This is a genomic window from Plantibacter sp. Mn2098 (genome assembly GCF_049319745.1).
In the GTDB taxonomy this organism is placed as follows: Bacteria; Actinomycetota; Actinomycetes; order Actinomycetales; family Microbacteriaceae; genus Plantibacter.
In genome coordinates this window covers 115,343-160,300 of sequence record NZ_JBMOUH010000012.1, presented here as the reverse complement: position 1 = coordinate 160,300, position 44,958 = coordinate 115,343, and the positions used below count along the sequence as shown (strand labels likewise).

The 44,958-nt window shown below is 68.4% G+C and carries 45 protein-coding genes (1 of these 45 running past the window's edge); 22 read left to right on the top strand and 23 right to left on the bottom strand.

Features of this window, described 5'->3' with window-relative positions; translation table 11 throughout:
• Window positions 1–165 precede the first annotated feature (165 nt).
• The 4 genes from ACL9RL_RS18120 to ACL9RL_RS18105 all read left to right on the top strand — a co-directional run bounded on the left by ACL9RL_RS18120 (window position 166) and on the right by ACL9RL_RS18105 (window position 3,721).
• The gene (locus ACL9RL_RS18120; protein ID WP_422781691.1) at window positions 166–1,167 is read left to right on the top strand and encodes an aldo/keto reductase; all 1,002 of its coding nucleotides are present in this window, start codon (window positions 166–168) and stop codon (window positions 1,165–1,167) included.
• 193 nt (window positions 1,168–1,360) lie between these two features.
• Window positions 1,361–2,707 (top strand): GNAT family N-acetyltransferase, encoded by a 1,347-nt coding sequence (locus ACL9RL_RS18115; RefSeq protein WP_422781690.1) that lies wholly within the window; start codon window positions 1,361–1,363, stop codon window positions 2,705–2,707.
• Between the two features lie 142 nt (window positions 2,708–2,849).
• Complete coding sequence (locus tag ACL9RL_RS18110) at window positions 2,850–3,110, top strand: hypothetical protein (RefSeq protein WP_422781689.1); 261 nt, start codon at window positions 2,850–2,852, stop codon at window positions 3,108–3,110.
• Window positions 3,107–3,721, top strand: a complete 615-nt coding sequence (locus ACL9RL_RS18105) for a hypothetical protein (RefSeq protein ID WP_422781688.1) — start codon at window positions 3,107–3,109, stop codon at window positions 3,719–3,721. Before ACL9RL_RS18110 ends, ACL9RL_RS18105 begins: the two co-directional genes overlap by 4 nt.
• Window positions 3,722–3,731: 10 nt before the next feature.
• On the opposite strand, the gene ACL9RL_RS18100 is transcribed toward ACL9RL_RS18105, so the two are convergent.
• Complete coding sequence (locus tag ACL9RL_RS18100; RefSeq protein ID WP_422781687.1) at window positions 3,732–4,955, bottom strand: MFS transporter; 1,224 nt, start codon at window positions 4,953–4,955, stop codon at window positions 3,732–3,734.
• Between the two features lie 236 nt (window positions 4,956–5,191).
• On the opposite strand from ACL9RL_RS18100, the gene ACL9RL_RS18095 reads away from it, so the two are divergent.
• Window positions 5,192–5,551: a hypothetical protein gene (locus ACL9RL_RS18095; protein WP_422781686.1), complete on the top strand. Its 360-nt coding sequence runs from the start codon at window positions 5,192–5,194 to the stop codon at window positions 5,549–5,551.
• A 106-nt stretch (window positions 5,552–5,657) separates the two neighbouring features.
• Here ACL9RL_RS18095 and ACL9RL_RS18090 read toward each other — a convergent pair whose 3' ends face one another.
• The 7 genes from ACL9RL_RS18090 to ACL9RL_RS18060 form a co-directional block, all read right to left on the bottom strand.
• Window positions 5,658–6,947, bottom strand: coding sequence for an LLM class flavin-dependent oxidoreductase (locus ACL9RL_RS18090; protein ID WP_422781685.1), 1,290 nt, complete (start codon window positions 6,945–6,947; stop codon window positions 5,658–5,660).
• Complete coding sequence (locus ACL9RL_RS18085) at window positions 6,944–8,161, bottom strand: hypothetical protein (RefSeq protein ID WP_422781684.1); 1,218 nt, start codon at window positions 8,159–8,161, stop codon at window positions 6,944–6,946. The genes ACL9RL_RS18090 and ACL9RL_RS18085 overlap by 4 nt, the downstream gene beginning before the upstream one ends.
• A complete protein-coding gene (locus ACL9RL_RS18080; protein ID WP_422781683.1) occupies window positions 8,158–9,456 on the bottom strand; it encodes an acyl-CoA dehydrogenase family protein in 1,299 nt (432 codons plus the stop codon). Before ACL9RL_RS18080 ends, ACL9RL_RS18085 begins: the two co-directional genes overlap by 4 nt.
• A 355-nt stretch (window positions 9,457–9,811) precedes the next feature.
• Window positions 9,812–11,107 (bottom strand): ABC transporter permease, encoded by a 1,296-nt coding sequence (locus ACL9RL_RS18075; protein ID WP_422781682.1) that lies wholly within the window; start codon window positions 11,105–11,107, stop codon window positions 9,812–9,814.
• The gene (locus ACL9RL_RS18070) at window positions 11,104–11,853 is read right to left on the bottom strand and encodes an ABC transporter ATP-binding protein (RefSeq protein ID WP_422781681.1); all 750 of its coding nucleotides are present in this window, start codon (window positions 11,851–11,853) and stop codon (window positions 11,104–11,106) included. The genes ACL9RL_RS18075 and ACL9RL_RS18070 overlap by 4 nt, the downstream gene beginning before the upstream one ends.
• On the bottom strand, window positions 11,850–13,001 hold the full coding sequence (locus ACL9RL_RS18065; protein ID WP_422781680.1) for a peptidoglycan-binding protein: 1,152 nt from the start codon (window positions 12,999–13,001) through the stop codon (window positions 11,850–11,852). Before ACL9RL_RS18065 ends, ACL9RL_RS18070 begins: the two co-directional genes overlap by 4 nt.
• Entirely contained in the window at window positions 12,991–13,485 is a 495-nt protein-coding gene (locus ACL9RL_RS18060) for a hypothetical protein (RefSeq protein WP_422781679.1), read from the bottom strand. The genes ACL9RL_RS18065 and ACL9RL_RS18060 overlap by 11 nt, the downstream gene beginning before the upstream one ends.
• A gap of 224 nt (window positions 13,486–13,709) precedes the next feature.
• Here ACL9RL_RS18060 and ACL9RL_RS18055 point away from each other — a divergent pair, with 224 nt between their 5' ends.
• From ACL9RL_RS18055 to ACL9RL_RS18025, 7 genes are all read left to right on the top strand, one after another.
• Window positions 13,710–14,372, top strand: a complete 663-nt coding sequence (locus ACL9RL_RS18055; RefSeq protein ID WP_422781678.1) for a response regulator transcription factor — start codon at window positions 13,710–13,712, stop codon at window positions 14,370–14,372.
• Complete coding sequence (locus tag ACL9RL_RS18050) at window positions 14,372–15,769, top strand: sensor histidine kinase (RefSeq protein WP_422781677.1); 1,398 nt, start codon at window positions 14,372–14,374, stop codon at window positions 15,767–15,769. The genes ACL9RL_RS18055 and ACL9RL_RS18050 overlap by 1 nt, the downstream gene beginning before the upstream one ends.
• Before the next feature lie 73 nt (window positions 15,770–15,842).
• The gene (locus ACL9RL_RS18045; RefSeq protein ID WP_422781676.1) at window positions 15,843–16,154 is read left to right on the top strand and encodes a hypothetical protein; all 312 of its coding nucleotides are present in this window, start codon (window positions 15,843–15,845) and stop codon (window positions 16,152–16,154) included.
• Window positions 16,155–16,375: 221 nt separating this feature from the next.
• Window positions 16,376–16,933: a hypothetical protein gene (locus ACL9RL_RS18040; protein WP_422781675.1), complete on the top strand. Its 558-nt coding sequence runs from the start codon at window positions 16,376–16,378 to the stop codon at window positions 16,931–16,933.
• A gap of 72 nt (window positions 16,934–17,005) precedes the next feature.
• Window positions 17,006–17,596: a S24/S26 family peptidase gene (locus ACL9RL_RS18035; RefSeq protein ID WP_422781674.1), complete on the top strand. Its 591-nt coding sequence runs from the start codon at window positions 17,006–17,008 to the stop codon at window positions 17,594–17,596.
• Complete coding sequence (locus ACL9RL_RS18030; RefSeq protein WP_422781673.1) at window positions 17,593–18,255, top strand: hypothetical protein; 663 nt, start codon at window positions 17,593–17,595, stop codon at window positions 18,253–18,255. Before ACL9RL_RS18035 ends, ACL9RL_RS18030 begins: the two co-directional genes overlap by 4 nt.
• Window positions 18,252–20,486 carry a hypothetical protein gene (locus ACL9RL_RS18025; RefSeq protein ID WP_422781672.1) on the top strand — a complete coding sequence of 745 codons (2,235 nt, stop codon included), beginning with the start codon at window positions 18,252–18,254 and terminating at the stop codon, window positions 20,484–20,486. Before ACL9RL_RS18030 ends, ACL9RL_RS18025 begins: the two co-directional genes overlap by 4 nt.
• On the opposite strand, the gene ACL9RL_RS18020 is transcribed toward ACL9RL_RS18025, so the two are convergent.
• Window positions 20,477–20,824, bottom strand: a complete 348-nt coding sequence (locus ACL9RL_RS18020) for an ArsR/SmtB family transcription factor (protein WP_422781671.1) — start codon at window positions 20,822–20,824, stop codon at window positions 20,477–20,479. The genes ACL9RL_RS18025 and ACL9RL_RS18020 overlap by 10 nt on opposite strands.
• Window positions 20,825–20,907: 83 nt before the next feature.
• Here ACL9RL_RS18020 and ACL9RL_RS18015 point away from each other — a divergent pair, with 83 nt between their 5' ends.
• Together ACL9RL_RS18015 and ACL9RL_RS18010 are read left to right on the top strand one after the other, a co-directional pair.
• Window positions 20,908–22,230, top strand: coding sequence for an NAD(P)-binding domain-containing protein (locus ACL9RL_RS18015; RefSeq protein WP_422781670.1), 1,323 nt, complete (start codon window positions 20,908–20,910; stop codon window positions 22,228–22,230).
• 183 nt (window positions 22,231–22,413) lie between these two features.
• A complete protein-coding gene (locus tag ACL9RL_RS18010) occupies window positions 22,414–22,905 on the top strand; it encodes a hypothetical protein (RefSeq protein ID WP_422781669.1) in 492 nt (163 codons plus the stop codon).
• Between the two features lie 6 nt (window positions 22,906–22,911).
• Here the strand turns inward: ACL9RL_RS18010 and ACL9RL_RS18005 are convergent, their stop codons facing one another.
• Window positions 22,912–23,586, bottom strand: a complete 675-nt coding sequence (locus ACL9RL_RS18005) for a helix-turn-helix domain-containing protein (RefSeq protein WP_422781668.1) — start codon at window positions 23,584–23,586, stop codon at window positions 22,912–22,914.
• Between the two features lie 68 nt (window positions 23,587–23,654).
• Between ACL9RL_RS18005 and ACL9RL_RS18000 the strand changes: the two genes are divergently transcribed.
• A complete protein-coding gene (locus tag ACL9RL_RS18000; protein WP_422781667.1) occupies window positions 23,655–25,043 on the top strand; it encodes an FAD-dependent oxidoreductase in 1,389 nt (462 codons plus the stop codon).
• Window positions 25,040–26,422, top strand: coding sequence for an arsenic transporter (locus ACL9RL_RS17995; protein ID WP_422781666.1), 1,383 nt, complete (start codon window positions 25,040–25,042; stop codon window positions 26,420–26,422). Before ACL9RL_RS18000 ends, ACL9RL_RS17995 begins: the two co-directional genes overlap by 4 nt.
• On the opposite strand, the gene ACL9RL_RS17990 is transcribed toward ACL9RL_RS17995, so the two are convergent.
• A complete protein-coding gene (locus ACL9RL_RS17990; RefSeq protein ID WP_422781665.1) occupies window positions 26,409–26,756 on the bottom strand; it encodes an EamA family transporter in 348 nt (115 codons plus the stop codon). The genes ACL9RL_RS17995 and ACL9RL_RS17990 overlap by 14 nt on opposite strands.
• 71 nt (window positions 26,757–26,827) lie before the next feature.
• Here ACL9RL_RS17990 and ACL9RL_RS17985 point away from each other — a divergent pair, with 71 nt between their 5' ends.
• Both ACL9RL_RS17985 and ACL9RL_RS17980 read left to right on the top strand, forming a co-directional pair.
• Window positions 26,828–27,718: a LysR family transcriptional regulator gene (locus ACL9RL_RS17985; protein WP_422781664.1), complete on the top strand. Its 891-nt coding sequence runs from the start codon at window positions 26,828–26,830 to the stop codon at window positions 27,716–27,718.
• Window positions 27,719–27,805: 87 nt separating this feature from the next.
• Window positions 27,806–28,507: a type 1 glutamine amidotransferase domain-containing protein gene (locus ACL9RL_RS17980; RefSeq protein ID WP_422781663.1), complete on the top strand. Its 702-nt coding sequence runs from the start codon at window positions 27,806–27,808 to the stop codon at window positions 28,505–28,507.
• Window positions 28,508–28,780: 273 nt separating this feature from the next.
• Here the strand turns inward: ACL9RL_RS17980 and ACL9RL_RS17975 are convergent, their stop codons facing one another.
• From ACL9RL_RS17975 to ACL9RL_RS17965, 3 genes are read right to left on the bottom strand one after another with little or no spacing between them, the layout of a single operon-like run.
• Window positions 28,781–29,080 carry a hypothetical protein gene (locus tag ACL9RL_RS17975; RefSeq protein WP_422781662.1) on the bottom strand — a complete coding sequence of 100 codons (300 nt, stop codon included), beginning with the start codon at window positions 29,078–29,080 and terminating at the stop codon, window positions 28,781–28,783.
• Between the two features lie 42 nt (window positions 29,081–29,122).
• Window positions 29,123–29,929 (bottom strand): hypothetical protein, encoded by an 807-nt coding sequence (locus tag ACL9RL_RS17970; protein ID WP_422781661.1) that lies wholly within the window; start codon window positions 29,927–29,929, stop codon window positions 29,123–29,125.
• Window positions 29,926–30,846: an ABC transporter ATP-binding protein gene (locus ACL9RL_RS17965; RefSeq protein ID WP_422781660.1), complete on the bottom strand. Its 921-nt coding sequence runs from the start codon at window positions 30,844–30,846 to the stop codon at window positions 29,926–29,928. Before ACL9RL_RS17965 ends, ACL9RL_RS17970 begins: the two co-directional genes overlap by 4 nt.
• An 87-nt stretch (window positions 30,847–30,933) precedes the next feature.
• Between ACL9RL_RS17965 and bla the strand changes: the two genes are divergently transcribed.
• Window positions 30,934–31,875 (top strand): class A beta-lactamase, encoded by a 942-nt coding sequence (bla, locus tag ACL9RL_RS17960; protein WP_422781659.1) that lies wholly within the window; start codon window positions 30,934–30,936, stop codon window positions 31,873–31,875.
• A gap of 183 nt (window positions 31,876–32,058) precedes the next feature.
• The gene (locus ACL9RL_RS17955) at window positions 32,059–33,801 is read left to right on the top strand and encodes an alkaline phosphatase family protein (protein WP_422781658.1); all 1,743 of its coding nucleotides are present in this window, start codon (window positions 32,059–32,061) and stop codon (window positions 33,799–33,801) included.
• A 39-nt stretch (window positions 33,802–33,840) separates the two neighbouring features.
• On the opposite strand, the gene ACL9RL_RS17950 is transcribed toward ACL9RL_RS17955, so the two are convergent.
• On the bottom strand, window positions 33,841–34,524 hold the full coding sequence (locus ACL9RL_RS17950; RefSeq protein WP_422781657.1) for a FadR/GntR family transcriptional regulator: 684 nt from the start codon (window positions 34,522–34,524) through the stop codon (window positions 33,841–33,843).
• A gap of 53 nt (window positions 34,525–34,577) precedes the next feature.
• On the opposite strand from ACL9RL_RS17950, the gene ACL9RL_RS17945 reads away from it, so the two are divergent.
• Window positions 34,578–35,813 carry an MFS transporter gene (locus ACL9RL_RS17945; protein ID WP_422781656.1) on the top strand — a complete coding sequence of 412 codons (1,236 nt, stop codon included), beginning with the start codon at window positions 34,578–34,580 and terminating at the stop codon, window positions 35,811–35,813.
• On the opposite strand, the gene ACL9RL_RS17940 is transcribed toward ACL9RL_RS17945, so the two are convergent.
• From ACL9RL_RS17940 to ACL9RL_RS17905, 8 genes are all read right to left on the bottom strand, one after another.
• Complete coding sequence (locus tag ACL9RL_RS17940) at window positions 35,798–36,286, bottom strand: GNAT family N-acetyltransferase (RefSeq protein ID WP_422781655.1); 489 nt, start codon at window positions 36,284–36,286, stop codon at window positions 35,798–35,800. The genes ACL9RL_RS17945 and ACL9RL_RS17940 overlap by 16 nt on opposite strands.
• A 142-nt stretch (window positions 36,287–36,428) precedes the next feature.
• Window positions 36,429–37,289, bottom strand: a complete 861-nt coding sequence (locus ACL9RL_RS17935; protein WP_422781654.1) for an Ig-like domain-containing protein — start codon at window positions 37,287–37,289, stop codon at window positions 36,429–36,431.
• Between the two features lie 147 nt (window positions 37,290–37,436).
• Window positions 37,437–38,390, bottom strand: coding sequence for a hypothetical protein (locus ACL9RL_RS17930; RefSeq protein WP_422781653.1), 954 nt, complete (start codon window positions 38,388–38,390; stop codon window positions 37,437–37,439).
• Window positions 38,387–39,805 (bottom strand): S8 family peptidase, encoded by a 1,419-nt coding sequence (locus tag ACL9RL_RS17925; RefSeq protein WP_422781652.1) that lies wholly within the window; start codon window positions 39,803–39,805, stop codon window positions 38,387–38,389. The genes ACL9RL_RS17930 and ACL9RL_RS17925 overlap by 4 nt, the downstream gene beginning before the upstream one ends.
• A gap of 285 nt (window positions 39,806–40,090) precedes the next feature.
• On the bottom strand, window positions 40,091–40,822 hold the full coding sequence (locus ACL9RL_RS17920) for a lytic polysaccharide monooxygenase auxiliary activity family 9 protein (protein WP_422781651.1): 732 nt from the start codon (window positions 40,820–40,822) through the stop codon (window positions 40,091–40,093).
• Between the two features lie 35 nt (window positions 40,823–40,857).
• Window positions 40,858–42,174, bottom strand: a complete 1,317-nt coding sequence (locus tag ACL9RL_RS17915) for a fibronectin type III domain-containing protein (protein ID WP_422781650.1) — start codon at window positions 42,172–42,174, stop codon at window positions 40,858–40,860.
• A gap of 124 nt (window positions 42,175–42,298) precedes the next feature.
• The gene (locus ACL9RL_RS17910) at window positions 42,299–43,105 is read right to left on the bottom strand and encodes an ABC transporter permease (RefSeq protein WP_422781649.1); all 807 of its coding nucleotides are present in this window, start codon (window positions 43,103–43,105) and stop codon (window positions 42,299–42,301) included.
• The gene (locus ACL9RL_RS17905; RefSeq protein ID WP_422781648.1) at window positions 43,102–44,022 is read right to left on the bottom strand and encodes an ABC transporter ATP-binding protein; all 921 of its coding nucleotides are present in this window, start codon (window positions 44,020–44,022) and stop codon (window positions 43,102–43,104) included. The genes ACL9RL_RS17910 and ACL9RL_RS17905 overlap by 4 nt, the downstream gene beginning before the upstream one ends.
• Window positions 44,023–44,280: 258 nt before the next feature.
• Between ACL9RL_RS17905 and ACL9RL_RS17900 the strand changes: the two genes are divergently transcribed.
• A protein-coding gene (locus ACL9RL_RS17900) for a GntR family transcriptional regulator (RefSeq protein ID WP_422781647.1) crosses the window boundary here: on the top strand, window positions 44,281–44,958 show its 5' end (the start). Its footprint extends 717 nt past the window's final position; 678 of the gene's 1,395 nt are visible here — the first part of the coding sequence; it begins with the start codon at window positions 44,281–44,283; the stop codon falls past the right edge of the window.

Genomic DNA, 44,958 nt, shown 5'->3' with positions numbered 1-44,958 from the left:
GTCGCTGAGCTTGTCGAAGCGCCCTTCGACAAGCTCAGCGACCGGGCCCCGAGGGGAGGCACTTTGTCGCCCACACTCCCCCTGAACGACAAAACACCTCCCCTCGCGCACCACGAATTCTCTTTGTCAGGACAAACTCGCCCCCTGGAGCCATAGGCTTATCGCATGCCATACATCGCCTCCCCGGAACGCTACGACAACACCACCTACGTCAAGACCGGCCGCAGCGGTCTGAAGCTCCCCCCGATCTCGCTCGGCATCTGGAACAACTTCGGCTACGACCGCCCCCTCGAAACCCAGCGCGCCATCATCCGCCGCGCGTTCGACCTCGGTGTCACGCACATCGACATCGCCAACAACTACGGCCCGCCTCCCGGATCGGCCGAGTCGAACTTCGGCTCGATCTTCGCGCAGGACCTCGCGCCGTACCGTGACGAGCTCATCGTCTCCAGCAAGGCCGGCTACAACATGTGGGAGGGCCCGTACCAGGACGGCGGCTCTCGCAAGTACGTGCTGTCCTCGCTCGACGCGAGCCTCAAGCGCACGGGCCTCGACTACTTCGACATCTTCTACTCGCACCGGTACGACACCGAGACGCCGATCGAGGAGACGATGGGCGCCCTCGCCTCAGCAGTCCACTCCGGCAAGGCGCTGTACGTCGGCGTCTCCAACTACACGCCGGAGCAGACGCGTGCGGCACACGCCGCGCTCGCGGAGCACAAGGTCCCGCTGCTCATCCACCAGCCGCGGTACAACATGTTCGACCGTCACATCGAGGACGGCCTGTTCCCGGTGCTGAGCGAGCTCGGCGTCGGCAGCATCGTGTTCTCCCCGCTCGCGCAGGGCCTCCTCACGGACCGCTACCTGGCCGGCATCCCGTCCGACTCGCGTGCGGCAGAGGGTCGTTGGATCTCGGAGAACAACATCAGCGCCGAGTACCTGGAGCGTGTCCGCGGCCTGCAGGAGATCGCCGCCGGTCGTGGCCAGAGCATCGCGCAGCTCGCCCTGAGCTGGGTCCTGCGTGTGCCTGAGGTCACCTCGGCGATCATCGGCGCGAGCAGCGTCGCCCAGCTGGAGAACAACCTCAAGGCACTCGATGCAGCACCGCTGACGGACGACGAGATCGCGGCGATCGAGCCGTTCGCCGTGCACGGCACCGGCGCCTAAGCAGCGCCGCCCGCCGCGCGCGCGGCACTGCCCGTCGCGCGCCGCACGGCAGAAGGAGGACCGCGCGAGAGAAGGTCCGGATCCCGGAATCTCACCTTCCCTCGCGCGGTTCTCCTTGTCTCAGGCGGCGCCATCGCGCACCTCCCGCGCGCGACTTCACGCCCCCTTAACGCCCGTTCCCTACACTGGCGGCATGGCTCTTCCCGGTTTTACGTTCACCACGTTCCCCGCAACCGCCCACACGGACGACGTCCCGGATGCGCGCACGGCCGCCTGGAATCAGGCGACGGCGACCGCGTTCCACGACACCGCGCTCACCGATGAGCAACTGCGCACCTTCGCCGACCGGCAGACGCAGGACCGCCGCACGCTGACGTCCGCGTTCGAGGAGACGAATCCCGAGGGACTCGACGGCCGCAGCATCCCGGTCGCGACCTACGGCGTCTTCCCGAAGCAGCTGAACCTCGGCCGTGGCCGCCTCGTCGACGCCCACCTCATCACGGGCGTCTCCGTCCGCCCCACGCACCGCCGCCGCGGCCTGTTCCGTGAACTCATCACGACCGACCTCGCCGATGCCGCCTCCCGCGGCGTCGCGATCGGCCTCCTGACCGCGAGCGAAGCGTCCATCTACCGTCGCTTCGGGTTCGGCAAGGCGTCGTTCACGAGGGTGGTGCGGGTCGACACCGGCCCGCGGTTCGGGCTGCACGCGGCGCCGGGCGGGCGGGTCGAGGTCGTCGATCCCACATGGTTGGCTGCGCGCACGGCGTCCGTCTTCGAAGCGTTCCACCGCCGGACGGCCGGTTCGCTCGAACGGACGGCACGATACGCGGACTCGGTCCTCGGCGCTGAGCCCGGCGCGACGAAGCCCGCCGCGTCCACGCGCGCTGCCGTGCACCTCGATGCCGTCTCCGGCGACGTCGATGGCTACGTGACCTTCCGGGTTGTCGGCGCGACGCTGCCGGGAGAGGTCAACAGACTCGAGGTCATCGACCTCGTCGCCGCCTCACCGGACGCCTACCTCGCGCTCTGGGAACACCTCGCAGCCGTCGACCTCATCGGTCAGGTCCGTTGGGACTCTGCTCCGATCGACGACCCGCTCGTGTGGGCGCTCCGCGACTCGCGCTGCCTCACCGTCGAGGCCGTGAATGATCACCTCTGGGTCCGTGTCCTGAACCCCGTCGAAGCGTTCGAGGCACGTCCGTACACGGCGGATGGATCCGCCATCGTGCGTGTGACGGATGCGCTCGGCTATGCGGCCGGTGTGTTCCGCATCGAGGCGGCCGGTGGCAGTGCGACGGTCACGAGGCTCGATGAGGCCACGGCCGCTGGCGATGCCGCGCCCGCAGCGCCCGCCGGTGCCGCGGCCGCGGACCTCGAACTCGATGTCTCCACACTCGGCTCGCTCCTCCTCGGCACGGTCCGCCCATCGGTCCTCGCGCGCGCCGGCGATGCGACGATCACGGGCGGCGACACCGCCGCAGAGCGCCTCGACACGCTCTTCGCGCCGGTCGAGACCCCCTACTGCATCTCGCACTTCTGAGTCAGTACGGCCCGAGCCGTTCCGATCTGCTCCGTTCCGTTCCGATCTGCTCCGATCCGATCCGTTCCGTTCCTGTCGAACCGGTCGCACACTTCCCTCCCCGAGCGAAGTGTGCGACCGTACTCGTGAACATCGGGGGATCATGAAACGTTCGATCATCGGGGCGCTCATCGTGCTGGGCACGGGACTTGCAGCGTTCGCGTTCGTGGCCGCGTACACAGCGATCGGTCGCGCTCGCGGTGAAGAATGGGGCAGCCTCGACGGTCCTGCACCGGTCTGGCCGGCCGTCGTCGGTTTCGGTTCCCTGCATCTGATGCTGCTCGGCGCCGTCGCGCTCGTCATCCTCGTCGCCGTCGCCATCCTGCGCGCGTACGTCCCCCGGCGCGGAGGGCGAGTGAGGTGACCAGCGCGCCGACAGACTCTGCGCCGGCCAAGCCACGTCGAGTCCGGGCGTGGCTGATTCCGCTCGTCGTCGCCGGCGTCGCGGTGGCACTCGGCGCGCTGATCTGGTCGGTCAGCACACGCACCCGCACGCTGATCCTGTTCGGGATGGGCAGCGCGCAACTCGTCGCTGTGCTCGCACTCGTCGCCCTCATCGGCTTGTCCGTCGCGCTCATCGTCGCCCTGTACCGGGTGCACGACCGCCGGCCAGGGCTCGTCTTCGTCTGCTCCGTGCTCGGTGGCATCGCAATCGTCACGGGGCTTGTTCTCGCGCCCCTCGCCATCATCTTCACAGGCCTGAAGAGTTACACGGTCATCTCGACCCCGGGGAGCGCGCACACCTGGGCGATCGAGGAGACGTCACTCCTGCACTCGGACTACTCGCTCTTCGAACAGCGCGGGCTCTTCTACGAGCGAGTGACGGAAGCCTCCCGCATCGTCCCGGGCGACCCGCCGGGGAACATCTTCAGCGGCGGACGATTCCGGGTCGAGGCGGTCGACGGCGGATACGTCCTCCGATTCCCGCTCGTCAGCGACGGCCCGTACACCGGCGAATATCGTCTGCCGGGCTAGGCCGAAGCCGCTACTCCCCCGACACCACCACACGCGACGCCCGACGGCTGCTCAACCCGAGCAGCACGCCGCCCAGCATCGCGGCGACACCACCGGCGATGAACGTCGACTGCACACCGGCGCCGTCGACGAGCGCACCGCCGACGGCCGCACCGACGGCGATCGCGATCTGGAACCCGGCCACCACGAGCCCGCCAGCGGCCTCCTTGCGGTCGGGCTCGACCCGAGCGGACCACGTCTGGACGAGTGTGATCACACCACCGAACGCGAACCCCCACACGATCGCCGCGGCGAACGCGAGCGGCACGACCATCGGCAATACGGCGAACACGATGAGCCCGACGCCGAGGAGCACCGGGACGACGAAGAGCGACGAGGTGAGACGACGGTCGGCCAGGAACCCCGACACCAGGTTGCCGAAGAATCCGCCGACGCCGTACACCGCGAGCAGGATCGCGAGCCCACCGGCATCGAGTCCCGGAATCTGGTCGGCACCGATGCGGATGTAGGTGAACCCGGCGAAATGGCCGCCCGCGACGAGCACCAGACCGAGCAGGCCGACGATCATGATGGGCGACTTGACCGTGTCGAACAGCGCCCGGACCCCGGCCTCCTTGGCCGCCGCGATCGACGGCAGACGCCACAGCAGCACAACAGCCGCCACGACGGAGAGCACCGCGACCACGATGAACACCGCACGCCATCCCCACAGCGCACCCAGGTAGGCGCCGAGCGGAACCGCGACGACCGTCGCCATCGACACACCCATGTTGACGATCATCATCGCCCGCCCGAGGAGCCGTCCCGGCACCAGCTGGGATGCGACGGCGAGCGCCATCGACCAGTATCCGGACAGCGCGATGCCGAGCAGCACACGCGCGACGAGGAGGATCCAGAACGTCGGCGCGATGGCGACCAGCACGTTGGAGAGAGCGGCGAGCAGGGCGAGGCCCACCATCAGGTGGCGGCGATTCAACCGCGGGAAGAGGAGGCCGACGCCAGGGCCGGCGACGATGCCGACGAGCGCCGTGACCGTGACGGCCTGCCCGGCGACGCCCTCGCTGATGCCGAGGCCCTGCGCCATCGGCGAGAGGAGGCTCGCGGGGAGGAACTCGCTCGTGACGACGGCGAAGATGCCGATCATCAACGCGACGACGCCGAACCAGTTCGGTTTGGGCTCACCGGCCGGGATGCGCGTGGCAGCGGTGGGCAGTGAAGCAGTATCAGTCGTCATGCACTCGAGTTCTCTGATCGGGGCGCCGTGCTCGATCGAGCAGCTCGGTGGTGGTGGCAACGTCGGCGGACGCGATCCCATTCCCGCGTGTGGGCGGTGCGATGTGCGGCGCAGGCGCGTCGCGGGTCCTCCGCCGATCCTCTCCGCGTGAATCCTCCTGAATCCCGGGTCGCCCTGGTACCGTCGCTCTCAGTCATCCCCGGTTGACATCGGGGGTCGAGGGGAAGGGGTCACTGATGGCACAGGATCAGGATCTGGATCTGATGTCGGACGACAACAACGTGCAGCGGATCATGTGGACGGGCACGGCCTGGTTCGCGACCGTGGTGGGGGCGATCGCGATCATGCTCGGCCTCCTGCTGTCCGCGGGGTGGCGGCCGGCGCAGCTGCCGGACGGTCTGCAGGTGCTGTGGTGGTCGGCATCGGCAGTGGTGGCGTTGAGCGTCGGCCTGATCGGTTGGTCCGGTTGTCCGATCCTCGAGGTGAGCGTCCCGGTCGCCAACCGCAACAAGACGCGCACGATGCAGCTCGGGACGCTCCTCTTCATCGTCGGTTCCGCCGCCGCCCTCCTGGCCGTCCTCCTCTCCCCCGCCTGACCGCCCACTTCCTGCTGCCGAGGGGTCGCAAAGTGTGGGTGCGGGACGACATGACCCGCACTTTGCGACCCCTCGGCGGAAGAAACGGGGAGAGAGGGGAGGGAGGCTAGAGGCGGGAGCGCAGGGTGGGGGTGGCGTAGTCGGTGCGGAAGATGCGCTTGCGCTGGAGGAGCGGGACGACCTCGTCGACGAACGCCGACAGGCCATCGGGGAAACGGTCGATCATCAGGTTGAAACCGTCCGCGAGACCCGAGCGGAACCAGTGCTCGATGTCATCGGCCACCTGCTCGGGCGTGCCGACGATGATGCGCGCACCATACCCGCCGAAGTCGCGCAGCACATCCCGCACGCTCGTGTTCCGCGACCCGATCCAGTCGAGGAACGTCTCCCGGTACCCGAGCGATGCGGTGTGCGACACCCCGTCGGTCGGCGGTCGCAGGAGTTCTGCCGGGATCGGCAGATCCAGATCCAGCCCCGACGCATCGGCGCCCAACACGCTCGACAACGCCCCCAGCGCATACGAGTCCGGCACCCGCGATTCCAGGTCGTCGTACAGCGCCCGCGCCTCGGCCTCCGTGCTCCCGAGGACGAGCGACAGCCCGGGCACGATCGCCACATCGGACCGCTTCCGCCCGTGCGCTACGGCCCCGGCCTTCACGGCTTCGTAGTGCTTGCGGGCGCTCGCCTCCGTGAGCTCGACCGCGAACACCCCGTCGGCGATCCGCGATGCCAGATCCCGCCCCTGAGGCGACCCTCCGGCCTGGAACACGACCGGCCGCCCCTGCACCGACGCCGGCGACTGCGCAACACCCTCGGCCTCGAAGAACTCGCCGTTATGCCGGTACGCCGCACCCGTCTGAGCGCTCCGCCAGTGCGCGGTCACCAGATCGACGAACTCCCCCGCCCGACGATAGCGGGCGTCCCGATCCGGATTCTCGGACAGCCCGAAGTTCCCGGAGACGACCGGGTTGTAGGTCGTCACGACGTTCCACCCGATGCGACCACCTGCCACGAGATCGAGCCCGAGCACACGATCCGCAAGCTCGATCGGATCGTTGTACGTCGTCGAACCGCTCACGATGACGCCCAGCCGCTCGGTCGCCGCCGCAATCGCCGCAGCGACGACGAACGGCTCCGCGAGACCGAGCGGCCGCGGATTCGGGTTCCCGAACGCCGGGTGGTCCGCGAAGAACACCGCATCGAGCTTTCCCCGCTCGGCGATCTGGGCCACCCGCTGGTAGAACCGTTCGTCGATGAGGTCCCTCGCCTGCACGTCCTGCACCTGCCAGGCGGCCGGCCGCTGCCCGAAGCCCTGGAAGTTGACGTTGAGGATGACCTCGGAACGCTCGGAACGCACGTCACGCTCAGAACGCTCGGCACCCGTCGCGCTGCTCATACGAGCTGCCCGTCCGTCGCGAGCTGTCCGTCCGTGGCGGGCCGCCCGTCCGTCGCGAGCTGCGCGTCCGTGGCGATGATCCCGTCCACGGCCGGCCCTCCACCCTCGGTCGCCCCCGCGGAACGCACGGCAGCCGGTCGGTCGGCGAGATCGAGCGACCTCGATGCGATCCCGAGCGCGGCACGCAAGGTCCCGACGACCCGTCGCGACCGACCGACGCGCACCCCGCTGCCCGACGCAGCGGCAGCCGCCGCGAACGAGGCGGCGGCCACCCGATCCAAGTCGGCGACCGACGAGACCTCGGCGATGATCCCGTCCACGGCCGGCCCGGACCACGCCGCCGTCGAAGCGGACGATTCCCCCGCACCACCGCGCAACCAGGCCGCCGGATGCCGCACGAACACGAGCGGCGCACGCCCGCCGGCATCGCCCTCGGCGGAGTCCCTGCCAGCCAGCCCGACCCCAGGCCCCACCCAGTCGTCATCGACGATCACGATGTCGGCCACCGCCCGTGCCGCTCGGAACTCCCGCTCCTGCGCCGCCCGGTCCACCCCGACGGTCGAGGCGTCGATCCACCAGGCCAGCACCGGCTCACCCTGCGGACTCGACGGAGCGTTGAGCGGTCCGTCGACGCTGAACACCCCACGATGCTCGATCCGACGGATGCCGTCCGTCTGCGCAAACACACCAGATTCACCGTCCGCGATGAGTGACGACACCGGCCAGCTGTTCCACAGCTCGCGCAGGACGACCGCCGCATCCGCGATGACCGCATGGCTCTCGACATCACCGGGCAGATCCCACGCCTGCCGCCGACCTCTCACGATGCCGCCGGCCCGCGGCACCCCGAGCACCACGCCGGCCCGCCCGTTCGTGAAGTGGTCGACGGCCGAGACGCGTCTCGCGAGATTGAACGGATGATCGCGCTGCGGCGCCGCCGCGAGCAGGAATCCCCAGCGCGGGAATGAGCCATGCCTTGCCGCGATGATCGATGCCGGGTCCAGCCGGACGCCGGCCGGTCCGCCCGCGAGCCGTTCAGCTCCGAGGACGACGAAGGAGATCGCGGTGTCGGTCTGCAGCGCGGCGAGCGCGGAGACGACGTCCGGGTCACCGGTCGCGAGCCCCTCGGCGAGCGCCCCCGTCACGGACAGTCCGACGATCGGCGTCGCCGTCACCGTGACTGCCGCCGTCGCACCCGAGGTCCCGGCGGTCATCGTGCCACCCCAGCATCAGCCACAGCAGCGGCCTCGGCCACAGCTACATCAGCCGCCGCAGCCGCAGCAGCAGCGACCGTCGGCGTTACCCGCGTCGTCGGGTTGTGATGGTTCACGATCCAGTCGCCGACGATCCGCAGCTTGAAGTTCCGCGGATTGTGGGAGATGAGCGTCCGCGCGTTCCGCCAGTGACGGTCGAGGCTGACGCTCCGGCTGGTCCCCGATGATCCGAGCGCGTCGAACACGATCGTCGCCGACTCGAGCACCAGACTCGCGATGGTCTGCTGGGCCTGCGCGACGGCGATCCAGGACTCGGTCTCGATCTCGCCGTCCACCCGCGTCGCCCCGGTCTCCGCAGCGTCCACCGCAGCATCGACGAGGGCGATGGAGCGCAGGAACACACTCTCGATCGCGAACGCGTTGCCGGCGAGCCGCCCGATGACTTCGAGGATCTGCGGGTCCGCCGTCGGATCCACGGTCGTCCCGTTCCCGTGCGAGCGCCGCCTGGACCGCAGCGCCGCAACCCCGTCGCGGACGATCGCGTTGCCAATGCCGACGAGCAGCGCGTGCAGGACCGACTGGTAGAACTGCTCCTGGTAGGGGTACCTGGTGGAGTACGGGATGACGTCCTCCGCAGCCACACGCACGTCGGTGTAGACGACGCTCCCGCTGCCCGTCAGCCGTTGACCGAACCCGTCCCAGTCATCGCCGATGAGGACACCGCGCTGACGGGTGTCGACGAGCGCGACGACCTTCTCACCGTCCGGATCGAGGGCGAGGACCGTGATCCAGTCCGCGAAGACGCTGCCGGTGGAGTAGTACTTGGCACCGTTAAGCACCCAGCCGTCGCCGTCCGCGGCCGGCTCGATCCTCGTGTCGACGGTGCCGGAGGCGGCTGGGACGGATTCGCTCCATCCGCCGCCGACCATCTCACCCCGGCCGAGGCGTTCGAGCCAGAGCGAGCGCCGCGGGTCATCGTGGGCGTAGCGGCGGTCCTCGACGAACGAGAAGTGGTTGCGCCACACGTGTGCGAGGTTCGGATCGACCTCGGCGAGTTCGGCGATGAGACGGAACACGTCGGACAGGCGGGCCCCCTGACCGCCGGCCGACTCCGGGACGCGCACCGCTGCGAAGCCGGCGTCGACGAGCCAGAGCAGTTGTTCATGGGCGTGGACGCCCTGGACTTCGCGTTCGAGGGCGTCGGCGCCGATCCGGTCGAACACCGGCCGGTAGCGTGCCGCGAGGGCGTCGTATCGTGCGTCGTTCGTGGTGAACGCGACGGAGGATTCAGCCATGTCCGCCTTCCTGGTCGATCGGCGGAGCGCCCGGGAGGCGGTCACCGCAGCGCCTGCCAGCGTACGCATCGCGCGGTCCGTTGCGGCCAGAGTGTCGAAAGGTTACCCGTTGTGCGGTGTCGCCCTCACCCTTCGACAAGCTCAGGGACCGGGCAACCCCCCCCGTCCCCGAACCCGTCGCAGCACCACGGTCCCTGAGCCCGTCGAAGGGCCCGCCCCGGGCGACACCCACGGTCCCTGAGCCTGTCGAAGGGCCCACCCCCGGGCGACACCCCCGGTCCCTGAGCCTGTCGAAGGGCCCACCCCCGGGCGACGCCCCCGGTCCCTGAGCCTGTCGAAGGGCCCGCGGCCCCCGTCAGCTGTTCAACGCCGCCGTCGGTGGCGTCTTCGCTGCCCGGATCGCCGGGTACAGCCCCGCCACCGCACCGATGAACATCGTCGCCCCGATACCGCCCACGAACACGAGCGGCGGCACGGACACCGGCCACCCGTTCGCCCCGGCGAACACGGCGATCACCGCGTACCCGATGCCGGCGCCTGCCACCCCGCCGAGCGCGGACAGCAGGAGCGCCTCGGCGAGGAACTGCGAGCGGATGTGTCCCCGCGTCGCCCCGAGCGCCCGCCGCAGCCCGATCTCGCGTCGTCGCTCCAGCACCGAGATGACCATGGTGTTCGCCACGCCGATGCCGCCGACCAGCAGTGCGACGGACCCCAGTCCGACGAGCAGCCCGGTGAAGGCGAGGTCTGCTGCGTTCTTCGCGGCGAGCGCGTCGGACGGTCTGGACACGTCGACCTCCTCCGGATTCTGCGGGTTCGCGGCGCGGGCGAGGAGCGCGCGGACGGCGTCGACGTCTTCATCGGCCGAGCGTTCGTACACGGTCGTCGGATGCCCCTCCCACCCGAGGTGCTCGCGCGCCTGCTCCTCCCCGACGAGCGCCGAGGTGCCGAGCTCCGGCGCGAGCGGGATGGGTTCGAGAATGCCGATCACGGTGAAGTAGGTCCCGCCCAACCAGATCTGCGACCCAGGCGTGATGATCCCGAGGCGCTCCGCGGCGAGGTGTCCGAGGACGACCGACGGGTACTCGCTCGTCGCCTCGTTCAGCCACGCCCCGGCGCTGAGCGAGCCCTCGACCACGTCGATGAGTTCCAGGTCGGCCGTCTGCACGGTCATCCCGCCGGTCTGGCCGGGGTCGATGAACCGGTTCCGGTAGACGTTCACGTCCGGGACGGTCCCGACGGCCGCGACCTTCTCCACCCCGTCGAGTCGCCCGATCGATCCGACCGACGACTCAGGCAGATGCGCGTCCTCGCCGAAGAGCGATTTCCCGGGTGTGACCGTGAGCATGTTGGTGCCGAGCGCCGCGAGCTGGTCGTTGAGTTTCGCCTGGCTCGACGTGGAGATGCCGACGACGGCGATCATGGCTGCGATGCCGATGGCGATACCCAGCGCCGAGAGGACCACGCGCGTGGGTCTGGACTGCAGCCCGGAGGCACCGAGTCGGAGGACGTCCGAGCGCAGCAGCTTGGAGCGCATCGTCCCGAAGTCGCCGGTGGGCGCAGGACCTGCAGCAGAGCCGTCACCGTATCCCGCATGCTGCCCGTCGCCGCCGTCCGGCCCATGCCGGCCTCGCCGACTGAACGGCCACATCATGATGCCACCCGCGAATCGACGTCGGAGACGACCCGCCCGTCGCGGATGGTGACGCGCCTGGGGAGGCGCTCGGCCAGTTCCACGTCGTGGGTGATGACGACGACGGTCGTCCCGGCGAGGTTCAGCTCGTGGAGCAGCTCGACGACGCTTGTGCCGGACTTCTGGTCGAGGTTGCCGGTGGGCTCGTCCGCGAGGAGCAACGGCGGATCCCCGACGACGGCCCTCGCGATCGCGACCCGCTGCCGCTCACCGCCGGACATCTGGTTGGGCTTGTGGGTGAGCCGGTGCCCGAGGCCGACGCGTGTGAGCGCGGTGACGGCTCGGCGGCGGCGCTCGGACAGGCCAACCCCGAGGTAGATGAGCCCGTCCGCGACGTTGTCCACGGCCGAGGTCCCCTCTGCCAGGTGGAACTGCTGGAACACGAAGCCGATGCGATGCGCCCGCAACGCGGACAGTGCGGCATCGCTCAGCGTGGACACGTCGTGCCCGCTGATCCTGGCGCGCCCGCTCGTTGGGCGGTCGAGGGTGCCGATGAGGTTCAGGAGGCTCGATTTCCCGGATCCGCTGGGGCCCACGATGGCGAGCAGTTCGCCGCGGGCGACGGTGAGGGACACGGCGTCCACTGCGCGCACCGGCGGGCTGCCGTGGTCGCGGGTCACCGCATCGAGTTCGATCACATTGGCCGAGGAGCCGCTCCGGGAGCCGGTGTGCGTGGTGTTGTGCGTGGTGGCGTATGTGGCGCTCATAGTGCGGGGACCACCACCTTCTGGCCTGCCTCGATGCCGTCGCCGCTGATCTCCACCAGACCGCCGGCGAAGAGCCCGGTCGTGACGGGCATCAGCTTCGTTGTGCCGTCGCTCTGCACGACCTCGACCCCGAAGGTGTCGCCGTCGACCGCCAGGAGGGCGCCGAGCGGCACCGTCAGGACGTCCGGTCGGCTCTCGCTCGGGAAGTCGATGGAGACGGCCGCCTCCTGGAGGCTGCCGCCGGCCGCCGGGTCGTCGAGCGTGATCGTCACGGGGATGACGACGGTCTTCTTGCCGCCTTCGCCCTCCGTTTCGGTGGGGACGCCGACCGACGCGATGACGCCCGTGGCGCTCTCCCCGCCCGGCAACCGGACCGTCACGGCGTTGCCGACGACGCCGAGCGCCTGATCGGCCAGCTTGAGGTCTGCCGTGACGAGCTTGTTGAGGCCGGTGGTCTTGATGATCGGTGCACCAGGCCCCGCTGGAGAACCGACCTTCACGACCAGCTCGCCGACCCGGACGTCACCCGGGGCGAAGACGATGCGCCCCATCGGGATGGTGCCGGTCTCCTCCAGGTCCTTGTCGTCCTGCCACTCCATGATGGCGTCCTTGGTGTCCCAGTCGAACTCCTGGTCCGGGGTCTCGTCGAAGTAGCCGAGCGCCGCGAGGCTCTGTTCGAGCTGCTGCACGTCCGGACCGTCCGACATCCCGGTCTCGAAGCTGCGCCACACCGGGACGGCGCCGTGGAAGAGGAAGACGGGCACGTTGTCGATGGAGAAGAGTCCACCGCCCAGACCGATCTGCGTCCCGGGTGCGGGGACGCTCGTGACCGTGCCTGGAATGCCGGAGCCCAGTTCATTGGCGCCGTCGTAACCGAGTGTGCCCTGGGCGGTCTTGGATTCCTGGAGCGTCTGGCGGATGATCTCCGCCGTCTCCTTGGGCGCTTTCGGCTTGTCCGTCTCTGGCCGTTCACCCGCTTGGACGACGATGGCGGTCGCGGTGCACGCGACGGCGACGACCGCGGCGGCGGCGATCGCCAACAACACGATCCTGCCTCGGCGCTTGGGGCGGGCCGATTCATCCCAGCCGCTCGATGCGGAACCGGACCCGTCCAGTTCGTCGAATGTCGAATCCGTGTCAGCTCGCACTGAGACCACCCCCGTTGCCACCCTCTGGACTGCAGGCGGCCATGTCCTCGGGCGCGATGTCGCTCGGCAGCGCGATGGCTCCGTCCCGCTTGGGGTCCGGGAGGTCGTAGCCGCGCTCGCGGAGGCAGGCGAACATCGCGAGCAGCTGCTCGTACTGCGCGTCCATCTCCTGCTGGGAGGGGGTGCCGCCGGGTGGTGGGCCGATCTCGTCCTGGCACGCCTTCGCGTCAGCTTCCCACTCCGGGGAGTCGTCGAAGGGAAGCCCTTCGCCCGCAGGAGGCATCTCGTAGCCCTTGCCCTCGAGGCACGACGCGAATTTGATCTGCCAGGCGTCGTACGCCTGCTGATCGGTCAGCGCGGCTGCGTCCTCGGTCGTGTTGGGCTTGCTGTCGCCGCCGGCGCTGCAGCCGACGAACAGGCCGACCAGTAACGGTACGGCGGCGATGACCGCGAGCTTCCGGGCGGCCCCGTTGGTGGTGGGCATGTCGAGTCCTTCTCCTGATGCTGATCGGACGGGATGCCGATGCCGGCGTGCGGCGACGACACCGTCTGGTGGTGGTGCTTCGAGTCAACCGATGCCCGCATTGCCCCGCCGTAAGGCTCGATCACACGCTTTCTTAACCTCTGGAGAGTCTCGGCGAATTGACATATATATGATGCTTAATAAGGTTCTGACCCCATCGTTCCACTGACCGGAAGGAATCCACCATGCGTGTACTCGTCGTCGAAGACGAGGTCCTCCTCGCCGACGCCATCCGCGAAGGCCTCGAACGGGCGGCGATGGCCGTCGACGTCGTCCACGACGGCGACCTGGCCCTCGAATCGCTGTCCGTCAACGACTATGACGCCGTCGTCCTGGACCGCGACATCCCCGGCACCCACGGCGACGACGTGTGCGCCACGCTCGCCCGCAACGGTTCTACGGTGCGCGTGCTGATGCTCACGGCCGCCCGCCGGACCGATCAGAAGGTGACCGGTTTCGAGCTCGGCGCCGACGACTACCTCGCGAAACCGTTCGAGTTCACGGAGCTCATCGCGCGGCTCCGCGCGCTCGGCAGGCGCAGCGGCGACGCGAAACCGCCAGTGCTGGAGCGCAGCGGCGTCCGCCTCGACGTCTTCAAGCACACGGTCACCCGCGACGGCCTCCCCATCCACCTCAGCCGGAAGGAGTTCGCCGTCCTGGAGATCCTCCTCGGCGCCGACGGTGGTGTGGTGAGCGCCGAACAGCTCTTGGAGAAGGCGTGGGACGAGAACGCAGACCCGTTCACCAACTCGATCCGCGTCGTCATCTCAACACTCCGGAAACGCCTCGGCTCCCCCTGGGTGATCGAGACGATCCCCGGCGTCGGCTACCGCGTGGTGGGCGACTGATGTCGCGTCATGCAGCGCCGGACCCGGCAGTCGCAGACGCACCTCCGGAGGCACAGCGACCGGCCGTCCTCACCTGGCGCCCGCGCATCACGGCCCGCGCACGACTCACGATGGTGTTCACCGGACTGCTCGCGGCGTGTGGGATGGCCATGATCCTCGCCCTGTATCTGGTGATGCGGTTCGTGCCGAGCTATTCGTTCGTCGCTTCCGTCGCCCGCCCGGTGCCGGAATCGTCCGCGGCATCCGGTCCGCCGAGCAGCCAGGGCGATCCGCTGGACCCGACTGCAAGCCCCGCCCCTGGAGCGCCTGCCGACGTCCTCCGGTCCGCCATCGACATCCGCAGCGCCGACGACGTGCTCTGGGTGCTCGTGGCCAGCTCCGGCGGCATCCTCATCGTGCTACTCCTCGTCGGCGCCGTCGCGAGCTGGATCGTCGCGGGGCGGCTCTTGAAACCCGTGCACGGACTCACCATGGCGGCACGCATCGCTTCGCAGGGATCGCTCAACCACCGGATCGGTCTCACGGGGCCGCGTGATGAGTTCACCGAACTGTCCGACACGTTCGACGACATGCTGGAGCGACTCCAGCGATCCTTCGGGGCCTACGAGCGGTTCGCGGCGAATGCCTCGCACGAGTTGCAGACACCGCTCACCACGTCCAAGGCGATCCTCGAACTCGCCAAGGACGACCCGCATGTCGACGTGGAACGCCTCATCGCGAGGCTCGACCTGTCCAACGATCGCAGCATCAGGACGGTCGAAGCGCTGCTCGATCTCGCGCAGAGCACCCACGGTGAGCTCGCGGTCGAACCCGTCGATCTCGGCGCGGTCATCACCGCTGCGAGCGCCGCAGTGCAGCCGGAGGCCCACGCCGCAGCGGTTGGGGTCACCGTCGCCGTCGATCCCCGCGATCGGCTGATCGTCGACGGCCACGCCGTGCTGCTGGAACGACTGTTCACGAATCTGCTGGTCAACGCCGTCCGCCACAACATGCGGGGAGGATACGCGAGCATCACCGCCGACCGGTCTGACGGGCTCGTGCGGGTCGCCGTGTCCAACGGCGGCGAGCTCATCGACGAGTGCACGGCGAAGGCACTCACGGAGCCGTTCTTCCGCGGATCGGGTCGGGTAGCCTCCAGCACGAGGCCCCGCGGGCACGGGCTAGGCCTGACCCTCGCGGTCAACATCGCAGAAGCTCACGATGCTCCGCTCGACGTCGCAGTGAACCCGGACGGCGGCCTCACCGTCGCGGTGCGATTCCGTCCATCCACCGCGGAGCGCACCTCGGCCGCCGCCATCCTGCAGGACACGATCGCCGCCCTGCCGGAGCCGGCATCGGCAGCGGCACCGGCACCGGCATCGGCATCGGCATCGGTGAGCACCCGCACCCACGCTTGACACTCTCGCAACCTCAGCTGACGTTCACTGGGATCGACCGCCGGCAGACGGCGAATCGACGAAGGGAGCCGAAATGGCGATCAGTGTGCACCTCATGAACGAGTTCAATCTGGACTGGCCCGTGTGGGGCGGCCCCCACGGCCGCGATCGCACACGGCCGGCCGACTGGGTACTGACGGAGGACCTGGTCGTTCGTATTCTCGCCTGGGCGGCCTTCTTCAACACCCACTACGACTGGGAGGAGGGCTGGGACACCTGCGAGCACGAGCGCGAGCACCGGATCGAGGCTCAGCGGTTGCGCCGTGAACTGCAGCAGGAGCTCGGCCAGGACCACGACGTCGAGCTGCGCCTCTGGGAGTGCGCTGCGACACGTCTCATCGCGTAGCCGCGTCCGGCCCCGACCGGGCGGCCGAAATCTCATCCTCAGGGCGGTTGTGCGGGTTCTCTGAGCCCGCAGAGCCGCCCTTCTTCACGCCTGAAATCTTACAGCTCAAACCTAACTGGCATTCCATTATTTTTAATGGAACACTATCTGTGGTTTCACGAGAAGCCGCCCATTCCCGCTCTCGCCGGAGTCTTTTCCGGCACTATTTGGAGACCCATCACATGACCACGATCACCCGCAAACGCGCCCTCATCGCGGGCGCTGCAGTCCTCCTCATCGCCGGCGTCAGCACCGGTGGCGCACTCGTCACCGCAGAGTCGACGATCTTCGGCAACACGTTCAAGAGCCAGGCCGTCACCGAGCCGCCGGCTGAGATCACCGTGACGGGCGACCCAATGGACGCGACGTTCACCGGCTCCGTCGCCGGCGAAGTCGAGTCGAAGTACTTCCTCATCACGAACGAAACCGACGCGACGACGGGCAAGGATGCCAAGGTCAACATCGGCTCCCTCGTCCACGCCGACGGCAACAAGTCGGACCTGCTCACGAACGCCCTGTCGACGCGGGTGAACTTCGACGGCGCGACCCACGGCTCAGGCAAGCTCGCCGACATGGGTCTCGCTGCAGCGAACCAGATCACCGTGCCGAAGGGCCAGTCGGTCCAGGTCCGCGTCGACGTCTTCGTGGCGCAGACGAGCGACTGGGACCCGACGATCGGCGGCGACGCGACGGCGACGGTCGACTTCCAGTTCGACTCGATCTTCGTTCCCACCCCGTAGTCCGCACCCGGTTCCGGGGCTGCCATCGGTGGCCCCGGAACCGCCCTCCCCACGAGCCATCGCGAAGGACCCATGAAGCTCACCCTGCTCGCCGCCAGACTCATCGCCGTCGCCGCGCTCATCGTGCTCGCTGCCCCCTTCGCCTGGGAGCGCATCACAGGCGACTACTTCATGACCGTCACCGGCCCCTCGATGCGCCCGACGTACGAGATCAACGACATCCTCGCGGTCCAGCAGCCGACCGGCATGGAACTGCAGACACCCGGGCAGATCGTCATCGCCACCTTCACCCCTGGCGACAAGGCCCAGCAGTACGTGCACCGCGTCCACGAGATCACCGATGACGGCGCCATCCTCAAGGGCGACGGCAACGAGATCGCCGACCCGAGCCCGATCACCGCATCACAGGTGATGGGGACCCCGCGGTTCGCGATCCAGGGAGCGGCGGCCTCCGTCTACCACCTCACCCAGAACCTCTTCGGGCGGATCGCGCTCGTTGCGCTCATCCTCCCGGCGCTCCTCTTCTCCGCCCCGAGGAAGCCCCGCGGACGTCGTGCCGCCGGGCAGCCGCCAACGAGCGACGACGCGAGCACCGCGCCCGGCGCCGAAGCCGACACCAGTCGCAGCAGTACCGCCGTCGATTCGACAGGAACCCGCCAATGACCCGATCCGCAGCCGTTCCCGCCGCTGCCCTCGCCCTCGCGGCGACGCTCGCGACGGGGTTCACCGCCACCGCGCACGCCCAGCCGAACCCCGACGCGCACGCCACCGGCGGGCTCGTGGTCACCCCCGGAAGCGCACTGTTCGACGTCGAACTCGCGCAGGGCGTCCCGGAGGCTCGCGAGGTCACGCTCACCAACACCTCGGCGATCGATCTCGACGTCCAGCTGAGCGTCCTCCTCTCCGCCGGGGCCCCCGAAGACCACCGACTCGAACATCTGCGTCTGCACGCGACGAGCGACTACGCCAGTTGCGACGACACGATCCTGGACGGCGCGGCGCATCTCGCGTTCACCGAGGTGCAGCGGGTCGACCAGGAGGCCGTCCCAGCCGGCTCGACGCGGACCGTCTGCATCGGTGTCCTCCTGCCGATGGACGCGCCCATCATGGACGCCGCGACCACGATCGTCGACTTCCAGTTCCACTCCTTCGATGCCAGGACCACCCCTGGCGGTGGCGACGACGGCCTGTCCACCACCGGCGTCGACAGCCTCCGATTCCTCCCCACCGCGCTCCTCGCCGTCCTGACCGGCGCGCTGCTGTTCTGGAGCGCCCGCCGCCGGAACACCTCGCACGCTCCGACCCCGAAAGCACCCCGATGACCCACACCGCGCCCGAGCGTCCACGCACCAGGAGCCGACGTCGACCCATCACCGCGCTGGCTCTGCTCCTCGCCGTTTCAACCCTGACGTCCTCGCCGACGGGCACGGTCGGCGCCGCGAGCACCGAGCGCAGCACCATCGCGGGGAACCGGTTCAGTTCCGACCCGACGCGTGAGGATCCGTACGGCTTGCACAATGCGAAGTTCGCGCCCTACCTCGGGTCTGCCTGGGTGGACGGTGCGAAAGGCGCGTTCACCTTCGACATCTACGACGGCCCAGCGTCCGTGGCTCCGAAACCGTACCCGGACGTACGAGCAGGTGAGCAGATCGAGGTCATCGCGGAGCTGCCGGCATCGCTCCGCTTCACCAGCGAGTACGGCTGGTGCAATCCCACCGAGAAGTCAGAGGCACGCGATTACGTCACCATCACGTGCAGCACGGTCGCGCACCCCACGGGTGCCGCTACGGCGACGGTGACGATGACGGCGAAGACCGATCTGAACACCGAACGCGCCTGGCGGTTACTCAAACACCACACGATCGGCGTCATCGCGCCCGCCGGTCTCGTCGACGGAACCGACACCGCCCACGTCACGATCCGGTTCCCCGACGACGCAGACCACCGTCGCCCACAAGCGGCTGACCTGCCCTTCACCACCCGCGTCGGCCAAGCGTCCAGCCTGACCTCGCTGACTCCATACGTGCTCGATGACCGCGGGAACAGCAAGGATGTCGCTTTTTATACCGGGGACAAGGGCTACCTGCGGATCAGCACCGGCCTGAATGGAACGAACCGGGGCGTCACGATGAAGACCGGTGAGTCGTTCACCTACACCTCAGACCTGGTCAGCGGTGCACGCGGAGGACTCGTCTACGACCCCCACCCTGATCCGATGAGCACGGTCGTCAACGCCTGCACGCGGAAGCTCGACGGCTACGACATCCGCTGCGAAGCGGACGGCTACCAAGTGAAACTGATTACAACCCGCACTGGCCCCGCCATCGTGAACGACCACCCGATCGACGAGTATGCGCGCGTCCCCGTTGTGAGCACATACTCGCATCCGAGTTCGGGGAACACCAGGAAAATCGGCGTGCACGTGCGACTGTCGGCTGACATGGAACAGCTCGGTTCCCGCTCCCGTTGGGAAGTGTTGCCGTCGCCCGATTTCTATCTGTTCCCCAGTGCGAGAGGCGGCATCGGCGTCCACACGCTCGCGCTCACCCCGTACCTCGGCGAGGTGCTCGCGAGCGACGGCACGGGCAGGCTCACGTTCGGGTTCTTCCGTCCGGACGCCGGCAGCCCGGCAAGCTCCATCATCAAGGCGGGTGACACCGTGACCGCTGCGCTCCAGCTCGGCACGGGCTTCACCGTCATGACCGATCCTTCCGGGTCGGAACAGGGCGATGCGATGCGCAACTGGTGCGACGGCATCGACGACGGTTGGGGGCCCGGCCTCGCAGGCTTGCTCGGAACACCCTCATGCACGAGCACGACCGACGAGAACGGCGGCACCGTCGTCACGGTCGCGGTGACCGCGCTGCAGGACGTTCCGAACGCCAACCTCTCCGGAGGGTTCCAGGTACGGGTGAGGGCAGCGGATCCGGTCGCCGCCGGTACGCAGCAAGTCGTTGTGGAACTGTCGTCGAGCAACCGGTATGCGGTGAACTCGTCCTTCCGCCGCGCCGTGTTGGACGTCCCGACCGACCCGTCTCCTGCCGGAGCCTCGTCGAGCCTCGGGGTGTGGCAGACCGACGCCTTCACACATTCGAGCGGCGGAACGGCGCCCAAGGAGGGCGCGATCACCTGGTCTCCCGATCCGCTCCCCGGCGAGCATTGGCACTCCGTCTGGCCGATGGCGATCACCACCGGCGACACGATCACGTACCGTGTGACGTTGCCACCCGGGCTGGCGTATCTCCCGAGCCCCACCGACGGGACGCCGGACGTCTGCACACTCCCGGACCGCTACGTCGGATTCTCCGCCTCGTGCACGATGCAGGGTTCGACCATCGAGTACACCCTCACGCGGACAGGCGCAGACAGTCGGGCGATGTTCATCGACCGAGATCTGCCGTTCAGCATCCCGGTGCGCAACACCGGCGCGGGCGATGAGGTGGCAGGCGAGGTGGAGATCACCCTGTCCATCAGCCTCATGCAGTCCGGTTCAGATCATCGGCGAGCGCTCGTCCCGGTCCGCCTGGCGGCATCGGCCGTCCCTCAGGGCTGAATCGCCCTCGCGGCACGTTCGAGGGCGTCGGGGACGACCCGGAAGTAGGCCCAACGGCCACGCTGCTCGCGAGTCGCCAGACCGGCGTCGACGAGCATCTTCATGTGATGCGAGACGGTGGGTTGGGACAGGCCGACGGGTTCCGTGAGGTCGCAGATGCAGGCCTCACCTCCCTCGCCGGCCGCGATGAGCGACAGCAGTCGGAGCCGGGTCGGGTCGCCGAGGGCTTTGAAGGTGTGGGCGATCCGCTCGGCCTCCTCCACCGCGAGGATGCCGCCGGTCACCGGCGTGCAGCACGCCTCGGCATCCGACGGGAGCAGGGGGATCACAGTGGTCATGCTCCATTCTCGCACGTCGTATTGACATCTGTCGATGTATCGATCAATCTCGATGTATTGATGTTTGTCGATAGGAGCTTGACATGGTGAATGAACTGCCCGTGATCGTCGTCGGCGCAGGTCCGCAGGGACTCGCGGCCGCCGCACACCTCGTGGAACACGATGTGCCGGTGCTCGTCCTCGAAGCCGGCCGGTCCGCCGCATCGGCCGTCGCCGAGTGGGGGCACGTCCGCCTGTTCTCGGAGTGGCCCGAACTGATCGATGCTGCGGCGGCCCGCCTGCTCGCCGCGACAGGTTGGACAGCACCGACGACGGGCTATCCCACCGGTCGTCAGTGGATCGACGCCTATCTCGCCCCGCTCGCCGAGGCGCTGGGTGACCGGGTGAGGGTCGGGGCGCGTGTCACCGGCATCTCCCGGCGCGGTCGCGACCGACTGGTGGACTCCGGTCGCGCGGAACAGCCGTTCACGGTGCACGTGGAGAGTGCGGACGGCACCGAATACCGCCTCGACGCGCGCGCGGTGATCGACGCTTCCGGCACCTGGGCGACACCGAATCCAGCCGGGGCCGACGGACTGCCGGCGCTCGGCGAGCGAGACCAGCCAGAGCTGCTCGGCTATCGCATCCCCGACTTCCACCATCGAGCAGACTTCGAGGGCACGCACACCGTCGTCGTCGGATCCGGCCACTCCGCGGTGACCGCCGTCATCGCGCTCGCCCGGATCGCACGCCGCAACCCGGAGACGACGATCACCTGGGTGCTGCGTCGCGGCAGCATCGGGAACACCTTCGGCGGCGGCGACGCCGACGAACTGCCGGCACGCGGGGCTCTCGGCATCACGGCGAAAGAGCTCGTCGACGGCGGCCTGATCAACCTCGTCACCGGTTTCCGCATCGAGCAGGTGCTCCCCGACGGTGACCGGGCGGTCGTGATCGCAGAGGACGGACGGAGCCTTCCGGCCGCAGACCGCGTTGTGGTGCTCACCGGCTTCCGGCCGGACCTGTCGTTCCTGTCGGAGCTGCGGATAGAGCTGGATCCGACGCTGCAGGCGCCGGCGCGCATCGCCGCAGAAGTCGATCCGAACATCCACTCGTGCGGATCCGTCGCGGCCACCAGCGCCCTGGATCTGGCGCAACCCGAATCCGACTTCTACATCGTCGGCGCAAAATCCTACGGCCGCGCACCCACCTTCCTCGCCCTCACCGGCTACGAACAGGTGCGCTCCGTCGCCGCCGCCCTGGCCGGAGACCACGAGGCGGCGCGGCGCAAGGAGCTCGCCCTCCCCGAGACCGGGGTGTGCGGCGGAGCAGGTCTGTTCGATGCTTCGGGTGCGTCACTCGGCGGGTCCTGCTGCGCCATCCCCGAGCAGGTGCTCCAGGTCGGTCGAGCCCCCGCGCAGGTCTGATCCGCGCGGGTCCGATCGCCCATCCAGGCGACGTCGTCCGCTCTGCCCATGCTCGCCGGCCGAGCGGACGACGAAGGTCGGGAAGCCGTCACGGGTGTTTTGACGCGGCCGTTACACGGCATGTCGTTACATGGTCCTTGCAGCCAGTGATTGCCTGCGCCCACACCATCACCTGGAGGCATCATGATCAGAAACCCACTCACGTCGTCACGGAGCGCACACCGATTGTTCGTCGCCGTCTCGGCAGCTGTACTCGTCGCGCCGCTCAGCGGTTGCAGCACGGCGTCCGGGCCGACGAAGTCAGCAGAACCGCACAGCGCACAAGCGGCGGACGACTGGCAGTTGAAGTTCGCCGCATGCATGCGCGACCAGGGAATCGACTACCCAGACCCCGCGCCGGGAGGCGGCGAGTCCGGCAGTTTCAGCGGAGACGCCAGCGACTTCCAGACGACGCAGGACGCGCGCGACAAGTGCACACAAGAACTCGGCCCGATGCCGGAGCCGAAGGGCCCGATGATCCGTGCTGACGACATCTCCGCAGCCGAGAAGAAGACGGCGAAATGCCTGCGCGACAACGGTGTGGACGTCGCCGACCCTCGCTCGGGCGAAAGCATCAAGCTGCCCGCCGACGCTCCTCAGGAGATCATCAAGCAGTGCCTGCGGGCAGGTCGTTAGCGCAGCTCAGGCGGCGGCGAGCCGGGGGGCGAGCTCTCCGATGCGTCGTTCGAGCTCCTCGTACGCGTCATCGAAGGCGGATTCGGTGCCGACGCGCACCGGATCCGGAATCGACCAGTGCAAGTCGCCGACGACGCCGATCTCCTCGTGCGCGTTGTCGCACACGGTGATGACGAAGTCCGTCCCCGTCAGCACCGCATCGAGCCCGCTCGGAGTCGTCGACGGCATCGACAGGTCGTGCCTGACCGCGGCGGCGAGCGCCCCTGCGGCGATCCGATCGGCTGGATGTGTGCCGCCGGACGCGACCGGGATGCTGCTTGCGCGCCGCCAGAGCGCGGCGGCGAGCTGCGACCGCGCCGAGTTCGCGGAGCACACGAACACCACCCGCGTCGCTTCCCGGGCGATCCTCGGCACGAGCCCGTCGAGCGCCTCGGCGGTGAGGTGCACGTAGCTGCGCCGCTTGTCCCCCTCGGAGGCGGTCCTGGTGACCATGCCGACGGATTCCAGCACGTTCAGGTGGTGCGTGACGAGGTTCGCTGGAGCGCCGAGCGCCACTCGGATCTCCGATGGCGAGAGGTCGCCGAGGGTGAGCAGATCAACCAGTCGGAGACGCGCCGGTTCACTGAGTGCCGCGTGCTTCGCTGCCCGGGCCTCGATGGATTCAGTTCGTACAGTTTTCATTGTTTCAATCTTGACTGAAATAACTTCCTCGGTCAAGATGTTGCCGACCCCACATCCGAAAGGCCCCCATGCACCTCGTAGCAATCGGCGGAAGCGACGCCGGCATCTCCACGGCACTCCGCGCCCGCGAACTCGACCCCTCGGTCGACGTGACCGTCGTCGTCGCAGACGCCTACCCCAACTTCTCGATCTGCGGGATCCCGTACTTCTTCTCCCGCGAGGTCCAGCCCTGGCAATCCCTCGCGCACCGCACACACGCCGACCTCGAAGCGACCGGCATGCGCCTGCGACTCGACACGCTCGCGACGAGCATCGATGTCGCTGGACGACGCCTGACCGTCCGGAACCGGCACGGCGAAGAGGAGGCCATCGCCTACGACGAACTCGTCGTCGGGACCGGCGCCTCCCCGTCGACGGCCGGCATCGCCGGACTCGACACGCTCGGCCAGGCGGACGGCGTGCACGTGCTGCATTCGATGGGCGACACCTTCGCCCTCGAGCGATACCTCGACGAGCGGCAGCCGGAGACCGCGATCATCGTCGGCGCCGGGTACGTCGGACTCGAAATGGCCGAGGCGCTCACCATCCGCGGGCTCCGCGTCACCCAGCTGCAGCGCGGCCCGGAGGTGCTCTCCACCCTGGATCCAGAGCTCGGCTCCCTCGTGCACAACGAGCTCACCGCTCACGGGGTCGAGGTCGTCACCGGCACCCGCGTCGAGCGGATCGACCGCCAGGACGGAGTTCTGGCCGTCTCCGGCGTTCGCGACGGCGAGGCCTTCACCCGCACCGCGGAACTGGTCCTCGTGGTCGTCGGCGTGCGGCCGAACACGAGCCTCCTGACCGCGGCCGGCGCCGAAACGGGTGCCGGAGGGGCGGTCGTCGTCGACGAGCGGATGCGGACCGGCCTGCCCAACGTGTGGGCTGCCGGCGACGGCGTCGTCACCCACCACCGCTTGCTCGGCGTCACCTATCTGCCCCTCGGGACCACCTCCCACAAGCAGGGACGGGTCGCGGGCGAGAACGCGATCGGCGGCGACGCACGCTTCGCCGGCAGCCTCGGCACCCAGGTCGTGAAGGTCTTCGACCTGGTGGCGGCACGCACGGGACTGCGGGATCACGAGGCCGTCGGCGTCGGCCGCTCCCCGCGCACGAGCACCGCCATCGCGGACGACCACAAGGCCTACTACCCGGGGGCGACGCCCATCACGATTGGCATCACCGGCGACACCCGCGACGGGCTCCTCATCGGCGCGCAACTCGTCGGCACCCGCGGTGCCGAGATCGCGAAGCGCGCCGACACCTTCGCCACCGCGTTGCACCACGGCATGACCGTCGACGGGATGAGCGATCTCGACCTCTCGTACACACCACCGCTCGGCTCGCCGTGGGACGCGGTGCAGGTCGCGACCCAGGCGTGGCGTCGCGCGGCCCGTCCAGGGGACGGCTCCGCCGAATGACCGTCGTCGCCGTACTGGTCTTCGCCGTCACGCTGGTCCTGGTGATCTGGCAGCCCAGAGGACTCGGCATCGGCTGGTCCGCACTCGGGGGCGCCGTCCTGGCCTTGCTGACGACGGTGGTCAGCCTGTCCGACATCCCGACCGTGTGGGACATCGTGTGGAACGCGACGTTCGCGTTCGTCGCCATCGTGCTCATCTCGCTGATCCTCGACGAGTCCGGGCTGTTCGAATGGGCTGCGCTCCACGTCGCCCGGTGGGGACGCGGCAATGGGCGGCTGCTGTTCGTGCTCATCGTGCTGCTCGGAGCGGTGATCGCGGCGGTGTTCGCCAACGACGGCGCCGCGCTGATCCTCACACCGATCGTCATCCAGATGCTGGTCGCCCTGAAGTTCCCTCCGCAGGCGGCGCTCGCGTTTGTGGTCGCGTGCGGATTCATCGCCGACGCCGGCAGCCTGCCGCTCGTCGTCTCCAACCTCGTCAACATCGTCACGGCCGACTTCTTCGACATCGGCTTCGCACGCTACGCGGCCGTGATGATCCCGATCGGGATCGTGACCGTCGCCGCGAGTCTCGGTGTGCTGTTCCTGTATTTCCGCAGGGTGATCCCGCGCCGATACGACCCGACGGACCTTGCCGATCCCCGCACCGCGATCCACGACCCACTCACGTTCCGGGCGGGGTTCGTGGTCCTGGGCTTCCTCCTCATCGGCTACTTCGCCGCCGAACCGCTGCACATCCCGCTGTCGGCCATCGCCGGCGTCGGTGCGCTCGCCCTCGGGATCGTCGCGTCGAGGAAGCCGGCGTTTCTCTTTGCGAGGGCGACGGTCCCCGGCACCGGCGGTGCGACCGGTTCGACCGGTTCAACCGGTTCGACCGATTCGCTGCGTCCGATCTCGATCAAGAAGGTCGTCAGCGAGGCGCCCTGGCAGATCGTGCTCTTCTCCATCGGCATGTACCTCGTCGTCTTCGGGCTCCGCAATCAGGGACTCACCGACGAGCTCGCCGGCGTCTTCTCGGCGATCAGCGGAAACGGGGCGCTCGTCACCGCACTCGGTGTCGGCGTCGTCGTCGCCGTCCTCGCGTCGATCATGAACAACATGCCGACGGTCCTGATCGCGGCGCTCGCGATCAGTGCGGCCGGCGCAACGGGCCTGACCCACGAGATCATGGTCTACGCCAACGTGATCGGTTCAGACCTCGGCCCCAAGATCACCCCCATCGGCAGCCTCGCCACGCTGCTCTGGCTGCACGTCCTCGACCGGAAGGGCATCCACATCGGCTGGGGTCGGTACTTCCGCACGGGCATCGTCCTCACCATCCCCGTGCTGCTGATCTCGTTGTCTGCGCTGGCGGGATGGCTCCTCATCATCGGCTGCTGATGAGGATGCCGAGGACCACGACCGCCGCGCCGACCGGCTGATACCAGTGCAGCGTCTCACCGAGGGCGACCACACCGAGCGTGATGCCGACGACGGGAGCCACATAGGTCACGGTCGACGCGGGGGTCGCACCCCAACCGCCGACGATGTTCGCGCTCCACACATACGCCAGCCCGGTTCCGAAGACCCCGAGTAGGAGCATCGCGATCGCGACCGACGGTGTGAGCGCGACCGGTCCGCCCGCAATCCACGGGCTGACGAGGAGCATCACGACCGCAGCAGAGCCGACCTGGACCGTCGCCACCGGAACCGCGGGCAACCCGAGCGGGGACACGAAGCGACGCACTCGCCGTGAGGGCGGGCCGCGTGACAGGACGGCTGTGCGATGCGAGAATCGGCCTCCTGATGGCACTCCACGATCTCGACCACCTCCGCACCTTCCTCACGGTGCAGCGCACCGGATCGTTCACCGACGCCGCCGCCCTCCTCGGCGTCTCTCAACCGACGGTGTCGGCGCACGTGCAGGCGCTTGAGGCGGCGCTCGGCTACCCCGTGCTCGTGCGCGACCGCTCCGGCGCGAGGGTCACGACCAAGGGGGCGGCACTCGCACGCGAAGTGGCTGTGCACATCGACGCGCTCGACGACATCGCCTCACTGAGCGTCGATGCCGGAGGTGCGCCCAGTGCCGTCCACCTCGGCGGCCCAGCAGAACTGCTCACGACCCTCGTACTGCCCCGGCTCCCCGAACTGCTCGAAGCCGCTGGCGCCCCGATCCACGTGACGTTCGGTCTCGCAGAGCCGTTGCTCGAGGAATTGCGCACCGGGTCGCTCGATGTCGTCGTGAGCGCGGTCCAACCGCGGGTGCGCGGTGTCGAAGCGGCTCCGCTCGTCGACGAGGAATTCGTGCTCGTCGGGGCGCCGGCCTGGCATCCTCGACCCGGGATCGACGCGCCGGCGTCGCTCGAACACATCCCCGTCGTCGCCTACGCCACGAACCTGCCGATCGTCCGCCGCTATTGGCGCACGGAATTCGCTCGACGCCCGGACGAGGTCACGACCGCCGCGATCGTCCCGGACCTCCGCGGTGTGCTCGCAGCAGTGCTCGCCGGTGCCGGGATGTCGGTGCTGCCCCGGTACCTGGTGCAGGACGCCCTCGACTCCGGTGCGCTCGTCGCACTGCACAATCCGTCGGTCGCTCCGCTCAACACCGTGTATCTGGCCAGGCGTACCGGAGAGGGCAACCGGCAGGGGGCGGTCCGGTCACTGAGCGCCGCGCTCGAACACATCCTCGGCTGACCGCGCCGACCTCCCGATGACGGCCCAAAGAATTCCGATCGATGAGCGCCGGACGCGGTATAACACTGGTCCGGTCGAAAGGAAATGATGTCCTCCATCCTCATGGTCGTCACGGCCGCCACTTCACTCACCCTCGCAGACGGCACGGAGCACCCGACGGGGTTCTGGGCCGAAGAACTCGTCGTCGCCCATCGCGATCTGCTCGCGGCTGGTCACACGATCACGTTCGCCACGCCCGGCGGCATCCGCCCGCGGCCGGACCAGGGCTCGCTCAGCGCGGCGGTCGTCGGAGACGAGACGCGCGTCGCGGAGTTCGAGGCCTATCTCGCCTCGATCGACGCAGAGCTCACGCACCCGGTCGACCTCACGGACGTCACCGCAGCCGACTATGACGCGGTCGTCCTGCCTGGCGGCCACGGCCCGATGGCAGATCTCGCGTTCGACACGGACCTCGGCCGGATCCTCGCCGATGCGGACGGCGCCGGGACGATCATCGCCCCGTTCTGCCACGGCCCGGCCGGTCTCCTGAGCGCGACCCGTGCCGACGGCAGCTTCGTGTTCTCCGGACGGCGCCTCACGGTGTTCACGGACGAGGAGGAGTTCGCAGGCGGAACCGGGGCACAGTCGCCGTGGTTCGTGGAGCGCACCCTCGCCGAGCGTGGCGCGATCATCGAGAGCGGTCCGGCGTGGTCCAGTCACGTCGTCCGCGACCGCAATCTCATCTCCGGACAGAACCCGCAGTCGAGCGAGGCTGTCGCAACCGCCGTCATCGAGGCCCTCGCGAAGTGACCGGAACCTGATCGGGCGGTCCGATCCGCTCGGTCAGGCGTCCCGGCGCACGAGCGCGACGAGTCCGACAAGGAGGCGATTGACACGTGTTCTTATACTTCCGGTCAAAGTATAAACACGCGTTGAAGAGAGGCATGCTCTCAACGACGGCGGCTCCGGCCTCGTCATTCTGATTGATGAGATCCAGGAGGCCGACGCGGCCAGTCTCCGCGCAATCGCCTACGCGTGGCAGGACGTGAATCCCCTGCGACCAGATGACCCGTCTTCCTCGCATCATGACCCGGTCACCTGCGAGGAGGACGGCCCATCCGGTCGTTCTGCCGCGCGCGCTTTGGGGAGCAGGACCGCGCCGAAGCTGAATTGGTTCAACGCACCGGGATAGATCACGAATTTTGCTTGCACGTCGTCGGTATCGTGCAGTTCGATCAACGCCGCGACCTCCGCCGCGCCCTCCCATCCTGGGAGCAGTGTCACGCTGATGCCGTTGGGAAGTTCGATGGTGACTTCATCGACGTCGTTGAAATCGCCTTCAGCGCCGAGTTTCACGCTGAGTCGCCGTGACAGATGATTCATGGGTTCTTATCCGTTCTTTGTCTGGGTTCGTTGTGGTTCTGCTCAGGCATCTCGGCGCACCAGCGCGGCCGCCCAGACGACTCCCCCGACTGCCACCGTCCCGAGCAGGACCGCCAGCCCGAGTTCCGGCGCGATCCGCGGAACGGCGCTGGAGAGCGCATCAGCCGCGGTCGTCGGCGTGTAGTTCGCGAGATCCCGGACGAAGGCGATCGGAGCGAGCGACATCAGCCCCGGCAGTACGAGGATCAGCCCGAACGCGGCCGAGATCGAGAACGCGACGCTGCGGAGCACCCCGCCGATGCAGAGCGCGATGAGCGCGATGAAAGCCATCCCCGTCGCGGCACCAGCCGCGGTCATGAGGATGCTCGACATCACCTGCCCTGCTGGAGGGAGCGGCCCGACCGCGATGATGGCCGGCACGGCGATGGCCGAGGACGCCAGCACGCCGACGAAGCCGACGACCCACACGCACACCGCCACCGACACGCCCTTCGCGACGAGCACGCGCACCCGACGCGGAACGGCGACGAGCGTCGATCCGATCTGCCCGGTCGAGTACTCGCCGCTGATGCTCAGCACGCTCACGATGATCGCGAGCAGCTGCCCAACGGGCACGGCGAGCGTAAGCATCGTCGTGAGGACGGGCAGGTTCGCCGCGGCGTCCTGCGTGATGAACGAGTTCCCGACGGCATCCATGCCGACGAAGAGGAGACTCACGGGGATGAACGCCAAGAGCGTGATGACGCCCGCCCTAAGGGTCGCCATCTTGTGCAGTTCGGAGCAGATCGCGTTGAGCACGGTGACCCGGTGCCGATGCGCGGCCTGGTGTGTGCTGCGGCGCGGGGTCATCGTCCGGCCTCCTTCCGGGCGCCGGCGGCATGGACCACATCGTCCCCCACGAGTGCGCGGTACGCGTCTTCGAGCGATCCGTCGACCGCGCGCAGCTCGAACAGGGTGAGCGATGCGCTGGCCGCGAGCCTGCCGATGTCCTCGATGCCGACCCCCACGACGTGCATCGCCCCGTTCCCGGCATCCGTCACCGTCGCACCGGCGCCGCGGAGCATCTCGAACAGCACCCCGGACTGCGGCGTGCGCACAACGACGGCGGCCTCGTTGCACCCCATGACCTCCTTGAGCGTCCCGTCCGCGACGACCCGGCCCCGCCCGAGCACGATGATCCGATCAGCCGTCTGCTCCATCTCGCTCATCAGGTGCGATGACACGAGCACGGTGCGCCCCTCTGCCGCGAGCTCTCGCAGAAGGGTGCGGATCCAGATCACCCCGTCCGGATCCAGGCCGTTCACGGGTTCGTCGAGGATGAGCACCTCCGGGTCGCCGAGCAACGCGGCGGCGAGCCCCAATCGCTGCTTCATGCCGAGGGAGAACTTCCGGACCGGGGTGGAACCGACCGATGCGAGACCCGTGAGATCCAGGACTTCTTCAACGCGGGCACGTCCGAACCGATGGGTGATGGCGAGCCCCCGCAGGTGATTCCTCGCTGACCGCGCGGGGTGGACCCAGCCGGCGTCGAGCAGGGCGCCGACCTCGCTCATCGGGGCGGGGTGCGACGCGTAGGAGGCGCCGCCGATCACCGCCGAACCGGATGTCGGCCGTTCGAGCCCCATGATCAGCTTCATCACGGTGGACTTCCCCGCCCCGTTCGGGCCGAGGAACCCGGTCACCATGCCGGGCCGGATCGTGAAGGTCACGTCGTCAACGGCGCGTTTGGCGCCGAAGGACTTGGAGAGTTCTCGTACGTCGATCATCCATCGACCATAAGAAATCCCACCCGAGAAAACATCAGTTCAGCGATGTACCCTGCCCGGTACCCAGGTACCGATCAAGGAGCACCGATGACGACCCACCCCACACGCCGCACCGTCCTCACCGTCGCCGCATTCGGGGCGGTGGCCTCGATCGCCGGATGCGCCTCCCCGTCCGCGGGCGCCTCCGGACGCGGGTCGACGGCGGCACCCCGCCCATCGAGCCGCACCATCGATGCCACCGCCGCATTCGCGGCGCTCGAGCAGGAGTTCGGCGCCAGGCTCGGGGTGCAGGCCGTCGAGACGGGCACCGGAGACGTGGTGCAGCATCGTCCGGATGAACGGTTCGCGTTCGCGTCGACCATCAAGGCGCTCGCGGCAGCAGCCGTCCTCCAGACCCGCTCGATCGAAGCGCTCGACGTCGTCATCCGCTACACGGCGGACGACCTCGTCACATACTCCCCCATCACCGAGCAGCACGTCGACACGGGGATGCCGCTGCGAGAGATTGCGACGGCCGCGGTGCAGCACAGCGACAACACCGCCGGCAACCTCCTGTTCGCACAGCTCGGCGGACCCGCCGGGCTGACCACCATTCTGCGCGGAGTCGGTGACGACACGATCAGCGCGGACCGCATCGAACCGGATCTCAACGAGGCGACGCCGGGGGACCCGCGGGACACGAGCACTCCCCGGGCACTCACCGCCACACTGTCGCGCTACGTCCTCGGCGACGCGCTGGCTCAGCAGCAGCGCGCCCTGCTGAGCGACTGGCTGCGGGGGAACACCACCGGCGGCGCACTCATCAGGGCGGCGGCACCCGAGGGATGGGCCGTCGGCGACAAGACCGGCGCCGCCTCCTACGGCACGAGGAACGACATCGCGATCCTGTGGCCGCCCACAAGCGGACGACGGTCGGCACCGGTGGCGCTCTCGATCCTCACCAGCCGTTCCACGCAGGACGCTTCGTACGACGACGCACTCATCGCCCGCGCAGCTGCCGTCGCACTGAACGCGCTCGGGGCGGATTGATCGGGAGCGCCGATCGGGGGCGCTGACCGGCGGCACCGACGAGCCACCCGGTGAGCGGCAGGTGAATTCTTGCCAGCACAAGCTGAACAATCTAGCTGACCATCTCACAACTCATCATCTGGCATCAGACTGAGGATGCGTGCACTCCTGCCCGCGAGTCGATCCGATGAGGAGCCATCACCGATGAAACGTCCCACCCCGACATCCACCGCATTCCGAAGTCGCGGCGTCACCATCGTCAAGGCCACAACGACCACGCTGCTCGCTGCTGCGATCACCACGATCGCGGGCGGCGCGACGGCTGCAACCGCCACGGAAGCAGTGGCGGCGACCGATGACCGATCGGGCGCCCGCACCCCCAAGAGCCTCGTCATCGGCACCGATGGACTCGTGTTCTCCCGCCTGCAGGATGCCGACACTCCGAACATCGATCGACTCATCGCGAGCGGCATGCTGGCGACGAGCAATCTCCCGGCCGAACCGTTGGCGCCGACGGTCTCCGGCCCCGGCTGGTCGACCATCGCGACGGGAACCTGGTCCGACAAGCACCGTGTGGTGGACAACACCTTCGCTGGTTCGGATTTCGCCGCCTACCCCGACTACCTCACCCGACTCGAGACCGCCGCCCCCGACACGTCGACGCTCGTCGTCGCGTCCTGGGACCCGGTGGCGGTCTCGGTATTCGGGCCGGCCGTGGACGAGCGCATCGGTTCCGATGACGCCGGCACCGTTGCGACCGTCACGGACCGTTTGGCGAACACCGATCCGGACGCGGTCATGGTGCACCTCGACGAGCCGGACATCGCGGGGCACGACTACGGCGCGGCATCCGACGAGTACCTCGCGGCCATCGAAGGCGTCGACGCAGCCGTCGGCGAGCTGCTCGCCGCCGTCGAGGGCCGCGGGACCTACGCGGACGACGATTGGCTGATCGTCGTCACGACCGACCACGGACACACCCCGTCCGGCGGCCACGGCGGCAACACCGAGGGCGAACGCGGCGTGTTCCTCGCAGCCACCGGCAGCGGCATCGAACCGGGCTCGACCAGGTACGACACGAAGCTCGTCGACATCGCCCCATCGCTCCTCACACACCACGGGGTCGCGATCGATCCTGCGTGGCAGCTCGACGGCACCCCGTTCGGCATGCTGCCGGTCGATCCGTTCGATTCCCTCCGGGATGCGCTCCGCCCTGCGGTCGACGAGTCGGCACCGGCCGATCGCCTCGGCTGGACCCAGGACGGACCGGACGGGTGGAGCATCGACAGCTCGCGGATGCCGGCCGGCGGCGTGACCGAATGGCGCGGCTGGTCGTTCACGACCGACGAGTTCTGGACCAACGTCGACCTGGGCCAGGGGCGCGAGACGAGTGTGCACAATCGCGACGTCTTCGCCGTGGCCGACTCCGACGAATGGGACGACGCACCGCACCATGCCGGCCCGTTCGACTCGACGCTGCATTCGCCGGCGTACCCGCTCGACGGCGACGGCGACGTCCACCTCTCCTTCGCGACGAACTACCAGCACGATCCGACGCAGCAGGCGCGGGTGCTCGCATCATTCGACGACGGCGAACCGGTCGAGGTCGCCGCGTACACGGCATCGGCCAACCGGGTCGAGCACCTGAGCGTCGCGCTTCCCGCCGGAGCGTCATCGGTGCGATTCGGCTTCGCATACACGGGGTCGAACGGCTCGTTCTGGACGGTCGATCAGGTGCGCGTCGAGCAGGCGGACGACTCCGGTGAGCCCGGGACCGGAGGAGGTTCGGACGGAGAAGGTTCGGACGGCGAGGCTTCCGCCGACTCCGACGCGAAGGTGCTGCCGGCGACCGGGCCGACGCTCCTGCCGATTCTGGTCTCCGCCGCCCTCTTGCTCACCGCGGGCGCCACAGCGGTGGGCGCCACCACTCGCCGGCGCCACCGCTGATCGCGTCGGGCGACGATGCCGAGTCGCCCGGCGCGAGCCTCAGTCGAGGCCGCGCGCCCAGTCCGACGTCCGGTCCAGGTTCTGCTGTGCGCATTGCCCGGCCCGATCCTGGTCGCCGCGTTCGATGGCTTCGACGAGGTCGGTGTGCCCATCGATCGAATCCGCTGCGAATCCGTCGAGCGGCCAAGCGGCGATCATGTCGGCTCGGAGCAGCGGTTCGAGGGAGCGATACAGGCTGACGAGCAGGTCGTTGTGGGAGGACTGCGCCACCGCGAGATGGAATTCCCAGTCGGCCTCGATCCACGAGTCTCGGTCCGAGGCCGCACTGGCTCGCAGTGACACGATGCGCTGCAGCCGCTCGAGGTCGTCACCGGTCCGTCTGGCGGCCGCGAGGCGGGCCGCTTGCACGTCGAGCGCGACACGCACCTCGAGGAGGTCGTGCAGGCCGTCCGCCGCTGCCCGCAGCCGCCGGATGGGACCGGCCAGCTCGCTCAGCGAGGCGACGTAGGTCCCGTCGCCCTGCCTGACGTCGAGCATGCCGGCGTAGGCGAGGGCCCGAACGGCCTCTCGGACCGTCCCCCGGCCGACCTTGAGCTGTGCGCACAGGTCTCGCTCGGTGGGGATCCGCTCCCCGACGGCCCACAGGCCGGCGCCGATCATCTCACGAAGGCGATCGATGACCTCGGCGGTCATCGGTGCTCGATTGGCGGGTTCCAGGCTCACGGGCCTAGTCTAGTCGGCTTGCTGAAATTGGTATGACGTATTACCTTTGTTCGATGTTCGCTTCAACGCTCGCCCCCGCTCGGAACGCCTCCCGCCCGCTCGCCGTCATCGCAGTGGTGCTCCTGGCCGTCAATCTCAGAGCGTCGATCTCCAGCGCCGCCGCCCTGCTCGACTCGCTCGCGCTCCAGCAGGGGCTCACCGCGCTGACCGCATCGTTGATCACCACCATCCCGTTGTTGGCGTTCGCCGTCGGCGGCGCACTGACCGTCCGGGTCGTCGCGCGTTTCGGTGTGGAACGGACCGTGGTCGGCGCACTCGTGGCACTCACCATCGGATTGGCCGCGCGCGGCGTGCCGCAGAGCTGGGCACTCCTCACAGGGACGACCATCGGCATGCTCGGCCTCGCGATGTGCAACGTCGCACTGCCGGCGTTCATCCGAGCGGCCTTCCCCGCTCGGATCGGCCTGCTCACGAGCGTGTACACCACGGCGATGGCAGCGGGGGCGACGATCGCGGCCGCGAGCGCCGTCCCCATCGCGGTGATCGTCGCCTCGCCGAATGCCGCTCTGGCGTCGTGGGCGCTGCCCGCCGCTCTCGCAGCCGCAGCGTGGCTGCCGCTCGCTGTCCGCAGCGGCAGAGCACCCAAGCCTGGCGCCCAACACGCCGCCGTCACGCTCGCCGATGTCGCGCGGACCCGATTCGGTCGGCTCATCACCGCGTACTTCGCCGTGCAAGCGCTCAACTGCTACGTGATGATCGGGTGGCTCCCGTCGATCCTCGTATCCGCGGGATTCGATCAGGCCTTCGCCGGGCTGCTCCTCGCCGTGATGCAGGGGGTCGGCATCCCCATGACGTTCCTGATCCTGGGGTTCACGTCGTCGGCAACCCGAACCCGCATCGCATTCACCGCCGTTTCCGCATGCACGCTCGCGGGGTTCGCCGGCCTGTTGCTCGCGCCGGCGCCCGGGGCACTCGTCTGGTCGCTGCTCATCGGCATCGGGCTCTGTTCCTTCCCGTTGATCCTGGCCTCGATCAGTCGCAGCAGCGCGAGTGCCGCCGAGGTCACCGCGGTGTCCGCGCTCGCGCAGTCCGTCGGCTACGCGATGGCGGCCGCCGGGTCCCTGGGCTTCGGCCTCCTGCACGCGGCGACCGGCGGCTGGACCATGCCCCTGCTGGCACTCATCGGACTGGCCGTCATCCAATTGACCCTGGGGCTCGCCTTCACGAAGCCGTCGACGCGCCGGCAGCAGGGCGCACCATCGGGTTCACGCGATCAGCGCAGTTCGTAGCGAGCGAGGTGCACTCCCGGCGCGACCTCGACATCGCCCGCATGGACGAAGCCGACGCTCTCGTACAGGCGTCGCGCTGGAGGGTTGTCCCGGCCGGTCGACACCGACACGGGCCTCCCGGCGGCCAGGGCGACGCCCTCCGTAACGAGGGCCCTCGCGATCCCCCGCCGGAAGTAGGCCGGCGAGACGATGAGGCGTTCGATCTCGAACGCCTCATCGCCTCCGGTCCAGGCGAGCGCACCGAGGACCTCGCTTGCGGCCCCGCCCTGCTCGTCCTCGACCACGGCGATCCAGTCGAGCCCGCTCGCAATGAGTTCTTCGAACGTCTCGTGCAACTGCGGGATCGTGTCGACCCCGATCAGCTCCGCCTCCACCCGATACGAATCGTGCTGCACCCTGAGGAGGCGTTGCGCCAGGAGCGCATCGGACGACGGATCGATCACGGTGACGATGGTGCGCGGTTCTTCGGTCATGGTTCGACTCTAAGACCATCAAACACCCGAGTACATCAGTCACCACGTTCGCCGAGGTCTTTCAGCCCCTCGAAACCCTTGCCAGAACGCACTGTTCGGGGCACCCGCCGAACCGGGCGCCCCGAACAGCTTGAGCGGGAGGTCAGCCGGCGACCGTGAACGTCACGTCATAGGAGGTGAAGAACACGTCGGGTCCGCCTTCCGCAGCATCGGCCTGATGGGCGGTGACCGTCTGCTCGCCCGCCGGGAGCGGCACAGTCAGTTCGACCGCCCAGGTGCCGTCGTCGCCGACCTGACCGACACCGAGGGTGGTGCCCGCGGCGTCCTTGATGGCGATGGCCGCGGCAGGGGCGCCCGTCCCGGTGAACGTAGGCGTGTTCGTGTCGACGGTGTCCTGATGCGCGGGCGAGGTGACGGTGACGGCTTCGCCCTGGTGGGTGTCGACGGCTTCGAGGAGCGTGAGATCGATGATCGACGCGTAGTGGACGTGCGGCGTCAACCCGTAGACATCGCTCGCGGCGCTGGGTGCCAGATAGTAGTTGTAGTCCCCGGCCGTGCGGATCGCGTACCCGGGCCCCTGCCCGTTTGCACCGTCATCGCCGATCCACACGAGCTCCCACAGACGGTTCGCGTCCCCGGAGCAGGTCTTCCACGTCGGCGCTCCCCCGATCACCGCGAGGCAGAGTCCGCCGGCAGATCCAGTGCCGGAGATGACCCCCTGCGTCCCCGGGTGCGGCAGCCGGAGATCCGACCCGTCCGGAGCGTCTCCGTTGCCCACCGTCGCCGTGAGCTTGCCTTCCTTGACCGGGCGGTTGAGCGTGCTGTACACGTCCGGGAACCCGCCTGCCCACGTCGAGATGTGCACGGGGCCTTCCAACCGGGTGATGGCGTCGGTTCCGCTCTCACCCGTCGGCTCCGTCGTTGCCAGAGCGGGCGCGCTCGTCGCGAGCAGCGCTGAGCCCACCATTCCGATGCCGACCAGGAGGGTGCTGATGCGTTTCATGAGGTTCTCCTTCTCGTTGGTGCTGCGTGGTGACCGCGGTGTGCGGTCGTTCGCCGGGGCCGGATGGCGTCCAGCGGTCGGAGGGATGTTGCGGCGCTTCGAACCATGCATTCGCCGCGCGTCCTCCCTCTGGGTTTTTTGGGGGGGTCAGGGTGTCCGGTCCAAGCCCGAGCACCGATCGCGACGCGCGAGTCTGCGTTGTCCGACGATCGCACTGACGAGTCCGCCCGCGAGGAGCAGCAGCACGCCGACGATCGCCGCCGGGGCTCCACCGATGCCGGTCGAGGCGAGTGCCCCGCCGCGCTTGGATGCGTCGCCACCGTCGAGGCCGGACTCTCCGCCGGGATCGGGAGTCGGCGCCGCCGTCGGGGTCGGACTGGGTTCCGGCGTCGGTCCCGTTCCACCGCCGTCGCCGACGACGAATCCCGTCGGTTCGCCGACGCCCGATTCGGTGCCGTCCGTCAAGGTCTGCGACACCCGCACCTCGTACCGCCCGGCGACGAGGTCGGCATCGGCCAGGAAGCGCCCCTGCGAATCCGCCGCCACATCGAGGATGATCGGCACGGCGTTCACTCCGGCATCTGCCGTCGTGGCCGCTTCAGCGACCACGACGTGCACCCCGGCGAGCGCAACCGCTCGTCCGGACACCGTGACCCTGCCGGGCTCCGCATGGTCACCGGCCTGCGGCCAGGTCACCTCCGGCGCCGCGATCGGGGCGGTCACGAGGATGTTCGCCGTGGCGGCCTGTCCGATGTTGTTGGTGAGCGTGACGGTGTGCGCGCCCGGCTTCGTCTCGGCCGGGAGCCTGCCATCCAGGTGGAATTGTTCCTTGCCGAACGGCATCACGACCGCCCCGGTGTCGACACCATCGACGGACAGCGACACATCGATGCCCCAGGGGAAGCCGACGCCGTACACGGAGAAGGCCCTGCCGGCCTGCACGGTCCCGCCTGCGACCAGCGCAGACCGGTCGAACCGAGTCCAGGCGACGGCATCGAGCGCGTTGATCTCACCGGAGCCGTACCAGGGCGAGCCGTCCGGATCCGTGCAGCTCTGGGCGCCATTCTCCGGGCACGGAAGTCGATCGGTGAGCGAGTTCACGAGCGCGCTTCTGAGCGACTCTGCACTCGCGTTCGGGTATGCTCCTTCAACAGCGCAGCTACACCGGCGACGTGCGGCGACGCCATCGAGGTCCCGCTCTGGGCCGCGTACTGCCCGCCCGGCATCGTGCTGAGGATGTTGGATCCGGGCGCGACGACGTCGATCTTGCCCTCGCCGTAGTTGGAGAAGCCCGACCGGACGACGCCGGTCGGATCCTTGGTGTTGGGGTCGCGGGTCTGTTCGAGCGAACCGACCGTCACCACTCCGGGGATCTCGGTCGGGATGTCCCAGCACCCCTCGTGGAGCGGGCGGTCCACGATCGGTTCGCCATCGTTCGGGCTGGTGCTCTCGGTGGTCTTGTTCGCCAGGTCGATGTTCTCGTTCCCGGCGGCCGCCACGGACAGGACGCCCTGTTCCGTGGCCCAGGTGAACGCTCGGCGGACGGCTTCGAGCGCCGCGGCCTGCGCGTCCTGATCGTCGCACCAGAATGCCCATGGGTCGACGTAGTAGCTGTTGTTGGTGACATCGAAGTCGTGCTGCGCAGCCCAGACGATGCCGCAGATCGCGTACTCCGGGTAGATCCGGCCGCTGTCGTCGACGACTTTCACGCTCGCGATCGTCGTGTCCGGCGCGACCCCGACGATCCCGACGCCGTTGCGGGCGGCGGCGATCGTTCCGGCGACGTGTGTGCCGTGGGGCGAGTTCGAGGGCGACCAGGCTGCGATGTCCTGGTCGGGGACGCCGTTGACCGTGCAGCCGACGGAGCGCTCGTGGTCGATCTGCGTCTCCAGGTCCGGGTGCGTCGGGTCGACACCGCTGTCGAGGACGCCGACGATCACGTCCGGACTGCCGCCGCTGAGCTCGTGTGCCACGTCGGCGTGGATCGAGACCATGTCCCACTGCGGCGCCTCGGCCGGGTCGGCGACGGTTTCGGTGCGGAAGTCGGACTGGTCGCCCTCGGGGATCGCCGTAGTGCCGCCGTCTCCGCGGCTACCATTCTCGCCGCCGCCCGATCCGGCGATCGTGTCGACCGGCGCCGTCCTGGTGGGCCCTGCCGATTGGACCACCGGGACCGCGGTGAGCTTCGCGATGAACGCCGCGTCTGCGGATTGCGCGGTCGTCACACCGATCTCGGGATACTCGGAGAGCACAACGCCCCCGGCTTCGACGATCGCGGCAGTGACGTCCGCCTGCGGGCCTGCGCCGGGTTCGGCGTTGACGACGTAGTTCATCGACGCGCCGTCCGGCAGCGCGACAGCCCGGACAGCGGCAGCATCGACGTCGACACCCGCTCCCGGCGACTGCGACGCAGCTGCCGGGAGCGCGGTCGCCGCGAGCACACAGGCGGCGGCAAGCACGGCCGACGGGAACATCGTCGCGCGCCGTCGAGGCGAGGAGCGGTGGAGCAGATTCATGTGTCGTCTCCTTCAGATCGGGAGAAAACATCCACGTGTCGACTATCTTATGGTTACCGAGTGGAATATCTTCTCAATCGTGTGTTGAGAAGATATACCCGCAGATCAGTGATGTGTACCCGGTTTCCAGAATTCACAATCCCGCAGCACAACGTTCACCACTCGGCAACCGGCATCAGGAGCCGACAGACGCGGTGCGGCGACACGGATCGGGCCTCCGCCTCGTGCTGGACACCCTCGAGGACGGATGCACGGAGGCGGAGGCCCGGGGAACTCGCCGTTCGCCTAGCCGAAGTTGACGTTCGAGCAGGCGAAGAACGCCTCGTTCGACTGCGTCGTTCCGTCCGGCTTCACGTTGCCCTGCCACACGGTGTACACGACATGGCTGCCGCTCTTCTCCGGGAGGAGCACCGGGAGCTCGGTGTGCATGTTCGGCGTGCCCTGCTCCAGCGACTCGACGTTGTCCGCAACGAGGAACGGCGTGGCTTCGAGATCATCCCAGGTGAGCGGCTGCTTCGGGTCGTAGCCGTCCTTCGTGATGTAGTAGTTGAAGGTGTACGGGTTGTGGGCGACGGTGTTCTTGAAGTTCAGCGTGAAGTCTTCACCACTGGGCAGGTCGGTCGTTGGCCAGTCGTCGCTCGGCACGTCGAGGCCGGCGTAGCGTTCGTTGCCGGCCGCGCACAGCTGACCGTCGGGGACGACGGTGCGATACTGCGCGTCGACCTGTCCGAGGCGGGTGTCTCCGACGACGATGCCCTGCCAGTTGGCGAACGGCGACTCGCCGCTGACGTCATACGCGTCGTTGCAGCCCTCATACGCGGACTCGCCGAACGGGTAGTTCGTGACACCGGCCTCGAAGCAGCCGAGCACCCGGCTCTTCGGGTCGCCGCTGCTGCCGTGTGCGAACGCCGGTCCGGCGGACAGGCCGACGACGGTGAGCGCGACGAGGGAGCCGGCGACGAGCGCCGCGTTCCGGCGACCCGTGGGCTTGTCGAGGATGGATTTCAGGTTCTTCATGATGGTGGATGCTTTCTGAGAGGAAGGGGTTCGGGTCAGCCGGCGACGGTGAGTTCTGGGGTGAACGAGCTCCACGAGCCGTCGGAGAGCTGGGCGCGGAGCTTGACGGTGTGCGTGCCGCCTTCCGTTCCCAGTTCGACGTTGCGCTTCTGCGCCGCCGCCTGGTCGGAGCCGATGAGGAGGGTCTGGGCGTAGACGCCGTCGATGTAGATCTCGTAGCGCTTCGTCGCCTCCGCCGGCGTCCAGCCGAGCTGCAGGCGGTGCATCGTGGTGGAGCCGTCCTGGTAGGTCCCGGCCGCCGCAGTGAAGTTCGTCGGCGTCCCGGTGCCCGGCTCGACGACGACGTCTTCGAGCGTGGTGGCGCCGGCCAGCGCCGACCCGCCGGTGTTGCCGGCCGCGTCTGCCGCGTGGACGGAGAACACGTAGGTGGTTTCCGGCAGGAGGCCGTTGATCGTCGCAGACGTCTTCGAACCGTCGACGGTCGTTGTTCCGCCCGTGCCGTCGCCGATCGTGTACGAGCTCACACCGATGTTGTCGCTCGCGGCGCCCCAGCTGACCTCGACCGTGCGCGGGCCGGTGGCCTTCGCCGTGATCTGGGTCACATCCGACGGCGCTTCGGTGTCTTCGACGGGTGCGCCGGCGGTCGTTCCGGTGACGACGTCGGTGCGGTCGGACAGGTTGCCGGCGGCGTCGAACGCCTCGACCTCGTAGTCGTAGGAGGTCCCTGCGGCGAGACCCGTGATGTTGGTCATCCGCATGTTGCCCGGGAGCTCCTTGGCGAGCACACCGTCCTGGTAGATGCGGTAACCGGCGACTGCGACGTTGTCGGTCGAGTGCTCCCACATGACGTGGATCGTGGAGGAGTCGACGGCGTCGGCCGTCAGCTTGGTCGGAGTGGAGGGCTTCTCGGCGTCCTCTTCGCCGCCGCCGGCGGAGCAGCCGTCGACCGATGCGCCGTTGAGGTCGCATCCTTCGACGCTGATCGCGCCAGAGCCGTTGCCGGACACACCGAAGGAGATGTACTCGCTCTGCCCTGCGGCGAGCGCGCCGTTCTTCGGGGTGAGCGTGACGCGCTCACCCACGATCTCGGCGTCGACACTCCAGCTGGAGGAGTTCTGGAAGGTGCCCTCGGGCACGGTGAACTGGAGCTTCCAGTCCTGCTTGTCGGTCGTGGTGTTCTTCAGCACGAACTGGCCACCGGCATACCAGGTGGATGAGGTGTCGATCGTGAGCTTGCCTTCGAGCGGCGCCGCACTTGCGGCATTGGCGGCGAACGCCGCACTGGGGATGGCGACGGCAAGCACTGCGGCGCCGGCGATGATCGCGGCTCGGCGTTTGGTGGGTGTCTTCACGAGGTTCCTTCACGGATTGAAATTTGTGTTTGAGTTACGGAGCGGCCCCAGCCTACCATAAGAAATATCAACCACTCAGGTGGTGAGTGACGTGAGATGGGCCGACGCCCGATCGCCGATCGCCTCAGACGTCTCGTCGAGACAGCAGCGCGCCCCACAGTCCGACAGTGACGACGACCCACGCACCGAGCGCGATCGCCCCACCGAGCGCGGCGCCGACGTCGACCGGCGCGGCGAGCGCGCTGGAGGCGACCGTCGGCAGCACCGACATCAGACCGTCCAGCTCAGGGATGGAGCGGATCACCGTCGGGAGCACGAGGAACAGGGTGAATGCGGTCGCGATGCCGAAGGCGCCGCTCCGCAGGATCCCGCCGATAGCGAGGCTAATGACGGCGAGCGCCGCCCACGCGAGTCCGCTGCACGCACTCGTCAGCAGGATCGTCGCCAGCGCACCGTCCGGCAGCGGCCCCATCGACCCGGCGAGAACGACCGCGCAGATCGTCGAAGTGATGAAGCCGACGAGCCAGACGAGGGACCCGAGTGCAACGGTCTTCGCAACGACGAGCATCCATCGCCGCGGCACCGTGCGCATCGTCGACCCGATCTGCCCCGTGGAGTGTTCGTTCGCGATGCTGAGCACGGCGACGATCGAGAGCGTGAGGCAGGCGAACGCAGCGAACCCGCCTTGCAGGTAGGTGAAGTGCACGAGGTTCTCGGACACATCGCCCCCTGGGGTCGCATTTCCCTTGGCGGTCAGCAGGAACAGCACACCGAGCGGGATGTTGACGAGCAACGTCACGAGGACGGTGCGGACGGTGACGAGTTTCAGCAGTTCACTGCGGACGACTCGCCAGAACGTCAGTCGATACTCGCGCGGCACGGCGGCAGGAGCGGAGTTCCGGGTGGTCGCTGTTGTGGTCGGCGCGTTCATCGCGATACTCCGTTCCGTGCACCAGCACTGTGTTCGATACTGTCGCCCACCAATTCGCGGTAGGCGTCCTCCAGGGATCTGCTCACGGTCCGCAATTCGTGGACCGGGATGCCGGCTCGCATCGCGAACTCGCCCAGCTGCACGACATCCATCCCGGTGACCTGGAGTTCGTCGCCCCTCGTCGCCACGGTGACACCCGGGCGCTGCAGCTGGGCCACGAGATCAGCGGGCCGCGGCGTACGCACCACAACGGATGCCGCTTCGCCGCCGGAGATGACGTCCTGAAGGCGACCGTCGGCAAGCACCCGTCCGCGCCCGATCACGATGATCCGGTCCGCGGTGAGCTGCATCTCGCTCATAAGATGCGAGGAAAGGAGGACGGTCCGCCCTTCGGCGGCGAGTTCCCGGAGGAGTTCGCGGATCCAGACGACACCGTCGGGATCGAGTCCGTTGACGGGTTCGTCAAGCAGGAGGACGGCGGGGTCGCCGAGCATCGCCTCCGCAATCCCGAGCCGTTGCCGCATCCCGAGCGAGAACGTGCCGACGCGAGCCCTGGCCACCGACGCGATGCCGGCCAGCTCGAGCACTTCCGACACGCGCCGGCGCCCGTAGCCCTGGGTCAGGCCGATGGCCCGGAGGTGGTCGTAGGCGGAGCGGCGCGGGTGCATCCAACCGGCGTCCAGCAGCGCTCCGACCTCGTGCAGCGGAGCGGCGCTCCGTGCATAGTCGGTTCCATTGACGGTAATGGAGCCAGCCGTCGCACGTTGCAGTCCGAGGGCGAGTTTCATCATCGTCGACTTGCCCGCGCCGTTCGGCCCGAGGAATCCGGTCACGGTGCCCGGGTGGACGGCGAACGAGACGCCGTCGACCGCGGGTTTGCCGCCGAATCGTTTGGTGAGGTTCTGTGCTTCGATCATGATCCGACACTACGGCCACCTAATCATGTAAAACATCAACCAATGGTTCCTTCTTTGCGCCTTGTCGTCATACCGCAGTACGCATAACCCGCACCACCAGCACCACCAGTGAGGGCCCGAGCATCCGCTCGGGCCCTCACATCATCCGGACATCAGTAGTTGGATTGTTTTAATATGTCACTGATTAGGTGGTATGATCCGCATATATGAACATGCGTGAACTCACGCATCTCGAACCATCCCCGAAAGGCTCCTCCCATGAGACCGGCATTGCCAGCGATCAATCTCGATCACCGGCTCCTCAGTGACGTCGCGTACACGCGCATCCTCGACGCGATCCTCAGCGGGGAACTCGCGCCTGGACGGCTGGTCTCCGCGAGCAAGCTCGACGCCATCGCCGGCACTTCCCGCACACCGGTCCGCCAAGCCGTCACTCGCCTGGCGGACATCGGGCTCCTCATCGTGCAACCGCAGAAGAACACCAGGATCGCTTCCCTCGACCGGGACGTCCTCGGACGCCGCCTCGACATGCTCGGCGCCCTCTACACGTCCGCCGTCGAAGCAACTGCAGCGGACCTCAGTGCAACACACCTGCGCACCATCGACGACATCCTCGACCGGTTCCGCAGCGATACGTCCAGTCAGGCACGCGGCTCCGAGGCAATCCGCTTCTTCGCCGTGTTCCGCGAGCGTCTGGGGAACACCACCCTCGACCGCATCCGGAATCGTGTCTCACCGCACGTCCGTCGTGCGTTGCGGCTGCACGCACACTTCGAGTTCGCACGAGCCCTCCCGCTCATGCAGGGCGTGCGTGATGCGGCCCGCGCAGGCGATGCTGCAACAGCCGCCGCGGCGACCCGGACATTCTTCGACGAGTTCATGCCCGCGCTCCTCGGGACCCTTCCCGACACTCCCCGCGCCGTCACCCAGCCACGC

What these genes read in the sequence shown, in the direction of transcription:
- ACL9RL_RS17970 (WP_422781661.1), bottom strand. Translation starts at nt 29,929, where the DNA reads ATGACCCCGCGCCGCAGCACACACCAGGCCGCGCATCGGCACCGGGTC.
- ACL9RL_RS18050 (WP_422781677.1), top strand. Translation starts at nt 14,372, where the DNA reads ATGTCGCGTCATGCAGCGCCGGACCCGGCAGTCGCAGACGCACCTCCG.
- ACL9RL_RS18045 (WP_422781676.1), top strand. Translation starts at nt 15,843, where the DNA reads ATGGCGATCAGTGTGCACCTCATGAACGAGTTCAATCTGGACTGGCCC.
- ACL9RL_RS17965 (WP_422781660.1), bottom strand. Translation starts at nt 30,846, where the DNA reads ATGATCGACGTACGAGAACTCTCCAAGTCCTTCGGCGCCAAACGCGCC.
- ACL9RL_RS18090 (WP_422781685.1), bottom strand. Translation starts at nt 6,947, where the DNA reads ATGAGCAGCGCGACGGGTGCCGAGCGTTCTGAGCGTGACGTGCGTTCC.
- ACL9RL_RS18000 (WP_422781667.1), top strand. Translation starts at nt 23,655, where the DNA reads ATGCACCTCGTAGCAATCGGCGGAAGCGACGCCGGCATCTCCACGGCA.
- ACL9RL_RS17910 (WP_422781649.1), bottom strand. Translation starts at nt 43,105, where the DNA reads ATGAACGCGCCGACCACAACAGCGACCACCCGGAACTCCGCTCCTGCC.
- ACL9RL_RS17955 (WP_422781658.1), top strand. Translation starts at nt 32,059, where the DNA reads ATGAAACGTCCCACCCCGACATCCACCGCATTCCGAAGTCGCGGCGTC.
- ACL9RL_RS17920 (WP_422781651.1), bottom strand. Translation starts at nt 40,822, where the DNA reads ATGAAGAACCTGAAATCCATCCTCGACAAGCCCACGGGTCGCCGGAAC.
- ACL9RL_RS18110 (WP_422781689.1), top strand. Translation starts at nt 2,850, where the DNA reads ATGAAACGTTCGATCATCGGGGCGCTCATCGTGCTGGGCACGGGACTT.
- ACL9RL_RS18010 (WP_422781669.1), top strand. Translation starts at nt 22,414, where the DNA reads ATGATCAGAAACCCACTCACGTCGTCACGGAGCGCACACCGATTGTTC.
- ACL9RL_RS18080 (WP_422781683.1), bottom strand. Translation starts at nt 9,456, where the DNA reads ATGGCTGAATCCTCCGTCGCGTTCACCACGAACGACGCACGATACGAC.
- ACL9RL_RS18100 (WP_422781687.1), bottom strand. Translation starts at nt 4,955, where the DNA reads ATGACGACTGATACTGCTTCACTGCCCACCGCTGCCACGCGCATCCCG.
- ACL9RL_RS17995 (WP_422781666.1), top strand. Translation starts at nt 25,040, where the DNA reads ATGACCGTCGTCGCCGTACTGGTCTTCGCCGTCACGCTGGTCCTGGTG.
- ACL9RL_RS18095 (WP_422781686.1), top strand. Translation starts at nt 5,192, where the DNA reads ATGGCACAGGATCAGGATCTGGATCTGATGTCGGACGACAACAACGTG.
- ACL9RL_RS18040 (WP_422781675.1), top strand. Translation starts at nt 16,376, where the DNA reads ATGACCACGATCACCCGCAAACGCGCCCTCATCGCGGGCGCTGCAGTC.
- ACL9RL_RS17985 (WP_422781664.1), top strand. Translation starts at nt 26,828, where the DNA reads ATGGCACTCCACGATCTCGACCACCTCCGCACCTTCCTCACGGTGCAG.
- ACL9RL_RS18035 (WP_422781674.1), top strand. Translation starts at nt 17,006, where the DNA reads ATGAAGCTCACCCTGCTCGCCGCCAGACTCATCGCCGTCGCCGCGCTC.
- ACL9RL_RS18030 (WP_422781673.1), top strand. Translation starts at nt 17,593, where the DNA reads ATGACCCGATCCGCAGCCGTTCCCGCCGCTGCCCTCGCCCTCGCGGCG.
- ACL9RL_RS17975 (WP_422781662.1), bottom strand. Translation starts at nt 29,080, where the DNA reads ATGAATCATCTGTCACGGCGACTCAGCGTGAAACTCGGCGCTGAAGGC.
- ACL9RL_RS18085 (WP_422781684.1), bottom strand. Translation starts at nt 8,161, where the DNA reads ATGACCGCCGGGACCTCGGGTGCGACGGCGGCAGTCACGGTGACGGCG.
- ACL9RL_RS18005 (WP_422781668.1), bottom strand. Translation starts at nt 23,586, where the DNA reads ATGAAAACTGTACGAACTGAATCCATCGAGGCCCGGGCAGCGAAGCAC.
- ACL9RL_RS18020 (WP_422781671.1), bottom strand. Translation starts at nt 20,824, where the DNA reads ATGACCACTGTGATCCCCCTGCTCCCGTCGGATGCCGAGGCGTGCTGC.
- ACL9RL_RS18115 (WP_422781690.1), top strand. Translation starts at nt 1,361, where the DNA reads ATGGCTCTTCCCGGTTTTACGTTCACCACGTTCCCCGCAACCGCCCAC.
- ACL9RL_RS18055 (WP_422781678.1), top strand. Translation starts at nt 13,710, where the DNA reads ATGCGTGTACTCGTCGTCGAAGACGAGGTCCTCCTCGCCGACGCCATC.
- ACL9RL_RS17940 (WP_422781655.1), bottom strand. Translation starts at nt 36,286, where the DNA reads ATGACCGAAGAACCGCGCACCATCGTCACCGTGATCGATCCGTCGTCC.
- ACL9RL_RS17980 (WP_422781663.1), top strand. Translation starts at nt 27,806, where the DNA reads ATGTCCTCCATCCTCATGGTCGTCACGGCCGCCACTTCACTCACCCTC.
- ACL9RL_RS17905 (WP_422781648.1), bottom strand. Translation starts at nt 44,022, where the DNA reads ATGATCGAAGCACAGAACCTCACCAAACGATTCGGCGGCAAACCCGCG.
- ACL9RL_RS18025 (WP_422781672.1), top strand. Translation starts at nt 18,252, where the DNA reads ATGACCCACACCGCGCCCGAGCGTCCACGCACCAGGAGCCGACGTCGA.
- ACL9RL_RS17945 (WP_422781656.1), top strand. Translation starts at nt 34,578, where the DNA reads ATGTTCGCTTCAACGCTCGCCCCCGCTCGGAACGCCTCCCGCCCGCTC.
- ACL9RL_RS18060 (WP_422781679.1), bottom strand. Translation starts at nt 13,485, where the DNA reads ATGCCCACCACCAACGGGGCCGCCCGGAAGCTCGCGGTCATCGCCGCC.
- ACL9RL_RS17935 (WP_422781654.1), bottom strand. Translation starts at nt 37,289, where the DNA reads ATGAAACGCATCAGCACCCTCCTGGTCGGCATCGGAATGGTGGGCTCA.
- ACL9RL_RS18075 (WP_422781682.1), bottom strand. Translation starts at nt 11,107, where the DNA reads ATGATGTGGCCGTTCAGTCGGCGAGGCCGGCATGGGCCGGACGGCGGC.
- bla (WP_422781659.1), top strand. Translation starts at nt 30,934, where the DNA reads ATGACGACCCACCCCACACGCCGCACCGTCCTCACCGTCGCCGCATTC.
- ACL9RL_RS18070 (WP_422781681.1), bottom strand. Translation starts at nt 11,853, where the DNA reads ATGAGCGCCACATACGCCACCACGCACAACACCACGCACACCGGCTCC.
- ACL9RL_RS17925 (WP_422781652.1), bottom strand. Translation starts at nt 39,805, where the DNA reads ATGAATCTGCTCCACCGCTCCTCGCCTCGACGGCGCGCGACGATGTTC.
- ACL9RL_RS18015 (WP_422781670.1), top strand. Translation starts at nt 20,908, where the DNA reads ATGGTGAATGAACTGCCCGTGATCGTCGTCGGCGCAGGTCCGCAGGGA.
- ACL9RL_RS18120 (WP_422781691.1), top strand. Translation starts at nt 166, where the DNA reads ATGCCATACATCGCCTCCCCGGAACGCTACGACAACACCACCTACGTC.